The 57,671-nt window shown below is 73.8% G+C and carries 44 protein-coding genes (1 of these 44 only partly in view); 26 read left to right on the top strand and 18 right to left on the bottom strand.

The features are described from left to right. The first annotated feature begins 82 nt into the window (after window positions 1–82). A complete protein-coding gene (locus tag AB0P03_RS17000) occupies window positions 83–1,114 on the top strand; it encodes a methyltransferase (RefSeq protein WP_363585987.1) in 1,032 nt (343 codons plus the stop codon). Between the two features lie 69 nt (window positions 1,115–1,183). On the opposite strand, the gene AB0P03_RS16995 is transcribed toward AB0P03_RS17000, so the two are convergent. The 9 genes from AB0P03_RS16995 to AB0P03_RS16955 all read right to left on the bottom strand — a co-directional run bounded on the left by AB0P03_RS16995 (window position 1,184) and on the right by AB0P03_RS16955 (window position 8,371). Continuing rightward, the gene (locus AB0P03_RS16995) at window positions 1,184–1,882 is read right to left on the bottom strand and encodes a class F sortase (protein WP_363585988.1); all 699 of its coding nucleotides are present in this window, start codon (window positions 1,880–1,882) and stop codon (window positions 1,184–1,186) included. Between the two features lie 168 nt (window positions 1,883–2,050). Further along, on the bottom strand, window positions 2,051–2,644 hold the full coding sequence (locus tag AB0P03_RS16990; protein ID WP_363585989.1) for a hypothetical protein: 594 nt from the start codon (window positions 2,642–2,644) through the stop codon (window positions 2,051–2,053). A 521-nt stretch (window positions 2,645–3,165) separates the two neighbouring features. After that, on the bottom strand, window positions 3,166–3,486 hold the full coding sequence (locus AB0P03_RS16985; RefSeq protein WP_063351612.1) for a TcmI family type II polyketide cyclase: 321 nt from the start codon (window positions 3,484–3,486) through the stop codon (window positions 3,166–3,168). A 5-nt stretch (window positions 3,487–3,491) separates the two neighbouring features. Then, window positions 3,492–3,947, bottom strand: coding sequence for an SRPBCC family protein (locus tag AB0P03_RS16980; RefSeq protein ID WP_363585990.1), 456 nt, complete (start codon window positions 3,945–3,947; stop codon window positions 3,492–3,494). A gap of 1 nt (window position 3,948) precedes the next feature. Continuing rightward, window positions 3,949–4,212 carry an acyl carrier protein gene (locus AB0P03_RS16975; protein ID WP_363585991.1) on the bottom strand — a complete coding sequence of 88 codons (264 nt, stop codon included), beginning with the start codon at window positions 4,210–4,212 and terminating at the stop codon, window positions 3,949–3,951. 34 nt (window positions 4,213–4,246) lie between these two features. Next, window positions 4,247–5,488, bottom strand: coding sequence for a beta-ketoacyl synthase N-terminal-like domain-containing protein (locus AB0P03_RS16970; RefSeq protein WP_363585992.1), 1,242 nt, complete (start codon window positions 5,486–5,488; stop codon window positions 4,247–4,249). Window positions 5,489–5,493: 5 nt separating this feature from the next. Continuing rightward, on the bottom strand, window positions 5,494–6,750 hold the full coding sequence (locus tag AB0P03_RS16965; protein WP_363585993.1) for a beta-ketoacyl-[acyl-carrier-protein] synthase family protein: 1,257 nt from the start codon (window positions 6,748–6,750) through the stop codon (window positions 5,494–5,496). Further along, window positions 6,747–7,172, bottom strand: coding sequence for a cupin domain-containing protein (locus AB0P03_RS16960; RefSeq protein ID WP_350879141.1), 426 nt, complete (start codon window positions 7,170–7,172; stop codon window positions 6,747–6,749). Before AB0P03_RS16960 ends, AB0P03_RS16965 begins: the two co-directional genes overlap by 4 nt. Window positions 7,173–7,204: 32 nt before the next feature. Then, window positions 7,205–8,371, bottom strand: coding sequence for a SchA/CurD-like domain-containing protein (locus tag AB0P03_RS16955; protein ID WP_363585994.1), 1,167 nt, complete (start codon window positions 8,369–8,371; stop codon window positions 7,205–7,207). 302 nt (window positions 8,372–8,673) lie between these two features. Here AB0P03_RS16955 and AB0P03_RS16950 point away from each other — a divergent pair, with 302 nt between their 5' ends. Continuing rightward, on the top strand, window positions 8,674–10,299 hold the full coding sequence (locus AB0P03_RS16950) for an FAD-dependent monooxygenase (protein ID WP_363620999.1): 1,626 nt from the start codon (window positions 8,674–8,676) through the stop codon (window positions 10,297–10,299). 103 nt (window positions 10,300–10,402) lie between these two features. Here the strand turns inward: AB0P03_RS16950 and AB0P03_RS16945 are convergent, their stop codons facing one another. The 3 genes from AB0P03_RS16945 to AB0P03_RS16935 all read right to left on the bottom strand — a co-directional run bounded on the left by AB0P03_RS16945 (window position 10,403) and on the right by AB0P03_RS16935 (window position 12,092). Next, window positions 10,403–11,326, bottom strand: a complete 924-nt coding sequence (locus AB0P03_RS16945) for a serine/threonine dehydratase (protein ID WP_363585996.1) — start codon at window positions 11,324–11,326, stop codon at window positions 10,403–10,405. A gap of 137 nt (window positions 11,327–11,463) precedes the next feature. Further along, the gene (locus tag AB0P03_RS16940) at window positions 11,464–11,790 is read right to left on the bottom strand and encodes a hypothetical protein (RefSeq protein ID WP_363629469.1); all 327 of its coding nucleotides are present in this window, start codon (window positions 11,788–11,790) and stop codon (window positions 11,464–11,466) included. After that, the gene (locus AB0P03_RS16935; RefSeq protein ID WP_363585998.1) at window positions 11,787–12,092 is read right to left on the bottom strand and encodes an SAV_915 family protein; all 306 of its coding nucleotides are present in this window, start codon (window positions 12,090–12,092) and stop codon (window positions 11,787–11,789) included. Before AB0P03_RS16935 ends, AB0P03_RS16940 begins: the two co-directional genes overlap by 4 nt. A 236-nt stretch (window positions 12,093–12,328) precedes the next feature. Between AB0P03_RS16935 and AB0P03_RS16930 the strand changes: the two genes are divergently transcribed. The 4 genes from AB0P03_RS16930 (at window position 12,329) to AB0P03_RS16915 (ending at window position 17,118) form a co-directional block, all read left to right on the top strand. Continuing rightward, window positions 12,329–12,757: a helix-turn-helix domain-containing protein gene (locus tag AB0P03_RS16930; RefSeq protein ID WP_363629467.1), complete on the top strand. Its 429-nt coding sequence runs from the start codon at window positions 12,329–12,331 to the stop codon at window positions 12,755–12,757. A gap of 94 nt (window positions 12,758–12,851) precedes the next feature. Further along, window positions 12,852–13,208, top strand: coding sequence for a DUF4180 domain-containing protein (locus AB0P03_RS16925; RefSeq protein ID WP_363586000.1), 357 nt, complete (start codon window positions 12,852–12,854; stop codon window positions 13,206–13,208). A gap of 165 nt (window positions 13,209–13,373) precedes the next feature. Then, a complete protein-coding gene (locus AB0P03_RS16920) occupies window positions 13,374–15,596 on the top strand; it encodes an NADP-dependent isocitrate dehydrogenase (RefSeq protein ID WP_363586001.1) in 2,223 nt (740 codons plus the stop codon). Window positions 15,597–15,840: 244 nt separating this feature from the next. After that, on the top strand, window positions 15,841–17,118 hold the full coding sequence (locus AB0P03_RS16915; RefSeq protein ID WP_363629465.1) for an RICIN domain-containing protein: 1,278 nt from the start codon (window positions 15,841–15,843) through the stop codon (window positions 17,116–17,118). 29 nt (window positions 17,119–17,147) lie between these two features. On the opposite strand, the gene AB0P03_RS16910 is transcribed toward AB0P03_RS16915, so the two are convergent. Beyond that, window positions 17,148–17,780, bottom strand: coding sequence for a YdcF family protein (locus AB0P03_RS16910; protein ID WP_363629464.1), 633 nt, complete (start codon window positions 17,778–17,780; stop codon window positions 17,148–17,150). 73 nt (window positions 17,781–17,853) lie between these two features. Further along, window positions 17,854–18,867: a cytochrome c oxidase assembly protein gene (locus tag AB0P03_RS16905; protein ID WP_363586004.1), complete on the bottom strand. Its 1,014-nt coding sequence runs from the start codon at window positions 18,865–18,867 to the stop codon at window positions 17,854–17,856. Window positions 18,868–19,115: 248 nt separating this feature from the next. On the opposite strand from AB0P03_RS16905, the gene AB0P03_RS16900 reads away from it, so the two are divergent. After that, window positions 19,116–20,108 carry an NAD(P)-dependent oxidoreductase gene (locus tag AB0P03_RS16900; protein ID WP_363629462.1) on the top strand — a complete coding sequence of 331 codons (993 nt, stop codon included), beginning with the start codon at window positions 19,116–19,118 and terminating at the stop codon, window positions 20,106–20,108. 83 nt (window positions 20,109–20,191) lie between these two features. Here AB0P03_RS16900 and AB0P03_RS16895 read toward each other — a convergent pair whose 3' ends face one another. Next, window positions 20,192–22,303 (bottom strand): phosphocholine-specific phospholipase C, encoded by a 2,112-nt coding sequence (locus AB0P03_RS16895; protein WP_363629460.1) that lies wholly within the window; start codon window positions 22,301–22,303, stop codon window positions 20,192–20,194. 200 nt (window positions 22,304–22,503) lie between these two features. Between AB0P03_RS16895 and AB0P03_RS16890 the strand changes: the two genes are divergently transcribed. Together AB0P03_RS16890 and AB0P03_RS16885 are read left to right on the top strand one after the other, a co-directional pair. Continuing rightward, window positions 22,504–24,684 (top strand): hypothetical protein, encoded by a 2,181-nt coding sequence (locus AB0P03_RS16890; RefSeq protein ID WP_363629458.1) that lies wholly within the window; start codon window positions 22,504–22,506, stop codon window positions 24,682–24,684. A 302-nt stretch (window positions 24,685–24,986) separates the two neighbouring features. After that, window positions 24,987–27,005: a transglycosylase domain-containing protein gene (locus AB0P03_RS16885; protein ID WP_363629457.1), complete on the top strand. Its 2,019-nt coding sequence runs from the start codon at window positions 24,987–24,989 to the stop codon at window positions 27,003–27,005. Window positions 27,006–27,058: 53 nt separating this feature from the next. On the opposite strand, the gene AB0P03_RS16880 is transcribed toward AB0P03_RS16885, so the two are convergent. Beyond that, a complete protein-coding gene (locus AB0P03_RS16880; protein WP_363586009.1) occupies window positions 27,059–28,315 on the bottom strand; it encodes a hypothetical protein in 1,257 nt (418 codons plus the stop codon). Window positions 28,316–28,519: 204 nt separating this feature from the next. After that, entirely contained in the window at window positions 28,520–31,834 is a 3,315-nt protein-coding gene (locus AB0P03_RS16875; RefSeq protein ID WP_363629455.1) for a cytochrome P450, read from the bottom strand. A 174-nt stretch (window positions 31,835–32,008) separates the two neighbouring features. Here AB0P03_RS16875 and AB0P03_RS16870 point away from each other — a divergent pair, with 174 nt between their 5' ends. The 3 genes from AB0P03_RS16870 (at window position 32,009) to AB0P03_RS16860 (ending at window position 34,753) form a co-directional block, all read left to right on the top strand. Next, window positions 32,009–32,674, top strand: a complete 666-nt coding sequence (locus AB0P03_RS16870; RefSeq protein WP_363629453.1) for a LuxR C-terminal-related transcriptional regulator — start codon at window positions 32,009–32,011, stop codon at window positions 32,672–32,674. A 148-nt stretch (window positions 32,675–32,822) separates the two neighbouring features. Next, window positions 32,823–34,301, top strand: coding sequence for an MFS transporter (locus AB0P03_RS16865; protein WP_363629451.1), 1,479 nt, complete (start codon window positions 32,823–32,825; stop codon window positions 34,299–34,301). After that, entirely contained in the window at window positions 34,301–34,753 is a 453-nt protein-coding gene (locus AB0P03_RS16860; RefSeq protein WP_363629449.1) for a MarR family transcriptional regulator, read from the top strand. Before AB0P03_RS16865 ends, AB0P03_RS16860 begins: the two co-directional genes overlap by 1 nt. 47 nt (window positions 34,754–34,800) lie before the next feature. Here the strand turns inward: AB0P03_RS16860 and AB0P03_RS16855 are convergent, their stop codons facing one another. Beyond that, window positions 34,801–35,922 carry an alkene reductase gene (locus AB0P03_RS16855; protein ID WP_363629448.1) on the bottom strand — a complete coding sequence of 374 codons (1,122 nt, stop codon included), beginning with the start codon at window positions 35,920–35,922 and terminating at the stop codon, window positions 34,801–34,803. Window positions 35,923–36,042: 120 nt separating this feature from the next. On the opposite strand from AB0P03_RS16855, the gene AB0P03_RS16850 reads away from it, so the two are divergent. The 14 genes from AB0P03_RS16850 to AB0P03_RS16785 all read left to right on the top strand — a co-directional run. Further along, window positions 36,043–36,417, top strand: a complete 375-nt coding sequence (locus tag AB0P03_RS16850; protein WP_363621023.1) for a MerR family transcriptional regulator — start codon at window positions 36,043–36,045, stop codon at window positions 36,415–36,417. 220 nt (window positions 36,418–36,637) lie between these two features. Beyond that, on the top strand, window positions 36,638–37,933 hold the full coding sequence (locus tag AB0P03_RS16845) for a helix-turn-helix domain-containing protein (RefSeq protein ID WP_363586016.1): 1,296 nt from the start codon (window positions 36,638–36,640) through the stop codon (window positions 37,931–37,933). Between the two features lie 204 nt (window positions 37,934–38,137). After that, window positions 38,138–38,581: a cobalamin-dependent protein gene (locus AB0P03_RS16840; protein ID WP_363629446.1), complete on the top strand. Its 444-nt coding sequence runs from the start codon at window positions 38,138–38,140 to the stop codon at window positions 38,579–38,581. Next, window positions 38,578–39,867 carry a methylaspartate mutase gene (locus tag AB0P03_RS16835; RefSeq protein WP_363586018.1) on the top strand — a complete coding sequence of 430 codons (1,290 nt, stop codon included), beginning with the start codon at window positions 38,578–38,580 and terminating at the stop codon, window positions 39,865–39,867. Before AB0P03_RS16840 ends, AB0P03_RS16835 begins: the two co-directional genes overlap by 4 nt. Before the next feature lie 80 nt (window positions 39,868–39,947). Then, window positions 39,948–40,940, top strand: coding sequence for an asparagine synthetase A (locus AB0P03_RS16830; RefSeq protein ID WP_363586019.1), 993 nt, complete (start codon window positions 39,948–39,950; stop codon window positions 40,938–40,940). Then, window positions 40,937–42,208 (top strand): glutamate synthase-related protein, encoded by a 1,272-nt coding sequence (locus AB0P03_RS16825; protein ID WP_363586020.1) that lies wholly within the window; start codon window positions 40,937–40,939, stop codon window positions 42,206–42,208. The genes AB0P03_RS16830 and AB0P03_RS16825 overlap by 4 nt, the downstream gene beginning before the upstream one ends. Window positions 42,209–42,421: 213 nt before the next feature. Next, complete coding sequence (locus AB0P03_RS16820) at window positions 42,422–47,179, top strand: amino acid adenylation domain-containing protein (protein WP_363629444.1); 4,758 nt, start codon at window positions 42,422–42,424, stop codon at window positions 47,177–47,179. A 32-nt stretch (window positions 47,180–47,211) separates the two neighbouring features. Continuing rightward, entirely contained in the window at window positions 47,212–51,693 is a 4,482-nt protein-coding gene (locus AB0P03_RS16815; protein WP_363629443.1) for an amino acid adenylation domain-containing protein, read from the top strand. A 9-nt stretch (window positions 51,694–51,702) separates the two neighbouring features. Continuing rightward, window positions 51,703–53,460, top strand: coding sequence for a non-ribosomal peptide synthetase (locus AB0P03_RS16810; RefSeq protein WP_363629441.1), 1,758 nt, complete (start codon window positions 51,703–51,705; stop codon window positions 53,458–53,460). Continuing rightward, on the top strand, window positions 53,457–54,254 hold the full coding sequence (locus AB0P03_RS16805) for a thioesterase domain-containing protein (RefSeq protein ID WP_363629439.1): 798 nt from the start codon (window positions 53,457–53,459) through the stop codon (window positions 54,252–54,254). Before AB0P03_RS16810 ends, AB0P03_RS16805 begins: the two co-directional genes overlap by 4 nt. Before the next feature lie 2 nt (window positions 54,255–54,256). Further along, on the top strand, window positions 54,257–55,441 hold the full coding sequence (locus AB0P03_RS16800) for a cytochrome P450 (protein WP_363586026.1): 1,185 nt from the start codon (window positions 54,257–54,259) through the stop codon (window positions 55,439–55,441). 119 nt (window positions 55,442–55,560) lie between these two features. Next, the gene (locus tag AB0P03_RS16795) at window positions 55,561–55,773 is read left to right on the top strand and encodes an MbtH family protein (protein WP_063350320.1); all 213 of its coding nucleotides are present in this window, start codon (window positions 55,561–55,563) and stop codon (window positions 55,771–55,773) included. An 8-nt stretch (window positions 55,774–55,781) separates the two neighbouring features. After that, window positions 55,782–56,777 carry a TauD/TfdA family dioxygenase gene (locus AB0P03_RS16790; RefSeq protein WP_363586027.1) on the top strand — a complete coding sequence of 332 codons (996 nt, stop codon included), beginning with the start codon at window positions 55,782–55,784 and terminating at the stop codon, window positions 56,775–56,777. A gap of 45 nt (window positions 56,778–56,822) precedes the next feature. Continuing rightward, a protein-coding gene (locus tag AB0P03_RS16785) for an amino acid adenylation domain-containing protein (protein WP_363629438.1) crosses the window boundary here: on the top strand, window positions 56,823–57,671 show its start. Its footprint extends 12,411 nt past the window's final position; the window shows 849 of its 13,260 coding nt (coding positions 1–849); it begins with the start codon at window positions 56,823–56,825; its stop codon lies off the right edge, out of view.

Raw genomic sequence — 57,671 nt, 5'->3', positions numbered from 1 at the left:
CCGGTACGACCCGCATCCGGTACGACCCGCCCCCGGCACGCGCCCCCGGCACCCCCGCCCCCGTCGACAAGGAAGACCTCCCATGACGATCGCACCGCCCCCGACTCCCCAGGCCGCGATGCGCCTGCGCGAGCTCGTCTTCGGCGCCGCCTGCGCCGCCGCCGTCCGCGCGGCCGCCCGGCTCGGTGTCGCCGACGTGCTCGGCGACACCCCGACCAGCCTCACCGATCTCGCCGCCGCCCTCGACACCGAGCCCCTGCCGCTGCGCCGCCTGCTGCGCGCGCTCACCTGCTACGGCATCTTCTCCGAGACCTCCGACGACCGCTTCGAGCACACCGAGATGTCCCGCCTGCTGCGCGAGGACGCCCCCAACTCGCTGCGCTACATCTCCCTCTGGTGCACCGAGCCGTGGACCTGGGAGGCCTGGCCCAAGCTGGACGAGGCGGTCCGCTCCGGCCGCAACGTCTTCCCCGAACTGTTCGGCAAGGAGTTCTTCGACTACCTGCACAGCGACGCGGGCGACTCCGCGAAGGTCTTCGACAAGGCGATGACCACCTCCAGCCGGCAGTCCGCCCACGACCTCGCCGAGTACCTGGACCTCACCGGCGTCGACTCGGTGGCGGACATCGGCGGCGGCCAGGGGCACGTGCTGGCCAGCCTGCTGGAGAAGCACCCGGCGCTGCACGGCACCCTGCTCGACCTGCCCAAGGTGGTCGCCGGCGCCGAACCCCGGCTCCAGGACGGCGGCGCCTTCTCGGCCCGCGCCCGACTGGTGCCCGGTGACTGCCGGGTGGAGATCCCGGTCCGCGCCGACCTCTACATCATCAAGAACATCCTGGAGTGGGACGACGAGAGCACCCGCCGCACCCTCGCCAACGTGGTCGCCGCGGCCCGGCCCGGCGCCCGCGTCGTGGTGGTGGAGAACCTGGTCGACGACAGCCCGTCGATGCGCTTCACCACCGCGATGGACCTGATGCTGCTGCTCAACGTCGGCGGCGCCAAGCACTCCAAGGAGAGCATGGTGCGGCTGATGGAGGACGCCGGACTGGACGTCGCGGACGTCCACCCGGTCAACCCCTACCTGCACGCCTTCGAGGCCACCGTGCGCGGCTGAGCACCGGCCCCCACGCGAACGACCGCCGTCCCCCCGGGAGTTGGGGGCGGCGGTCGTTCGCGTTGCCGGTCAGGCCGGGTGCGAGGAGTCCAGGTGCGCGAAGACCACCACGTTGTCCGAGTAGTCCTTCTGGCCCTTGTCGTACGCACCGCCGCAGGTGATCAGCCGCAGCTGGGCGTCGGGCGTCTGGCCGTACACCTTGTCGTCCGGGAAGGCGTTCTTGGGGAAGGCCTCCACCGAGTCCACCGAGAACACCGCGACCGTGCCGTCCGCGCGCTCCACCTCGATCTGCTGGTCCGGTTGCATCTGGCTCAGCATCACGAACACCGCCGGGCCCGTGGTGGTGTCCACGTGCCCGGCGACCACCGAGCTACCGAGCTCGCCCGGGGAGACGCCGTCCCGGTACCAGCCGACCAGGTTGTCGTCGTCCGGCGGCGGCGCGGTGAGCTGGCCCTCCGGATCGAGCGTCAGCTCGGTGAACGGGGCGTCGACGCCGATCTGCGGGATCCGCAGCCGGGTCGGATTGGCGCGGCCCAGCGACGGTGGCGCGGGGGCCGGGTCCTCGGCGGCCTCCGCAGGGGCCTCCGCGGGGGCGTCCGCGGGGGTGGTGGCCGGTGCGGACGGGCGGGGGGTGGCCGGCGCGACGATCGCCGGGGGACGGGTCATGCGGGACGCCGAGTTGGCTCTCGGCGTGGTGTCGACCGAGTTGTACATCAGCAGCAGGCCGACCGCCGCCGCACCGATGCCGGTGCGCAGCAGTCGGGACATTCCAGGGACGGGACCGCCCATCGCTCCTCTTTCTCCATTCCCATGCGCAGCCGGGCCGGTGGCGGCCCGAAAAAGTCCGAAAGGTCCAGAAGGTCCAAAACGACCCGCCGCCCCCGTGCGCGCCGCCCTGGTGGGGAGGCGCGTGGGGGCGGCGTCAGATGCCGGACGTCAGATGGTGGCGCCGGTGTTGCGGCGGTTGCGGCGCAGCGCGTACGCGCCGGCCCCGAGGCCGCCGATCAGCAGGACGGCACCGGAGGCGAGGCCGCCACCGGACAGCGTGGTGCCGGTCTCGGCCACGGCCAGGCCGCCACCGCCGGCGTGCACGCCGCCGTGCGGGCCCTTGCGGCCGTGCTCGCCACCGCGGCCGTGCTCGCCGCCCCGGCCCTCGCCGCCCTTGTCGCCGCCGCGGCCCTCGCCGCCCTTGTCGCCGCCGCGGCCGTGCTCGTCGCCACGGCCTTCGCCGCGGCCGTGCTCGTCGCCACGGCCTTCGCCGCGGCCGTGCTCGTCGCCACGACCCTCGCCGCGGCCGTGCTCGTCGCCGCGGCCTTCGCCACGGCCGTGCTCGTCGCCACGACCCTCGCCGCGGCCGTGCTCGTCGCCACGGTCGTCGCCACGGCCGTGCTCGTCGCCGCGGTCGGACTGGTCCTGCGAGGTGAGGCTCTTCGCCTGGTCGGCGGAGCCGTCGGCGAAGGCCATGGGGGTGCCGACGGTGAGAACGGCGGCGACAGCCGCCCCGGCGAGCAGAGTGCGTGCAGAACGCATGAGGTTGATCCTTCCGATACACAGGCCCGCGATCGCCGGCACGGCGCCGGACAAGGGAATTCGTGGGAACTGCGTCTGATTCACCGTCAACCACCGCGACGTCCGCCGCCACCGGAGAGTGGCGACTTGGGTACGGACTGTGCTCGATTCGAGTGGAGTCCCGGCCCGGTTCACCCGGGTGCCCCAGTGAGACGGGTGAAAAGGATTCGCGGCGGTCCGGGCCGAGTCGGTCCTGTGCTGACGGCGTGTCGGGCCCGTCCAGAAGGCACTGACGCCGCGTCGGACAAGCCCGGATGGTGCTGACGCGACGTCGGGCAGGCCCGGGATGGCACTGACACCGCGTCGGGCGGGCTCGGATGGTGCTGACGTGCCGTCGGGCGGACGTGGGCGGCACTGACGCCGCGTCGGGCCGGCTCGGACGGCGCTGACGCCACGTCCGGTCGAGCCGGACGCGCACGTGGGCCCGCCCCCGGCGGATGGCCGGGGGCGGGCCCAGGACGAGCGGGACGGGTGGGACGGGGTCAGCGGTCCCAGCGGTAGAACTCGTGCGCCATGGCGTCCTTCGGCTCGCGCCAGGTGGCCGGGTCGTAGGCCTGGACGAAGGCGGTCAACTGGTCACTGACGGACCGGAACTCCGGGTGGCCGATGACCTTGGCGACGGCCGGGCCCGGCGGGCGGTCGGCCTCGATGAGGTGCAGGTAGACGTCGCCGAACTGGAACAGGCTGCGGCCGGTGACGCCGATCAGGTGCGGCAGTTCGCCCTGGTCGGACGTGGCGAACACCTCGGCGATGTCCGGTGCGGCCTCGGGCTTCATCCGGGCGACGATCAGGGCGCGGTGCATTCCGGTCACCGCTCCGCCGCCCGCTTCTCGACCTTCTCGCGGATCAGCTCCAGTTGGATCCGGGAGTTGCGGTTGATGTGGTTGACCATGCCGTGGTCGTCGACCGGGGCGGTGGGCTTCATCGCGAAGTCCTGGATCCAGCGCATCCTCGTCCCGGCCGGGACCTCGGCGTACTCCCAGCGGATGTCCATGAACTCGAACGGGCCGGGCTCGACGCGGCGGGCGCGCACCGCGAGCGAGGACTTGTCGGTGGTGCGCTCGGAGACCCAGCTCCACACCTGGCCGTTCTCGTCCGGGTGCATGGTGAGCCGGAAGCGGACGCTGTCGCCGTCGCGCTCCAGCACGTCCACCGAGGCGTACTCGCTGAAGAGGTCCGGCCAGTTCTCCAGGTCGTTGGTGATCTCCCAGACCAGGTCGAGGGGGGCGGCGATGACGATCTCGTTGTCGGTGTGTCCGGGCATCTCAGGCACCAGCTTTCGGGGAGAGGAAGGAGGTGTTGACGAGCTGCAGGAACTCGGCCGGGGTCTTGGCGGACTCGGCGCCCGAGGTGACCTTGAGGCCGTGCCGGTTCTCCAGTTCGCCGACGACGCCGAGCAGGCCGAGCGAGTCGACGCCGAACTCGTCGAACTGCGCGCCCGGGCGCTCCAGGTGCAGCGGGTCGACGGTGACGCCGGCCCGGGCCTGGATCAGGGCGGCCAGCTCGTGATAGCTGAGGGTGTTGCTCACGGGATGTCCCTTCGGTGGAGTTGCGGGTGCGGATTCAGGGCCGGTCTCCGCACCGGAGCACCAGTGCGGAGTTGGAACCCATCAGCCCGCGGCTGAGCACCAGTGCGGTGCGCAGTTCGGCCGGACGGGCGCGGCCGGTCACCAGGGCGAGGTCGTGGCTGACCTCGGTGACGTTCGGGGTGGGCGGCAGCACGCCGTCCTCCATGGCCAGGACGGCGGCCGCCACGTCCAGCATCGGCGCGCCGCAGTAGGCCCGTCCGGTGCCGGACTTGGGGGCGGTGACCGGGACGCGTTCGGCCGCCGGGCCGAGCGCGTCGGCCAGTGCGAGCGCCTCGGCCCGGTCGGCGGCCGGAACGCCGAGCGCGTCCGCGAAGACCACGTCGATCTCCTCGGGCGCGATCCTGGCCTCGTCCAGGGCGATGCGGATCGCGGCGGCCAGCCCCTCGCGGGACTCCTCCCAGCGGGAGGCCCCGGTGAAGGTGGAGCCGTGTCCGGCCAGGTGGGCCCGGACGGCGGCGCCGCGCAGCCGGGCCGCCTGCTCGTCCTCCAGCAGCAGCATCGCGCCGCCCTCGGCGGGGGCGAAGCCGCAGGCCTGCGCGGTGAACGGCAGATAGGCCCGGTCGGGCTGCCCGGCGAGGCTGACCTCCGGGTAGCCGAGCTGGCAGACCATCGAGTACGGCGCCAGCGGTGCCTCGGCGGCGCCGGCCACCACCGCGTCGGTGCCGCGCTCGATCGTGCGGGCCGCGTGCGCGAGCGCGTCCAGGCCGCCGGCCTCGTCGCTGGCGACCACCCCGCACGGACCCTTGTAGCCGCCGCGGATCGAGATCTGGCCGGTGCTGGCGGCGTAGAACCAGGCGATGGACTGGTACGGGCCGACGAACTGCGGCCCCTTGCCCCAGAGCTGCTGGAGCTCGCGCTGGCCGAACTCGCCGCCGCCGGAGCCGGCCGCGGTCACCACCCCGACCGCGAAGGGATGCTCGGGGTCGGGGTGGAATCCGGCGTCCGCCACCGCCAGGTCGGCGGCGGCCATCGCGTAGTGCGTGAACCGGTCGGTCTGCACCAGGTACCGGCTGTCGATCGCGGCCCGCGGGTCGAAGTCCCGCACCTGGCCGGCGACGCGCAGCGGCAGCCCGTCGCAGCCCTCGCGGGTGATCCGGTCGAGGACGCTCACGCCCTGCCTGGTGGCCTTCCAGAAGGCGTCGGCCCCAACGCCGTTCGGCGCCACCACGCCGAGGCCGGTGACCACCGCCCGGCGGCCCTGCTGACGTGACGTCATGACACTCACCCCGTTCTGTTGAGCACGACGGCGGACTGGAATCCGCCGAATCCGCTGCCGACCGAGAGGATGTGGCTCAGCGGCAGCTCGCGCGCGGTGCGCGGCACGTAGTCGAGGTCGCACTCCGGGTCCGGAGTCTCGTAGTTGGCGGTCGGCGGCACCACGCCGTGGGCCAGCGCCAGGGTGCAGGCGACCACCTCGATGGCGCCGATCGCGCCGAGCGAGTGCCCGACCATCGACTTGATGGAGCTCATCGGCGTCCGGTAGGCGTGGGCGCCGAGCGAGCGCTTGACGGCGGCGGTCTCGTGCCGGTCGTTCTGCTTGGTGCCCGAACCGTGCGCGTTGACGTAGCCGACGTCGGTGCGGTCCACCCGGGCGTGGGCGAGCGCGTCGTCGATCGCCCGGGACATCTCCAGCCCCTCCTGGGTGAGGCCGGTCATGTGGTAGGCGTTGCCGAAGGTGGCGAAGCCGCCGATCTCGCCGTAGATCCGGGCGCCGCGGCGGCGGGCGTGCTCCAGTTCCTCCAGCACCAGGACGGCGCCGCCCTCGCCGAGGACGAAGCCGTCCCGGTGGGCGTCGAAGGGCCGGGAGGCGTGCTCCGGGTCGTCGTTGCGCTCGCTGGTGGCCTTGATGGCGTCGAAGCAGGCGACGGTGATCGGCGAGATCGGCGAGTCGGAGGCGCCGGCGATGCAGATGTCGGCGCGCCCCTCCTCGACGGCCTGGAAGCCGTAGCCGATCGCGTCGAGGCCGGAGGTGCAGCCGGTGGAGACGGTCTGCACCGGGCCGTGCGCGCCGGTGCGCTCGGCGACCGTGGAGGCCAGCGTGCTGGGCGCGAAGGCCCGGTGCAGCTGCGGATCGGCCCGCTGGTGGTCGACGTCCCAGCGGGCGCCGCCGGCGCTGACCAGGGCGTAGTCGTGCTCCAGCCGGGTGGTGCCGCCGACGGCGGTGCCGAGCGAGACGGCGATCCGCCACGGGTCCTCGGCGGCCAGGTCCAGGCCCGCGTCGGCGATCGCCTCGTCCGCCGCGACCATCGCGAACTGCACGTAGCGGTCGGCCCGCTGGACGTCCGCCGGGCCCAGCCCGTGGGCCGCCGGGTCGAAGTCGACCTCGGCGGCGATCCGGGAGCGGAACCCGGTGGGGTCGAAGAGCGTGATGCCCCGGGTGGCGGTGCGGCCGGAGGTGAGGAGCTCCCAGAACGCCGGGACCCCGACCCCGCCGGGCGCGACGACGCCGATCCCGGTGACGGCGACGCGCCGGGTCACGAGGCCACCTTGGCGTGTTCCGGCGGCCCGGCGGCGCCGGTCTCCTCGGTGTCCACGTGGCCGAGTTCGGGGCGGGGGGCGAGCGGGCCGAGGTGGAACACCATCCGGGCCTCGGTGTCGCCGACGTTGCGGAAGCGGTGGCGCATGTTGATCGGGATCATCAGGCCCTGGTTGGGCCTGATCGGACGGCTCTCGCCGTCCAGGTCCACCTCCAGGTCGCCGCTGACCACGAACACGAACTCCTCGGAGTACGGGTGGTAGTGCTCGCCGATCCGCTCGCCGGGCTGGACGATCGCCAGCCCCATGAACCCGCTGGTCGCCCCGCAGGTGGTCGGGGTGAGCATGGCGCGCAGGTCGCCGCCGCGCCGACGGTTCTCCGGTGCCTCGTCGACGTGCACGATCCGTGGGTACTGCGTGGTCATGGTGTCTTCCTCCGAGAGATGCGGCTGGTTCTTCAGTTGTCCTGCGAGCTGCGGTCGGTGACCGGGCTCATGGCGCGGGCGGCCAGGGCGGCGGCGAGTCCGGTGGAGGTGCGCAGGTCGCCCTGCGGGCCGAGGTCGAGCAGTCGGCCGAGTGCGGCGGCCTCCTGGTCGCCCGCCACGCCGAGGGCGGCCGCCGGGTCGGCCTCGGCCGGCACCCGCAGGTCGACCAGGCGCACCACCACGTCCGCCCGGTGGAACACGGTGCTGGCCGCGACCGGGCCGGTCGGGTCGGCGGTGGCGAGGTTGTCGTAGTCGGCGAGCAGCTCGGCGACGGCCTGCCCCTCGCCCGGGCGGACGGGGTACAGCACGGCGTGCCGGTGCAGCCGGGCGGAGGTCGGGGAGCTGGCGATCGCCTGGTGCTTCGCCGGCAGCGCGGCCCGGGCGAAGAAGGCGCGCGCGGCCTGCGGGTCGCCCAGCTGGCGGGCCTCCTCCAGGTACGGGTTGATCGCCTCCTCGACGGCCCGCACCTCCGGCTGCATCGCCACGTGGCGCAGCGCGTCGCCGAGGTTGCCGACCACCTCGACGGCCCGGACCACCCGGTTGCCGTGCATGAACAGCGAGGTGCGGTGCAGCCGGGTGTGCTCGTCCACCTCGGCCCGGGGCGAGGCGTAGCCGGACAGGATCCGGGCCACCTCGTGCTCGCTGCCGGGCTTGACCGTGAAGGTGAGCGCGTGCCGGACCACGCCGTCCGGGCCGGGCTCGGCCTTCGGCGGGCCGACGTGCCCGGCGGGCTCGGTGCGCGGCAGGCCGGGCGGCACCTCCAGGGGGGCCCGGGTGCCGGTGGAGCCGGCCGCCGAGGTCTCGCGCAGGATGCCGTAGCGCAGCGAGCGGAAGTTGTCGCTGACGCAGCCGTGCATCGGCTTGACCATCTCGCGGTGGGCGGGGCTGTCCACCCACTCCAGGAAGGTGTCCTGGTCCTCCCACTCGCTGGTGATCAGCCACTGGCGGGGGTCGTTGATCGACTGGCACAGCTGGTCGCTGACATGGCCGGGCACCGAGGCCACCTGGTGGCGCAGCTGCTCGTAGACGTCGAGGAAGCGCTGCTGGGCGCCGTCCTGGATCTCCAGCATCAGTACCACCCGGAGCCGGGTGTCGGAGTCGGCCTGCTGCTTCCGCTGCGGTTCGGACAGAGTTGTCATGATCCACTTTCTGCTCTGGGCCGCACGTTGCGGGCCGCGGTGGGCCGCGTCCGGGGGGTGCTCCCGGCTTGGGAGGGCGGTGCGACGGCGATCGGCCCGGTCGGTCGGCGCCAGGCCTGAAGTCGATCGTGAGCGGCGTACCGGGGTGCCGCGATATTTGCGGGCCATCCGGGGGAAGAGGCGGCACAAGCACCCTCGGGCGGGGGATGGAAGAGCGGGGCCCCCGGCCGTGCGGCCCCCTCGACGGCGGCCCCGACCCCAGGCGCCGGTCCGCTGAATCCCCTGACAGGGTGGAGCAATTGATGAATCCGAAGGTTGACGACCGGGTGCCGGTCCTGATCGTGGGAGGGTCGCTGGTCGGGCTGTCGGCCTCGCTCTTCCTCGGCCGACTGGGTGTCAGGCACCTGCTGGTCGAGAAGCACGCCGACACCTCGCATCACCCGCGTGGCCGAGGCAACAACGTCCGCACGATGGAGCTGTACCGGGTGGCCGGGATCGAGCCGGCGATCCGCGAGGCGGCGTCGGTCCTCGCCCCGAACCACGGCATCCTCCAGGCGCCCTCGCTGACCGGCACCGAGCAGGAGTGGCTGTTCCGGGAGATCGACCCCGGCGGGCGGCTCGCCCGGTTCAGCCCCAGCTCGTGGTGCCTGTGCAGCCAGAACGACCTCGAGCCGGTGCTGCTGCGCGCCACCCGCGACCTCGGCGGCGACGTCCGCTTCAACACCGAGCTGGTCTCCTTCGAGCAGGACGCCGAGGGCGTCACCTCGGTGCTGCGCAGCCGGGAGACCGGCGAGGAGCGCCGGGTGCGCTCGGACTACCTGATCGCCGCGGACGGCCCGCGCAGCCCGGCCCGCGAGCGCCTGGGCATCGGCCAGAGCGGCCAGGGCGAGCTGTTCCACAACGTCAGCATCACCTTCCGCGCCAAGCGGCTGGCCGACGTGGTCGGGGACCGGCACTTCATCGCCTGCTACCTGACCAACCCGGAGGCGGACGGCGCGCTGCTGCCGGTGGACAACCAGGAGGAGTGGGTCTTCCACGCGCCCTGGCACCCCGAGCACGGTGAGCCGCTGGAGGCGTTCACCGACGAGCGCTGCGAGCGGCACATCCGCACCGCCGTCGGCCTGCCGGAGCTCGACGTCGAGGTGACCGGCCGGGCGCCCTGGCACGCCGCCGAGCGGGTGGCCGAGCGGTACGGCGCCGGGCGGGTCTTCCTCGCCGGGGACTCCGCGCACGAGATGTCGCCGACCGGCGCGTTCGGCTCGAACACCGGCATCCAGGACGCGCACAACCTGGCCTGGAAGCTCGCCGCGGTGCTCTGCGGGTGGGCCGGGCCGGAGCTGCTGGAGACGTACGGGCAGGAGCGCCGCCCGGTCGCGCAGGTGACCAGCGAGCGCGCCTCGGCCCGCTCGGCCGAGCACAGCCACCCCGGGTACGCGGTGGTGCCGGGTGCCGGGCGGCAGACCGGGGTGCTCGGGGTGGCGCTCGGCTACCGCTACCCGGTGGGCGCGGTGATCGGGACGGACCCGGCGGGCGCGGTCGTCCCCGAGAAGTTCGAGTCGGCCGGGGAGCCGGGCAGCCGGGCCCCGCACCAGTGGCTGCTGCGGGCGGGCGTGCGCCTGTCCACGCTGGACCTGTACGAGCAGGCGATGGTGCTGCTCACCGGCCCCGAGGGCGCGGCCTGGCAGGCCGGGGCGCGGCGGGCGGCCGACCGGCTGGCCGTCCCGTTGGACGCCTACCGGATCGGCGGCGGCGCCGAGGACGACCTGGCGCCGGAGCCGGGCGCGGACTTCGCGGAGCTGCACGGGATCGGCCCGGCCGGCGCCGTGCTGGTCCGGCCGGACGGCTTCGTCGCCTGGCGCTCGACGGGCGCGGCGGACGACCCGGAGGCGGAGGTCGCCGGGGCCCTGCGGGCGGTGCTGAGCCTGTAGCACCCGGCCGACAACGGGACCTGCCCGCCGGTTTCCCAACCGGCGGGCAGGTCTTCGTGCTTGACGACGGATCCGGCCAAAGCCGCTGTCCGGGGGCCGTCGGTCAGGGGGTGGCGAGGTCGGACGGGTCGGTGTTGGCGCCGCACAGGAGGACGGCGACCCGCTCGCCCTCCGCGTGGTCGAGGGCCGCCAGGGCGGTGGAGGCCGCGTACTCGACGGCGATGCGGCGGTCCTCCCAGAGCCGGCGGCGGGCACGCACGATGGCCTCGTCGTCGACCAGGACGGACCGGACGCCCTCGTGGCGGGCGGCGTGGACGGCGAGGGCGGTGGCGCGGCGGGCGCCGAGGGCGTCCTGGGCCACGGAGGACACCGGGACGTCGACGGGATGGCCGGCGGCGAGGGCGGCGTGCAGGGCCCGGCTGCCCTCCGGCTCCACCGCGACCACCCGGACGCCGTGCTCGCGGGCCGCGACGGCCACCCCGGCGAACAGTCCGCCGCCGCCGACCGACACCACCACCGTGTCCAGCCCGGGGACCCGGGCGCGGATCTCCTCCAGCACGGTGCCCGCGCCGGCGGCGATCAGCGGGTGGTCGTAGGCGTGCGAGGCCAGCGCCCCGCTGCCCGCCGCGAACTCCTCGCAGGCCGCCAGCGCCTCCGCGTACTCCCGGCCGACCAGCCGCACGTCGGCGCCGTACGAGCGCAGCCGCGCCAGCTTCACCGGGGAGGCCGTCTCGGGCAGGAACACCGTGGCGCGCACGCCGAGCTCGCGCGCGGCCCAGGCGCAGGCCAGCCCGGCGTTGCCGCCCGAGGCGATGGTGACCCCGGCCTCCGGCAGGGTGCCCGCCTCGGCGTGCGCGAGCAGGAAGTTCTGCGCACCGCGCGCCTTGAAGCTGCCGGTGTGCTGAAGGAACTCCAGCGCCAGCCAGGTCCGCCCGCGGTCGTCCCCGGGGGCGACCGCGACCGGCCGCACCCTCCCGGCGATCCGCTCGCCGGCGGCCTTGACCTCGTCGTACGTCAATCGGTCCATCGTGCCTGCTCCTCAAGCCGGGTGCGTCGCCTCTGGGCTTGACGGTACGTCGCGGGCGCGGGACGAGGAAATGATCACGGTCGGACGGCACCGGGGCGGGGCCCTGGCGCCGTCCGACCGGGGAGCGAGGAGGAGGCCTAGGGGACCGGGCGGAGGGTGACGGGGCTGGGGGTGAGGGCGCGCAGCACCAGGTCGATCCTGACCTTGGCGGCCCCGGCGCGCTGGAGGGCGGTGGCGACCGCCCGCAGTTCCTCGGGGCCGGTGCAGGCGAGGCGGAGCTCCAGGTCGGCGTCGCCGGCGAGGGAGAGTCCGCCCTGGACGGCCGGGTGCTCGGCCGCCAGCCGGTCGAAGTCGAGCGGGACCGGCCCGTAGCTGACCCGGGCGAGCGCGTGCAGCGCCCGGGCCGGCTCAGGTGGTTCCGGTTCGGGGTCCGGGTCCTCGGGGACCAGCTGGAGGGCGGTCACCGGTGCTGGAGCTGTGCGGTCGGGACGGGGGCGAGCGGGGCGGCGGGTGCGGTGACGGGCGGGGCGACCAGGCGCGGGTCGAGGACGAGGGTGTCGATGCCGAGCGGGGCGGTGAGCGCGCGAAGGGCGGGTTCACCGAGTTCGGTGAAGGCCTGGTCCGGCCCGAAGAGGGCGGCGAGCGACTCGGGGCTGGAGAAGCCGACGGCGCAGCGGCGGCCGTCGCGCAGGCGGAAGAGGCGGAGGGCGGTGGTGGTGCCGGTACCGGAGACGGTGACCGGAACGTGCCAGACGACGCGGGCCATGCGAGTGCTCCCGGGTGGGGTGGTGGTGCCTGCCGGAACTGCTGCTTCGACGCTAGGCCGGGTTCCGCCGGGCGTCGCCGGTCCTGACGCGGCGTTGACCGAATGGGTGGGTGCGTTGACGCACCCCTGACGGTCGGTTCACCCGAGTGGACTAAACCACTCCCTATCATTACGTAAACATCCCTATCGGATGGTATGTTTCCTGCGGATGGGGGCGTTCGAGAGGATGGTCGCAGGTGGCGCAGTACTACTCGGTGGAACAGGTGGCCGAACTGCTCGGCCTGCACGTGCGCACCGTCCGCGGTTACATCCGCGACGGCCGGCTCGCCGCGGCCAGGATCGGCAAGCAGTACCGGATCGCCCGTGCGGACCTGGAGGCCTTCACCGGCGCCCCGGCCGCCCCGCCCGCGCCCGGCGCCGGCGCGCGGCGGGCCGAGGTGTCCGCCGTCGTCCGGATCGAGAACGTCGACCGGGCCGCCGCCGACCGGCTGTCCACCGCCGTTATGGCCGCGATCGCCGGCCCGCGCGAGGGCGGCCGGCCGCTGCACGTCGAGACCATCCACGACGAGGAGCGGGAGACCCTGCGGCTCGTCGTCCTCGGCGATCCGGCCGACACCGCCGCGCTGCTCGGCATCGTCCACACGATGACCTCGTCCATGCACTGACGCCGACCGCGTCGGATGGCGTCGGTCACACCGAATCCGCATCGGGATCCGCATCGGGTCCATATCGGATCCACATCGACCAGGGAGAACGGCAATGTCCGAGCAGTACGGCACGACGGTCCTGCGGCTGCCCGCCGAGGGCGCGCCGATCCGCGAGGAGCAGGACGCCATGGACGTGATCGGCGACGCGTTCGGCCGCGGTGCCTCCTGGGTGGTCGTCCCCGTCGCCCGGCTGCACCCGGACTTCTTCACGCTGCGCACCCGGGTCGCCGGCGGCATCGTGCAGAAGTTCGTCAACTACCGCGTCGGCCTCGTGGTCCTCGGCGACATCGCCGACCACGTCGCGGCGAGCGACCCGCTGCGCGACTTCGTCCGGGAGAGCAACCGCGGCCGGCAGCTCTGGTTCCTCGCCGACGAGACGGAGCTGGCGGCCCGGTTCACCGAGGTCTGAGCGTTCTCCGCTTGCCCCGCACCCGCCCCGGGACCACGGTGGAGCTGACCGTCGGCGCGCCCCCGGGGCGCCCGGCGCGCGCTCCGGGGCGGGGGGAGGTGGAGCTAGGGGGCCGTGACGAGATATCTTGACGTCAAGACGTTGGAGACGTGAAGCGGAGTACCGATGACTGACTCGACCATCATCTATACGCACACCGACGAGGCTCCGGCCCTGGCGACCTACTCGTTCCTGCCGGTTGTCCAGGCATACGCCTCGACGGCGGGTGTGCGCGTGGAGACCCGCGACATCTCCCTGGCCGGGCGGATCATCGCGAGCTTCCCGGAGCGTCTCGCCGAGGGCCAGCGGATCGAGGACGCCCTCGCCGAGCTGGGCGACCTCGCCAAGACCCCGGGCGCCAACATCATCAAGCTGCCGAACATCTCGGCGTCCATCCCGCAGCTGAAGGCCGCCGTCGCCGAGCTGCAGGCGCAGGGCTACGCGCTCCCGGACTACCCGGACGACCCGCAGACCGACGAGGACAAGGACGTCCGCGCCCGTTACGACAAGGTCAAGGGCAGCGCCGTCAACCCCGTCCTGCGCGAGGGCAACTCGGACCGCCGCGCCCCGGGCTCGGTGAAGAACTACGCCAAGACCCACCCGCACCGCATGGGCGCCTGGTCGGCCGACTCCGAGACCAACGTCGCCACCATGGGCCAGAACGACTTCCGCTCCACCGAGAAGTCCGCCGTGATCGCCGCCGACGGCGCGCTGCGCATCGAGCTGGTCGCCGAGGACGGCAGCGCCACCGTGCTGCGCGAGCGCGTCCCGGTGCTGGCCGGCGAGGTCGTCGACGCCTCGGTGATGCGCGTCGCCGCCCTGCGCGAGTTCCTGACCGCCCAGGTCGAGCGCGCCAAGGCCGAGGGCGTGCTGTTCTCGGTCCACCTCAAGGCCACCATGATGAAGGTCTCCGACCCGATCATCTTCGGCCACGTGGTCCGCGCCTTCTTCCCGAAGACCTTCGCCAAGTACGGCGAGGTGCTGGTCGCCGCCGGTCTGGACCCGAACAACGGCCTCGGCGGCATCCTCAACGGCCTGGACGGCGTGCCGCACCTGGGCGCGGAGATCAAGGCCTCGTTCGAGGCCGAGCTCGCCGAGGGCCCGGCCCTGGCGATGGTCGACTCGGACAAGGGCATCACCAACCTGCACGTCCCGAGCGACGTCATCGTCGACGCCTCGATGCCGGCCATGATCCGCACCTCCGGCCACATGTGGGGCCCGGACGGCCAGGAGGCCGACACCCTCGCCGTGCTGCCCGACAGCAGCTACTCCGGCGTGTACCAGGCCGTCATCGACGACTGCCGCGCCCACGGCGCCCTGGACCCGGCCACCATCGGCTCCGTGCCGAACGTCGGTCTGATGGCCCAGAAGGCCGAGGAGTACGGCAGCCACGACAAGACCTTCGAGATCGCCGCGGCCGGCACCGTCCGCCTCGTCGACGCCGAGGGCAACGTGGTGCTGGAGCAGGCCGTCCAGCCGGGCGACATCTTCCGCGCCTGCCAGACCAAGGACCTGCCGATCCAGGACTGGGTCAAGCTGGCCGTCACCCGCGCCCGCGCCACCGGCGACCCGGCGGTGTTCTGGCTGGACGAGAACCGCGCCCACGACGCCGTCCTGATCGAGAAGGTCAAGAAGTACCTGCCGGAGCACGACACCACCGGCCTGCAGATCGAGATCAAGTCCCCGGTCGAGGCCACCACGTTCTCGCTGGAGCGCATCCGCCGCGGCGAGAACACCATCTCGGTGACCGGCAACGTGCTGCGCGACTACCTGACCGACCTGTTCCCGATCCTGGAGCTGGGCACCAGCGCCAAGATGCTGTCGGTCGTCCCGCTGATGGCGGGCGGCGGCCTGTTCGAGACCGGCGCCGGCGGCTCCGCCCCGAAGCACGTCCAGCAGCTGGTCAAGGAGAACTACCTGCGCTGGGACAGCCTCGGCGAGTTCTTCGCCCTGGCCGCCAGCTTCGAGCACCTGGCCACCAGCACCGGCAACGCCCGCGCCCAGGTGCTGGCCGACACCCTGGACCGCGCCACCGGCACCTTCCTCAACGAGGACAAGTCGCCGAGCCGCCGCCTCGGCGGCATCGACAACCGCGGCAGCCACTTCTACCTGGCCCTGTACTGGGCCCAGGAGCTGGCCCAGCAGACCGCCGACGCCGAGCTGGCCCAGGCGTTCGAGGGCCTGGCCAAGGCGCTCGGCGAGCAGGAGACGACCATCGTCGACGAGCTGATCGCCGTGCAGGGCTCGCCGGTCGACCTCGGCGGCTACTACCAGCCGGACCCGGCCAAGGCCGCGGCGGTGATGCGCCCGTCCAAGACCTTCAACGAGGCGCTCGCCAACCTCGCCTGATCCCAGGGGAGTCGAAGCACCGGGAGGCTCCCGGGTCCGGTACCGGACCCGGGAGCCTCCGGGCTTTCCGGGCGGCCTCCGCGGCCGCTGCGGGGCCAGCGCGGAGGAAGATCATCAACGGTTCGTCAGGGTGCCGTCAAGATCGCGGGTGGTGCCGGTGAGCGGCCCTAGCATCCGGAGGACCGCTCTCCGCTGCGGATCCGCAGACGGACGCCACCTCGCCGAATGATCGGGGCACTTCAGCATGCGCGCTTCCTCCCGCCGGACGACCAGGGCCACCCAACGGGCCGTCGCCGGCACCCTGTTGGCGGCCCTGGCCTCGACCGGCCTGATGGCCGTGCCGCAGCAGGCCTCGGCGGCGACCGACTGCCCGGGCATCGAGCCGGGCGTCGGCGGGCCCGCCAACATCGGCAACGGCAACTGCTACAGCGCGCTGATCAGCTCCATCGGCGCCATGATCGGGGGCTTCCGCAGCGCGGCCCTCACCGCGCAGGCCGACAACGCGGCGTTCACCCAGGGGATGGCCGGCCAACTGAGCGCCGCCGCACCGGGGTTCAACGTGATGGTGTTCAAGTACGACGGCACCGACCTGTACGACACCCTCTGGTTCCGCAACGTCTACGAGGCGGACATGCGCGGGGTGCTGATCGACCAGACCGTCAAGCTGGAGCACCACGACAGCGAGGGCGGCCCGACCGGCTACGACGACTTCCGGATCTGGGTCTTCGCGGGCGAGTCGACCTTCACCAACAAGGGCGACGGCGGCTACGGGAACTGGGCCTTCGTCGGCAGCGACTCGGACCGGACCGTGACCACCTCCCGGTCCTGCGTGCTGATCCGGTGCTACGACAGCAAGCGGATCATCCACTTCCCGGCCCGCGAGATCCCGGCCGACATCGCGGGGACCCCCGGCACCCCGGGCGTCCCCGTCACCCCCGGCATCCCCGGCACGGTGCCGGGCGTCGGCACGGGTGGTACCGCCACCCCGGGTGTCCCGGCCAAGCCCGGTACGGTGCCGGGCGTCGGCACGGGTGGTACCGCCACCCCGGGTGTCCCGGCCAAGCCCGGTACGGTGCCGGGCGTCAGCACCGGCGGCACCGCCACTCCCGGCGTGCCCGCGCACCAGGGCGGCGGTGACGCCGTGACCGGGCTGCTGTACCCCAAGGTGAAGACCGGCCGGGGCCCGGTGGCCACCGGGGCTGCCTCCGGCCCCTCGATCCTCGCCGGCACCAGCGGCCCCAAGAACACCGGCTGGCAGTTCACCGCACTGGGCAACGGCCGCTACAAGATCACCAGCGCCGTGTCCGGCCTCGCGCTGACCGAGAACACCAAGGGCTACGTCGCCGACGCCAAGCCGTGGACCGGCGCCGACGAGCAGAAGTGGCAGCTCGTCGCGCAGGGCGACGGCCAGTACCAGATCCGGATCACCGACCAGGACTGCCTGACCTACGACGAGGACGCCAAGGCCCTGGGCGTCTGGACCTGCAACAGCGGCTGGAACCAGCAGTGGAGGCTCCAGTAGCAGCCGCCGGGCCCGGGGCATAGGTCCGCCTAGCCGAGGAGGACCCCGGTGCCCGCGAGGAGCAGGAGGGCGGCGGCGTTGGCGCGCGGGTAGGCGAGTGCCGTGCCGACCGCCTCCCGCAGCAGTGCGTACGGGCCGTGGGCGAGCAGTCCGTCCGCGGCGACCACCCGGCCGGGGGCGCCGGCCCGGCGGGCGGCGAGCGCGGTGCGGGCGGTGTGGAAGCCGCTGGTGACGACCGTGCACCGGTAGCCGGGCCGTTCGGCGGCCATCAGCGCCGCGCTGAAACGCAGGTTCTCGACGGTGTTCACGGCCCGTTCCTCGCGCCGGATCCGGTCGGCCGGGACGCCCCGGGCGGTCAGGTAGCGGGCCATCGCGGCGGCCTCGGTGCACTCCTCGTGCGGGCCCTTCCCGCCGGTGACCAGGAGCAGCGGCGTGTGCCCGGCGGCCTCCTCGGCGGCGAAACGTTCCAGCGCGGCCTCCAGCCGGGCCGCCAGCGGCGGGGCGGGCTCGCAGCCGTCCAGGGCGGCGCCGAGGACGACCAGGTAGTCCGCCCCGACGGGGGCGGGGCGGCGCCCCTGCCGCAGCGCGCAGCCGAGGAAGCCGAGCAGCCAGAGCAGGACGTACCCGCCGAGCAGGACGGCGACGATCAGCAGAGCGTGCATACCGTCCGAACGTATACGGCGGAACCCCCGTTCCACAGGGGACGGGGGTTCCGTGGTACAGCCGGCAGTGGGCTCAGCCGGCGTCGGCCGCCGGGGTGACGGGGGTGACAGCGGCGGCGGGGGCGGCCGGGGCCGCCGGGCGCGGGCCGCGCTTGTGCAGTGAGGCCAGATAGGCGTTGTACGCCTCCAGCTCGGCGTCGCCGCTGCGCTCCTCGGCGCGGTCGGAGCGGCGGGCCTGCCGCTGTTCGGAGCGCATCCACTGGTACACCAGCGCGATCAGCACGATCGCGGTCGGGATCTCGCCGAACGCCCAGGTGATGCCGCCGGCCAGCTTCTGGTCCTCCAGGAGGTTGGTGCCCGGTGGCGCGCCCTCCACGGTGAAGGTGGTGACCAGCGGGTGGCTGGCCATCATCACGGCCACGCCGAAGAAGGCGTGGAACGGCATGCCCATGAACAGCTCGATGATCCGCATCACATGGCCGGGGCGGTGCGGGCCCGGGTCCACGCCCATGATCGGCCAGAAGAAGGCCAGACCGGTGAGGAGGAAGTGCACCATCATGAAGATGTGCCCGGCGCGGTACTGCATCAGGAAGTCGAACAACGGGGTGAAGTAGACCCCGTACAGGCTCGCGATGAACATCGGGATGGTGAAGGCCGGGTGCGAGATCACCCGGACGTACCGGCTGTGCAGCAGCGCCACCAGCAGCTCGCGCGGCCCGCGCGGGCGGCCCTTGCCGGTCGGCCGCAGCGCGCGCAGCGCCAGCGTGATCGGGGCGCCCAGCAGCAGCAGGATCGGCGTCAGCATGGACAGCACCATGTGCTGGATCATGTGCGCGCTGAACAGCACCATGCCGTAGTCGTTCAGCCCGGTGCAGGTGACCAGGATCAAGCTGCCGACACCGGCCGCCCAGCCGACCATCCGGCCGATCGGCCAGCGGTCGCCGCGCCGGTGGAGCCGGACCACGCCCGCCGCGTACAGCGCCAGGGCGGCCAGGCCTCCCAGCAGGAACACCCAGTCGGGGGACCAGGTCCAGACGTTGGACAAGGTGAACGGGCCTAGCTGGGTCATCCCGCCGTGGTGGTGCATGCCTGACATTCCGTCGCCCATCGGGGGGCCCTGCTTTCCGTCCTCGTGGCCCCTGGAGGGGGTCCGGTTCGCCCGTTTTGCTTGGCCTACAGCCTAGGTGGGCCTTACCTCGGGCCGTGCCCCGCCCCCTCCGTACGGGTGGCCGCCGGGCGGGTGGCGGCTGGATAGACTGACCGGCCGGTCGACGGCGACACGCCGGGACGGCGACACGGGACACGCCGGGACGGCGGGACGGCGAGGGGTGCGGCATGGCGGCGGGACGGCGGCACCCGGAGCGCACCACGGTCGCGCTGACCGGGGCGACCGGCTTCATAGGCTCCGCGGTGCTGGCCGCCCTGACCGCCCGCGGCGCGCGGGTGCGCGCGCTGGCCCGCGAAGTGCCGGACGGGCGCGGCCCGGCCGCCTGGGTGCCGGGAGACCTCGCCGACGGGGCGGCGCTGGCCGCGCTCTGCGAGGGTGCCGACGTCCTGCTCCACCTGGCCTCCCGGGTCTCCGGCGGCGCCGAGGAGTGCGCGGCGGTGAACGTGCGCGGCACCGAGGCGGTGACGGCCGCCGCGACCGGGGCCGGGGTGCGCCGGATCGTCCACCTGTCGACGACCGCGGTGTACGGCGAGGGGCCGCACTCCGGCATCGGGGTCGACGAGGTGCCGGCCGCCCCGGTCTCCGAGGCCAGCCGGACCAGGCTGCTCGGCGAACGCGTCGCGCTGGCGGCCGGTGCCGTCGTGCTGCGGCCCGGCCTGGTGACCGGGACGGGCGACCGCTGGGTGGTGCCCGCGCTGGCCGAACTGGTCCGCCGGGTGCCGGTGCCCTGGGCGGGCGGGAACGCCAGGCTCTCCGTGGTGGACCGCGCCGACCTGGCCCGGCTGATCACCGCGCTCGCCCTGGACGACCACGCCGTCCCGCCCGGCGTCCAGCACGCGAGCCACCCCGACCCGGTCCGGTCCGGCGACCTGCTCGCCGCCCTGGCCGGCCTCGGCCTGTTGCCCGCCCTGCCCGGCGCGGACGGCCCGGACGGCGCGGACGGCCCCGACGCCTCGTGGGACGAATGCCGGCGTCTGCTCGCCGCCACGCCGGGCCGCGTCTCCGAGCGGCAGTTCTCCCTGATCGCCCGCGACCACTGGTACCGGGGGGACGACGTCTGGCGCCTCGCCGCCTGCCCGCCCGGCCCCGGCCCCCTCGCCCGGCTGCCCGCCGCCGCCCCCTGGTACCGCCAGGCGCTGGGGCTCGCCGCACCGGCGTAGGACGAAACGCCGGTGCGGCGGGCCGGTTCAGGCGCTGCGCCGTCGGTCGGGCGCCGTGCCGACGGTCAGGGCCGCGCCGTCGGTCAGCGGGGGCCGGGGTCGCTGGTGCCGGGGCGGCCGTTCTCCAGGTGGCCGGCCCAGCGGCGGCGGAAGGTCGGGCCGTCGGTGGCGGCGACCGTGATGTCGTACCAGCGGCTGTCGGGGCGTATGTCGAAGGTGAACTGGGCCGAGGCGCCGCGCCGGAGGCTGCGGCTCTGCTGCGAGCCCTTGGCGTAGGCGTTGGCGACGGTCACCGTCCGGGTGACCGGCCCGTTGTTGGTGACCTTGACGCGCACCTTGGACTTCTGCGGGTCGAACAGCGCGACCAGCTCGGTCCGGGCGCTGCCCTCGAACTCGTACACCGACCCGTTCGGGCCGTGGGCGGCGAGGTGGTAGTCGCCGGAGGCGGAGTGCGGCCAGAAGTCGCCGAGGGTGTCGCCGCCCGAGATGGTGTAGCGGCGGGGAGCGGCCTTCGGCGCGGTCCGGTCGTAGACGTAGAGCCAGGCGCCAGCTTCGCCCCGGTTCTCCAGATCCAGCTGGAACCGCCCGGGGGTGTCCGTCTCCTCCTCGTTGACCACCAGGTCGTACGGGAGGGCGCGGGCCGGCCGGACGCCGGGCTCCTGGGTGGGCATCCGCTGGGGCAGCGGCACCTGGTACGGCTTGCCCTGCGAGGCGATCGGCGCGGGCACCGGGATCGAGACCGGCCGCGGGTCGGTGCCGGAGAAGTCGAGCGCCGAGGTGAGGTCGCCGCAGACCGACCGGCGCCAGGCGCTGATGTTGGGCTCCTCGATGCCGAACCGGGCCTCCAGGAACCGCAGGACGGAGGTGTGGTCGAAGGTCTCCGAGCAGACCCAGCCGCCGCGCGACCACGGGGAGATGACCAGCATCGGCACGCGCGGGCCGAGGCCGATCGGCTGGAGGCCGCCCGGGTCGGCGCCGGGGACCAGCGGGCTCATCTCGCCCGGGTGCTTGCCGAGGTCGAGCAGTTCGTCGCGCAGGCTCGCCCTCAGGTCGGCGGAGACGATGCCCTGGCCGCCCGGGCCGCTGACGACCGGCGGCATCGGCGGGACGACGTGGTCGAACAGGCCGTCGTTCTCGTCGTAGTTGATGAGGAAGACCGTCCTGCCCCAGACCTCGGGGTTGGAGGTGAGCGCGTCCAGCACGAGGTTGATGTAGTACGCGCCGTCGGTGGGCGTCGCGGACGGGTGCTCGCTGTACTTGTACGGCGGGACGATCCAGGAGACCTGCGGCAGCCGGCCCTGCTGGACGTCGGCGCGGAACTCCTTCAGCGTGTGGTCGGTGGCGCCCTTGTCCACCAGGGGGCCCGACGCGCCCTCGGCGACCTGGTACCGCTCGAAGAACATCAGCGAGTTGTCGGTGTAGTTGTCCGTGGGGGTGCCCGGCTCGCCGGAGCCGCCCTGGTACAGCTTCCAGCTGACGCCGGCCTTCTCCAGGCGCTCGGGGTAGGTGGTCCAGGTGTAGCCGTTGGTGTTGTTGCGCTCCTCCAGGCCGGGGCCGTTGGGCTTGCGGCCGTACACGTTGCGCGGGTCGCTGGTGCCGGTCCACAGGTAGATGCGGTTGGGCGCGGTGTCGGCGTGGACGGAGCAGAAGTACGAGTCGCAGAGGGTGAAGGCGTCGGCCAGGGCGAAGTGGTACGCCAGGTCCTGGCGCTTGAGGTGGCCCATCGTCATGACGTCCTGCTTCTGGTTCACCCACTGGTCGTGGCGCCCCTCGTTCCAGGCGAGGTGGCCGCTGCTCCAGCCGTGGTCGGTGCCGGCCTGGTACTCGGTGGTGTTCCTGGGGTCGATGTACCAGGGCAGAACCTCCTGCTCGGAGGCGGGCAGACCGCGGTCGTGGTAGCGGTCGGTCCTCACGGCGGCGGCGGGCTGGTGCCAGTTCGGCCGGCCGTCGGGCAGCAGCGTGGGGCGCGGGTCGTCGAACCCGCGCACGCCGCGCAGGGTGCCGAAGTAGTGGTCGAAGGAACGGTTCTCCTGCATCAGGACGACGACGTGTTCGACGTCCTCGATCGAGCGGGTCCGGCCGATCGCGGGCAGTGCCAGGGCCTTGCTGACCGCGGGCGGGAACGCGCCGAGGCCTGCGGCGGCTGCGGACGCGCCGCTCAGCTGGAGGAATCGGCGCCGGTCGATGGAGGCCACGTGGTGTCCTTCCTTCTCGGGGTAAGGGGGGTGCCAAGAAGGTTCGAACATAGGTGCCGCAGCCGGGCCGTACGAGGTCCTCCAGCGAACGCCGCATGAGTTTTCAGCCAATTCCTGTCTAGCCAACTTCCCGGGACCTACCGGTGGCGGGCCCGGAAACCCGCATGCGTCGCCCCGCGCCGTTCTGCGAGCATGACCGCATGGTCCACCGTCTCGAACCCATCGTCGTCCGGCACACCCACCACCTCCCCGCCTCCTCCTGGCCGGGCGGTCCGGCGGGGCAAGGCGCCGTCGCGGCGCGGCAGTTCGACGCCGCACTGATGTCCGTGGGTTTCAAGCTCTCGGCGGGCCTGCTGGAGCACCTGTCGGGGCTGCCCGGGGCGACGGTCGTCGACACCGCCGCCCGCACCCTGGGCACCGTCCGGGAGCTGGTGGGCGACCACGTCGGGCACAACGCCTACTTCATCGACTTCCCGCTCAACGTGCCGGACACCTTCGAGTTCTGGACGCACTGCATCGCCGGGGCGCTCGCCGACGACGCGTCACGGGACGGCGTGCTCGCCCAACTGCGCACCGGCGTGGTCGACCTGCTGACCCTCCCGGCCTACGGCAGGTACCAGCACAGCTACGCCGAACTGCTCGCCGCCCACGACGAGCTGATCGCCGCCGCGGGCGACCGCATGACGGTCCTGCACCTGGGCGGCGCCCTGGACGAGGAGGTGACGGCCCTCTACCTGGCCCTGGCCGGCAGCACCACCCCGCTGGGCGAGGAGGGCCTGCGCGACCTCGGCGTGCTCGCCGGGCACTGCGTCGCCGGTCCGCAGCCCGAGGCGATCCCGGTCCGGGAGAACCGCGCCGTCGTCAACCTCGCCCGCCTCCGGGCCGGTGCCGACCTCCTCCTGGACACCGTCACCGACGTGCTCCGGCTGGCCTGCGCACTGTCCGACGGCGACGTGACCCTGGCGGAACCGACCCGGTTCCGGGCGCTGCCACGGCCGGCCCGCCGCGCCCTGCTGGCCGGCCTCGACGCGGTCGTCGCCGCCAACCCCGCCAAGCTCGCCGACGTCACCGCGCACCGCGAGGCGTTCAAGCGCCTCGGTGAGCGCCTCCACCCGCACGAGTACCCGCGCTGGCCGCACGCCGCCGAGGTGTTCGCCGTCGCCCGCGGCGAGTTGGCGGCCCGCTCCCTCACCAGCCGCGTCGAGGAACTCCTCGGCGCCGACGACGTCACCGGCGCGGTACGGCTGCTGGCCGCCGCCCCGGGCATGCTGTTCCGGTCCCTGGACCGGCTGCTGCGCGCGGGCCGCACCCCGGAGGAGCGCGACACCGTCGTGGCCGCCGTCGAGCAGGCCGCCCCGCAGGTCTCCGGTCGGGTCCTGCTGTCGGTCCGCGAACACCTCCACAACCGCACCGGGGAAGCGGACGGGCGCCGCCTCTTCGTCAACCGCCTCGGCCGCGCCTGGGTCACCGGCGACACCCGCCCGCCCCTGCCGGCACCCGAACGCGACCGCCTGCTCGCCGCCCTGGACGCCGAGACGAGCCGCCGCCTCCCCGACCCCGGGCACCTGCTGATCGACCCCGACGTGCTCGACGTCGCACTCCCGCTCAGCGGCAGGGCCACCGCCGCCGGACTCGGCGTGCTGCCCCGCGGCTCCCTCACCCCGGTCGACGGCGAACTGCTGCGCTTCTTCGTCTACTGGAAGCAGACCAGCCACAGCACCGACTTCGACCTGTCCGCCCTGCTGCTCGACGACTCCTACGAGACGCTCGGCTGGCTCTCCTACACCTCGCTCACCCAGCTCGAGGGCGAGCACTCGGGCGACGTCACCGACGCCACCGACGGCGGCTCCGAGTTCATCAACCTGCGCCTGGGCGCCGTACGCGGCAGTTCCATCGTCCCGCAGGTCAACATCTTCTCCGGCGAGGGCTTCGAGGAGGTCGAGGAGTCCTTCTTCGGCTTCATGCTGCGCGATGCCGAACAGCAGGGCCGCCCCTTCGAACCGCGCACCGTCCGCATGAAGTCGGACCTGCGCGGTCCGGGCCGGGTCGCCCTGCCACTGGCCTTCCTGCGCGGGGACGACGGCCGCTGGCACGCCAAGTGGCTGCACCTGTACCTGAAGGGCAACCCGAACTCCAACCGGGTCGAGGGGAACCGGGTGTCGGTCGCCACGTTGCTGCGCGGCATCGTCGAGCGCGACCACCTGACGGTCCGCCACCTGACCGGGCTGATGGGCGAGCGCGCCACCGCCACCACGCTGTGGGACGGCGCGGCGATCCCGGCCGGCCCGGTCACGTACATCGGCCTGGAGCGCCCGGAGGGCCTGCACCCGGACTCCGTCGTCATCACCCCGGAAAACCTGCGCGACCTGATCCCCGCCTGACTGCTACCGTTGGCCCCGGCGAGGCCATGAACGGGCTTCCTTCTCACTCCACCTGACATAGCCCGTTCGCTTTCCTCGCCCTCGACCACCCGCCGGGGTGCCACAAGGCACCCCGGCGTCGTCGTTTCCCGTGGTCCACCTCCTCGGCCGGCGCTGTGAAACCCCAGGCCGGGCGGGTCTGCGCCGCCCCGCCGGTCCGCGCGGTATGACCGTGATCACATCAATTCCGTTGTGCCGTGGTCCGACCCTCATCGCGTCTGAGTTCGGGGGTCTGTGCCCACGAGCGAATCGGAGACCGGACTGTGCGTGCTCACCAAGGTGGCGGGGCCGAGAAGGAGAAGCCCGGAGGGGAGGAGCCCGAAGGGCGGCGGTGGATCGACTACCCGCGCAGAGGGCGGCGCGGAGTCCGCCGCTGGCTCCCGTCCTGGCGGCAGCTGCTCCTGGTGGCGGGGGCCGGGGCGGCGGTGCTGACGGGGTGGCTGACCTGGTTCTACGTCACCACCCAGGTCCCGGAGGACCTGAACGCCTTCGCCACCCAGCAGAACAACGTGTACTTCTGGGCGGACGGCACCGAGATGGCGCGGATCGGTGAGACCAACCGGCAGGAGGTGCCGCTCGACCGGGTGCCGGAGTCGGTGCAGTGGGCCGTCCTGGCCGCCGAGAACGAGACCTTCTACTCGGACCCGGGGATCTCCTTCACGGGCATCGGCCGCGCGGTCTACCAGATGGCCACGGGCGGTGAGACCCAGGGCGGCTCGACCATCACCCAGCAGTACGTCAAGAACAGCTACCTGAACCAGCGTCAGGACGTCTCGCGCAAGCTCAGTGAGATCGTCATCGCGATCAAACTGGACCGGCGGATGAGCAAACCGGACATCCTGGCCGGCTATCTGAACACCAGTTGGTTCGGGCGCGGCAGCTACGGCATCGAACGGGCCGCGGCGGCGTACTACGGCAAGGACGTCTCGCAGCTCAACCCGAGCGAAGGGGCCTTCCTCGCCGCCCTGTTGAAGGGGGCCGGGCAGTTCGATCCGGGGATCAGCGCGAACAACCACCGGCGGGCCGAGGAGCGGTGGTCCTGGATCCTGGACCGGATGGTGAAGGTCGGCAAGCTCTCCGCCGCCGAGCGCGCCAGGTACACGGTGTTCCCCGAACCCAGGACCCAGCCGAAGGCGGCGGGGCTGAGCGGCCAGGTCGGGTACCTGGTGGACATGGCCAGGACCTACGTGGAGGGCCACAGCGACATCACGCAGGCCCAGTTCGACCTCGGCGGCCACCAGATCTTCACCACCTTCGAGAAGCCGAAGGTCACCGCGCTGGCCGCCGCGGTGCGGGACGCCACCAAGGGGATCGACCCCGACAGCCGCGAGGCCGACCGGTTACTGAAGGTCGGCGCCGCCTCGGTGGCCCCGGACGGGAGGATCGTCGCGCTCTACGGCGGAACCGACTACCTGAAACAGGGCTTCGACAACGCCAACACCTCCACGGTGCCGGTCGGTTCGGCCTTCACCCCGCTGGTCTACGCCTCGGGCCTGAGCGAGGGTGTCCAGCGCCAGCGGGGCGGCAGCCGCACCCCGGTGACGCCCACCACCACCTACGACGGCGACGACGGCGTGAACGTGATGACCCCGGAGGGGCCGTACTGGGGGCGCAACGGGCGGATAGCGAAGACCGCCAACGACGGCAAGCGGAGCTGGGGGACGGTCACCCTGAGGAGCGCGGTGGAGCAGTCCGTCAACGGGCCGATGATGCAGCTCGCCATGGACGTCGGCCTGGACCGGGTGCAGAAGACCGCCGCCGACCTGGGCCTGCTCCCGGGCAGCATGGGGGAGTTGGTGCCGGCCTTCGGTGTCGGGAACTCCACGCCGAGCGCGATCAGGACCGCCGACGCCTACGCCGCCTTCGCCGCGGGAGGCAGCCACACGGACCCGTACTCCGTCCTGAGGATCACCCGGAACGGCGAGCCGCTCGCGCTGCGCCTGCCGACCGCCGTACAGGCGCTGACCCCGCAGGTCGCGGGGGAGGTGGACGCGGCACTGAAGATCGCGGTCCGCACCGGGAGCGCCAAGGCGGCGGCGGAGGCCGGGCCGGACCTGGCGGGGAAGCCGGGGACGACCCCGGACCGTACGGCGGGGTGGTTCGTCGGCTACGACGCGCGGATGTCCACGGCCGTCACGGTCTTCCGGGCGGACCTGAAGGACATGAAGCTGCTCTCGCTGGAGGGGCTGGGCGGCGCCGCCCCGGACACCTCGGACTCCGCGCTGCCCACCCAGATCTGGACCTCGTACATGAAGGCGGCCGGTGGTTCGGGAGGCCGGTAGGGCCGGGCGGCCGCGGGGCGCGGTGTCACGGCCTCGCGGCCGCCCGGGCCGGGTCACTTGACCAGACGGGACCAGTCGGCCGGCTGCCCGGGGTCCAGCGCGCGCAACTGGTCGAGGACCTTGGGGTCCTGGGCGTCCAGCCAGTCGGCGACCTGGCGGAAGGACACGCAGCGGACGCCCTCCCGGGTGCAGACGCTCTTCATCACGTCCTCGATGGCCTGCATGTAGATGCCGCCGTTCCAGCTCTCGAAGTGGTTCCCGATGAAGAGCGGCGCCCGGCTGCCGTTGTAGACCCGTTCGAAGCCGTTGAGGTAGCCGTTTCGGGTCTCCTTCTCCCACGCGTCGTACTTCTTCGGATCACCCTTGGTGGTGTCCCCGGACTGGTTGGCGAGGAAGTTGAAGTCCATCGAGAGGACCTGGGTCGATTTGCCCGGGTAGGGCAGCAGTTGGAGCGGGAAGTTCCAGATGCCGTCCTTCTTGCCGGGCCAGACCTGGAACTCGCCCGGTGAACTGGCGTCGTACCGGAAGCCGGCCGCCTTCTCGGCCGCGAGCAGGTTCTTCTGGCCCTCCAGGCAGGGGGCGCGGCCGCCGACCGCCTCCTTGGTGTAGTCGAAGGGCAGCGGCGGGAGGTTCTTGAAGCCGGTGTTGGTCTTCCAGTTGGTGACGAAGGAGAGCGCCTGGTCGAGCTCGCTCTTCCACTCCTCGGTGCTCCAGTCGCCGCCGCCCTTGGAGCCGCAGAAGTGCCCGTTGAAGTGGGTGCCGATCTCGTTCCCGTCCTGCCAGGCCAGGCGCAGTTGTTCCAGGGTGTCCTTGATGTGGGCGTCGGTGGCGAAGTCGATGGCGGCGGCGCCGGCGTCGTGCTGCGGCGGGTGGTAGAGCGTGCGTTTGGACTTGGGCAGGGTGTAGATGCCGCTCAGGAAGAACGTCATCTGGGCGTTGTTCTCCGTACCCAGCTTGCGGAAGCGCGAGAACTGTTCGTCGTCGCCCTCCAGTGCCCCGTCCCAGGAGAACACCACGAACTGCGGCGGCTTCTCGCCGGGCTTCAGCTTCTCGGGCCGCGGTTGTTTGGGCTGCGGGCCGGTGTCGGAGGTGGAGCCGTCGCCGAGCACCTTGACCTGGCCGTCCCAGGTCGGCGTGGCGCTGGGGGTCGGGGTGGCACCGGGGCTGCTGGGGCTGTCGGAGGGTGTGCCGCTCGGGTCGGGTGTGCTCTCCGGAGCGGCGTCGGCGGCGGCCGGTCTGCCCTTCGAGTCGGGGCCTCCCGTGCCCAGGCCGAGGGCCACGACGACCCCCGTTGCCAGCAGGACAGCCACGCCACGAGCAGGCCGCACCGTTCCTCCGCTTCTCCGACCCACCGTCAGGTGTTGGTCGGATAGTCATACGTATGGTGCGAACATCAGAACACCTTGATCGACAATGTGTCGAGGCTTGCATGGAAGGGGAGTTGGGAGATATGTGTGCGACGGGAGGCCGGCCGCGCCCCGGGTGGGTGCGGCCGGCCTCCCGGTCGGGCGGGCTCAGCGGCCCGCGTAGACGTCCTCGACGTAGCGGCGCTCGTCGATCAGGCCCTGGAGCCAGGCCTGGGCCTGGCCCTCGTCGGCGCCGGGGGTCCGGCTCAGGTAGAGCTCGCGGAAGGCGGCGCGGACGCCCGGGGCCATCCGGGCGCCGTCGCCGCACACGTAGACCTCGGCGCCGGCGGCGAGCAGGTTCCAGACCTCCGCGCCCTCGGCGGCGATGCGGTCCTGGACGAAGCGCCGGCCGTCGACGGGCTGTTCGCTGAAGACCGGGCGCATCGAGACGGCGCCGGCCTGCTCGGCGGCGAGCAGTTCGTCGCGGTGCAGGTAGTCGGCGTCGGGCGCGTCGCAGCCGAAGTAGAGCAGGGCCGGGGCGAGTTCGGTGCCCCTGTCGGTGGCCTCGGCGGCGGTGGCCTCGTCAGTGGCGGTGGCCTCGCCGGTGGCGGAGGCGAGCAGGGCGCGGCGGTCGGCGACCGCGCCGCGGAACGGCGCCAGGCCGGTGCCGGCCGCGATCATGATCACCGGGGCGCGGTGGCCGATCCGGAACGTCTCGCGGCACGGCTGGAGGCGCGCCAGTACGGTGTCCCCGACGGCCACCCGGTCGAGGTAGCCGGAGCCGACGCCCCGGAAGGAGCCCCGGCCGGAGCGGGCCGGGGCGTCGAGCACGGAGACCATCAGGTCCACGTGGCGCGGGGCGCTGGTCGGCGACGTGGAGATGGAGTACATCCGGGGCCGGATCGGCGGCAGCAGTTCCAGCAGCACCGGCCAGGTCAGGACCTCCCGCAGGGCCGGGTGGTCCTCGACCAGGTCCAGCAGCGTCCGGGGGTCGTCCTCGGGCAGCGCCCGCAGCGCGGCCCGCTCGGGCGGGCAGGGGTTGAGGTCGGCCAGCGTCGCACGCTGGGCGGCGTTCGGTCGGTCCTGCAACTCGACGTGGTGGGTGAGCAGTTCGCGAACCGTCAGCGGCCGGTCCACGGCCAGGATGGTGCGCCGGTTCGCCACGATGGCGAGCAGGGTGTCCGGGTCGGTGCCGAACACCTTGGCGGCGCGCTCGACCAGGGCCGGGTCGTTGGCCGGCAGCACCGAGACGTGGTCCGCGGTGCGGTAGTCGACGCCCTCCGGCAGGGCCAGCCGGACCAGGCGCTTGACCCGGGGGTAGGCGGGGTCGGTGAGGCTGCCGACCGCCGTGACGGTCAGCCCGATCACGCGGCGCTTCGCGGCCAGGGCGTCCAGCGGACCGCCGGCCAGCTCCGTCACGGTGTACGTCTCCAGGGGGGCGGCCTCGGCGGGAGCGGGAGCGGGAGCGGTGCCGGAGCCGGGGGCGACGACGGGTGCAGCGGCGTCGCCGTACCGTTCCAGCAGGGCCCGGCTCAGCGCCGTGGTGAACTCCGCCACCTTCCCGGCCAGATCGCCGGAGGCGTCGGCCGCGCCCCGGGCGAGCAGCCGGGTGCCGCCCAGGGCGGCGAGGCCCTCGTCGATCAGCGTCGGCACGCGCTGGTACGTGGCGGCGTACGTCCGGTCGCCGATGCCGAGCACCGCGTACCGGACGTCCTTCGCGAACCCGGCGGCGCCCTCGGCCTGTTCGGTCGCCGCCCGGAGCCGGCGGACGAACTCCGCCGCGTCGTCCGTCGGCTGGCCGTTGTACGAGGCGGCGGTGATCACCACCGGTCGGTCGGTGGGCAGCCCGTCCGCGTAGGCGTCCAGCGGGGCGACGGCGGTGTCGCAGCCGAGTGCGGCCGCCACGTCGGCCAGCTGCCGGGTGAACTCGCGGCAGGCGCCGTAGTTGGAGCCGTGCAGGAGCAGCAGGCCGGTGCCCTGGCGGACCCGCCCGGGCAGGTCGGCGACGCGGACCGGCGCGTCGACCACCGCCGGGGGCGTGGGCGTGCGCGGGGCGAGGGCGAGGGTGAAGTCGTCGGGCTTGATGGTGAGCGTCTGCTTGATGGTCAGCCGGTAGTCGGCGTGGTCGATCAGCCGGTAGCGGTGGACCAGCATGCCGAGCAGCATGGTCGCCTCGTGCAGCGCGAACTGCCGTCCGATGCAGGCGCGTTCGCCGGTGCCGAAGGGCTTGAAGGCGTGCGGTGAGCGGGCCGCCTCCGGCTCGGGGTCGAAGCGGGAGGGGTCGAACAGCTCGGGGTTGTCGCCCCAGACGGGGTCGCGGTGCAGCATCATCGTGGCCACCAGGACCGGCTCCCCGGCGCGGACCGGGATCCGGCCGCCGAGCAGGGTGTCCGCGCGGGGCTCCCGGCTGAACGCGGGGGCCGTCGGCCACAGCCGTAGCGCCTCGTTGAGCACCTGCCGGGTGTACCGGAGCCGGCCGATGTCCTCGTACGAGGGCTCCGGGTCGGCCTGGTCGCCCCAGAGCGCGTCCACCTCGCGCTGGACCTCGCGGAGCACGCCGGGGTGCTTGACGAGGTAGTACAGGGCGAAGGAGAGCGCGCCCGAGGTGGTCTCGTGGCCGGCGATCAGGAAGGTGATCACCTGGTTGCGGATGTTCTCGGCGTCCAGTCTGCCGCCGTCGGCGGGGTGCACGGCGTCGAGCATCAGGCCCAGCAGGTCCTCGGCCGGGCCCTGCTCGGGGCTGCCGGCGCGGGCGGCGATCACCTCGTCCACCACCGAGGCCAGGTACCGGGCGTCGCCCTGGGCGGCCTCGTCGCGCTCGCTGTGGTCGAGTTCCGGGTCGCGCAGGAGCTTGTTCATCGCCCAGTCCAGGGAGCGGACCATCGCCTCGACGAAGGGGTGCGGCTCCTCCCGGTCGAAGGAGCCGAAGTCGAAGCCGAAACCGGCCAGCCCGATGGTGTCCAGGGTCATCCGGGTCATGTCGCCGGGCACGTCCACGACCAGTCCGGCGGCCGACCGGCCGTCCCAGGACTCGATCAGGCGGCGGGCCACCCGCAGCATCACCGGGTGGTAGGTGCGCATCGAGCCGAGCGCGAAGGCGGGCATCAGGATGTCGTGCGCCCTGGCCCAGTTCGGCTCCGCGTTGTACGCCGTGAACAGGCCGTCCCCGGTGAACGCGCGGACGTTCTCCAGGGCCGGTCCGATCGACTTGGTGAACCGCTCCTCGTCGGCCAGCTCCTCGACCAGGTCCAGGCCGGTGACGATCAGGGTGTCCCGCCCGTGCAGTCGCTGGACGAAGGCCGGGGCGTGCCGCCGGGCCAGCTCCATGGTGCGCAGCACGGGGGCGGCGATCGGCGGCGCCGACGAGATGTCGACCAGCGGCACCCCGGCGGTGCTCTGCCGGGGCACCAGGGTCTCGGGCGGGAGCCCGGCCCCGGCCGGATTCGCAGCCTCGGCTGCCGCCGGGGTCATCGTCTCGGTCATGGGTTGTCGCCTTCCGTGGCAGGAGAAACCTCGTCGTCCTCCACTCTCGCCCGAGCGGGGCGGGAACCCGGGCCCGAGGACTACATGTTTGTGCAGTAGCGGCGGTCGCGGAAGACTTGTCAACGGGCCGTCAGGTCTGCAGCACGCGGGAGCCGTACACGGGAGGGGCCGGGCATGAGACTGACCGACTGCGAGTCGACCGCGGAGAGCTGGCAGGACCTCGCCGTCATCTGGCGCAACCGGACGCTGCGCTTGCTCGACCACGTGCCGGTGGCGCTGGCGGTGTGCGAGTTCAGCGGCCGGATCATGATCGTCAACCGGGCGATGGCCGCCGAATTCGGCCTGCTGCCCGGGCAGTTGCGCAACCGGAAGATCCTGGAGTTCTTCACCCTCCGGGACAGTGCCACCATCCCGGCGCTCGCCGAGGCCGTCCGCCTGCACCGGCGCTCGCAGTACCCGGCGCCGGTCTCCTGGTCGGCCGCCGACGGCACCGAGCGGAGCGGCGAGATGACCGTCGCCCTGGTCGGCGACACCCCGGAGGAGACCCCGAACCTGCTGCTCTCGCTGCCCGTCCGTACCGGGCCGGCCGCCCCGCCGGCCGCCCCCCGCCCCGAGGTGAGCCCGATCGAGGCCCGGATCCTCGCCGCCGCCGCCCGCGGCGCCACCACCGCCCAGATCGGCCGGGAGATCGGCCTCACCCCGGACGGCGTCAACTACCACCTCGCCCGGCTCACCCGCCGCTGGCAGCTGCCCAACCGCACCGCGCTGGTCGCCCGCGCCTACGCCACCGGCGTCCTGGCCGCCGGCGCCTGGCCGCCGGAGCCGGCCCCCCGCCCGTGACGGGGCGGGTGGGGGCGGCTCGCGGGCTGGGCCGGGCTGTGCGGGGCCGGGCTGCGCGGGCCGGGGCTGTTCGGGGCTGGGCTGTTCGGCGATTTAGTTATATGCTCACAATGATTTCAACAATACAAATACTTGTGGAGCCCCCACCATGCCGGACGCCGCCCAACGACGGCCCTGGCTCGTGCTCGCCGTCTGCTGCATGAGCCTGCTGATCGTCAGCCTCGACAACACGATCCTGAACGTCGCCCTGCCCGCCATCCAGCGCGACCTGCACACCTCGGTGTCCGGGCTGCAATGGACGGTCGATGCCTACACGCTGGTGCTGGCCAGCCTGTTGATGCTCTCCGGCTCCACCGCCGACCGGGTGGGCCGCCGCCGGGTCTTCCAGATCGGGCTGGTGGTCTTCACCGGGGCCTCGCTGCTGTGCAGCCTGGCCCCCGGGCTCGGCTGGCTCGTCGTCGCACGGATGCTCCAGGCGGTCGGCGGATCGATGCTGAACCCCGTCGCCATGTCGATCATCAGCAACACCTTCACCGACTCCCGGCAGCGCGCCCGCGCCATCGGCGTGTGGAGCGGCGTCGTGGGCATCAGCATGGCCGCCGGGCCGATCGTCGGCGGCGCCCTGGTCGAGTCGGCCGGCTGGCGGGCCGTCTTCTGGATCAACGTGCCGATCGGCCTGGCCGCGCTGTTCCTGACCCGCAGGTACGTGCCGGAATCGCGGGCGCCGCGGCCCCGCCGGGTGGACCCGGTCGGCCAGGTGCTCGTCATCGTCCTGCTCACCACGCTCACGTACGCGATCATCGAGTCGCCGGAGCGCGGCTGGACGTCGCCGCTCGTCGTCGGCTGCGCGGCGGCGGCGCTGGGCGCGCTGCTGGGCCTGCTGTGGTACGAGCCCAGGCGCACCGACCCGCTCATCGAGCTGCGCTTCTTCCGCTCCGCGCCGTTCGCGGGCGCCACCGTGATCGCGGTCGCCGCCTTCGCCTCCCTGGGCGGGTTCCTGTTCGTCAGCTCCCTGTACCTGCAGAACGTGCGCGGGCTCACCCCGTTGCACGCCGGACTGTTCATGCTGCCGATGGCGGTGATGGCGCTGCTGACCGCACCGGTGTCCGGCCGCATGGTCGCCTCCCGGGGGCCGCGCGTCCCCCTGCTCCTCGCCGGGGCGGCCCTGTGCGCGAGCGCCGTGCTCCAGGCGCTCACCTACTCCGACCACCTTCCGACGGCCGTGCTGGTCGTCGCGTACCTGCTCTTCGGCACCGGCTTCGGTCTGGTCAACGCGCCCATCACCAACACCGCCGTTTCGGGCATGCCCCGTTCGCAGGCCGGCGTCGCGGCCGCGGTGGCCTCCACCAGCCGGCAGATCGGCCAGTCCCTCGGCGTGGCCGTCGTCGGCGCCCTGATGGCGGGCGGCGCGTACGCGCACACGGCGGCCTTCACCGACGCCGGGCGGACGGCGTGGTGGATCATCGCCGGCTGCGGCGCCGCCGTGCTGGTCACGGGTACGCTCACTTCCGGCCGCTGGGCCCGGGAGACGGCCCTGCGCACGGCGGAGCGGCTCGCCGCCGAGGAGGCGCCGGAGACGCCGGAGGCGCCGGGGACGAGGGAGACGAAGGAGACGGTGAACACCTGATGGACCGCCCGCACACCGGTGAGCAGCACGAGGGGGACGAGGCCGCCACCAGGACGGCGACCAGGGTCTGGCAGGGGCTGAACGCGCTCGTCCTGGAGCGCTACGATCGCCGCAAGACCGTCGCCGAAGCCCTCGGCATGAGCTTCAGCCGGGTCAGGGCGCTGCGCCGCCTCGGCGCCGACCCGATCACCCTGCGGGACCTGGCCGAGCGGCTGGGCAGCGACCCGCCCTACACCACCGTCATCGTCGACGACCTGGTGCGGCGCGGCCTCGCCGAACGCGTCACCAATCCCGCCGATCGCCGGTCCAAGCTGGTCCATCTGACCGAGGAGGGCCAGGCGAAGGCCGCCCTCGCCGTCAGGATCCTCACCACCCCGCCCGACGACCTGCTCGCCCTGCCCCCGAAGGACATCCAGGCGCTCGACCGCGTCCTGGCGAAGCTCCTGGACTGAACCTCCCGGGGCGGGGCGCCGCCGCGGCGGCCTCGGGCGGGTGGCGGCTACGGCCGCTGGTCGACCGTGTGCTGGTAGGCCGAGTAGGTCAGGTAGCCCCGGTCCCCGCCCTGGTAGTAGGTGGCTTCGTCGGCCGGGGCGATCGGGGCGCCGGTGCGCAGCCGTTCGACGAGGTCGGGATTGGCGAGGTAGGCGCGGCCGAAGCTGATCAGCTCGGCGCCGAGGCCGAGCCAGTGGTCCGCCGCCTCGCGGTCGACCTGCTTCGGGCCCAGCGGAAGCACCGGATTCATGATGAGCGTGCCCGGCCAGACGCGGCGCAGGGCGAGCAGGGACGGCTCGTCCGTCGTCGCCTCCAGGTGGACGTAGGCGAGTCCGAGGCCGGCGAGTTCGCCGAGCAGGGCGGTGTAGAGCTCCAGGACGTCCTCCTCCGCCACGCCCCAGAAGGTGCCGCCGGGGGAGAGGCGGATCCCGGTCCTGGCGGCGCCGACGGCCTCGACGGTGGCGGTGGCGGCTTCGACGGCGAAGCGGATCCGGTTGCGCACCGGGCCGCCGTAGCGGTCGGTGCGCCGGTTGGCGTTGGAGGAGAGGAACTGCGAGATCAGGTAGCCGTTCGCGCCGTGCAGTTCCACCCCGTCGAAGCCCGCGTCGACGGCGCGGCGGGCGGCCTCGGCGTAGGAGCGGGCGTGTTCGGGGACCTCGTCGGTCTCCAGGGCCCGGGGGACCGGAGCGGGCTGCGGACCGGTCGGGGTGAACACGTCGCCGGTGGCGGGGACGGCCGAGGGGCCGACCGGTCGCAGCCCCGTGGTGTCCGGGTGCGAGACCCGGCCGCCGTGCATCAGTTGGGCGAAGATCCGGCCGCCGTTGGCGTGCACGGCAGCGGTCACCTGGCGCCACGAGGCCGTCTGCTCGTCGGTGTACAGGCCGGGTGTGCCCGGGTTCGACTGGCCGATCAGGCTCGGCTGGACGCCTCCGGTCACGATCAGCCCGGCGGTGGCCCGCTGGGCGTAGTAGGTGGCCATCGAGGCGGTGGCCAGACCGTCGGCGGTGGCGCGCCCCCGGGTCATCGGTGCCATCACCACCCGGTTGGGCAGCGTGAGTTCGCCGATCCGGTAGCCGGTGAGCAGGGCGCTCGACGTGGCGGACGTGGCGGACGTGGCGGACGTCGTCATGCGGAAGTCCTTCGTTCGAAGTCACGGACCCGGTGCCCGGGCCCGTCCTCCGTTACGCTAAAACCTGACATCGATGTCAGAGGCAAGCCCTGTGACGGGGATCACGACCCGGAGGTGCCCGTGCGGATCGGAGAGCTCGCCGAACGCGCCGGAGTGAGCGTCAGATCCCTGCGCTACTACGAGGGGCAGGGCCTGCTGGCCAGCACCCGCAGCGCCAGCGGGCAGCGCCACTACACCGACGGCGCGGTGGCGCGGGTGCTGTTCATCCAGCGCCTCTACGCGGCGGGGCTGTCCAGCCGCGCCATCGCCGAACTGCTGCCGTGCGTGGACGCGCCCAGCGAGGAGCACTCGGTGGCCGCGCTGGAGCGGATGGGGCAGGAGCGGGCGAAGCTCGACGCGCACATCGCGGACATGGCCAGGACCCGTGACGCGCTCGACGAACTGATGGACACAGCCCGCGCCGCACTCGAGGAGCAGTCCGCCGACGGGCTGTGAGGCCCGCGTGAAGGTCGTGGGTGGGGCCGGTGATCGGCCGTTGATCGGGCGTAGACGGCGAGCCTGGAGCATCTGGAACCGGAGGGGACCGGTTCGGAGGCCACAGCCTGACCACCGGGTCCCACGCGGTCGGACCACGGACCGCGCGGGTACCCAGCGCTGATGCCGCCACTGGTCCCGACCCCCATCAGGAGTCCGGACCACGAAGGGCAGACGAGGCATGGACGGCGGGCAGTGGGTGCAAGCGGTGAGGACGGCGGCGGGCTTCGGAGAGCAGTTGAGGGTGCGGCGCGAGCGGATCGGCCTGACCCAGCAGTGCCTGGCCGATCACGCCACCCTGAGCGTGCGGGCCATCCGGGACATGGAGAGCGGCCGAGTGAGACGGCCACGGAACGAGACCGTCCGGCTGCTGGCGGACGCGCTGCGGCTGGAGGGTCGCAGCCGGGCGGACTTCGAGGAGGCCGCCCGTCGGCACCCGCTCGCCGATGAGCCGACGGCCGTGGCGCCGGTCGCCCCGCCGGTGGCGCGCGGGGCCATCGTCGGGCGGGAGATGGAGGCCGAGGTGCTGTCCGACGCCTTCGCCGTGCACGGGGACCGGCTGGTCTCGCTGGTGGGGCTCGGCGGGGTCGGCAAGACCCGGCTCGCCCTGGAGGTGGCCCGCCGCCTGCACCTGGCCGCCTGCTGGTCGGTGCGCTGGGTGGACTGCGCCGGCGACTCGGCTCCCTGGCACGGCCGGATGGACGACATCGTCCGGGACATCGGCGACCGGCCCGCCCTGCTGGTGCTGGACGGCGCCGACGGCGGGGTGGACGCCGACCGGCTGGACGGGCTGTTCCACCACTGCCCCGGGCTGCGGGTGCTGATCACCGCCCGGGAGGCCTGGCCGCTGCCCGGCGGGCAGGTCGTCCCGCTCGCCCCGCTGCCCGTACCGGCCCCCGAACTCGACGCCGAACCCGAGGCGTTGGCGCAGATCGGCGCCGTCCGGCTGCTGCTCTCGCACCTGCGCCGGCTGCGCCCCGGCTACACCCTGGAGCGCTCCGAGGCCCCCGCCGTGGCCGCGCTCTGCCGCCACCTGGACGGCCTGCCGGGAGCGTTGGAGCGCGCGGCGGGGTGGACGCTGGTGCAGTCCACCGCCCAGTTGCTGGCCCGGCTGTCGGCCGGCCCGTTCACGCTGGCCGCGCCGCCGGTGGTGTACGGCACGCGCGGTGACGTCCGGGACGAGGTGGAGCCGGCGATCCAGCGGTTGACGGAACGCCAGCGGGCCCTGCTGGACGTGCTCGTGGACGAGCCCGGCGACTGGTCGGGAGAGGACGCGGTGGTCCGCAGCGGCTGGGCGCCGCAGACCTGCCTGGCGACGGTGCACGAACTGCTGTCGCGCGGACTGATCCGCAGCGTGCCCGCCCGCGACGGGGTGCGCTTCACGGTGCTCAACGTGTGCCGCCGCCTCCTCCGGGAGGAGCCCGGGCACCGGTTCGCGCCGGCCGCGGACGTCCAACTGCTCGCCGTCGCGGGCTGACCGCGCGGCGGCAGGCCGGCCGGGTGTCGATACTGCCGCTTCTTGCCCGCATCTTGCCGCACGAGCTGCCGGTCGCCGGGCCCGATCGTTCCTAGCGTTCTCCGTGGGGCTGGACCGCCGCGGAATACGCGCCGGAATTCCCGGGCCGCCGGCTGGGGCGTCGGCGGAATTCCATCGACGATCGCTACCGACGAGGGCTGGGCTGTGGAGCACGGAAATGACGGAGAGAGAAGACTGGACGTCGTCGTGACGACGACGGCCTCGGATTCGCACACCTGGAACCTGGTGTTCCTGCAACTGCTGCTGGAGGAAATGGGCCACCGGGTGACGAACCTGGGCGCGTGCGTCCCCGACGCCTTGCTGCTCGCCGAATGCCGCCGGATCGAACCGGACCTGATCGTGGTCAGCAGCGTCAACGGGCACGGTCACCAGGAAGGGCTGCGGGTGATCCCGGCCCTGCGCGCCTGCCCGGAACTGCGGCGCACCCCGACGGTCATCGGCGGCAAGCTCGGCATCGCCGGAACCGACGACCCCGACCGCGAGCGCGTACTGCTCGCGGCCGGTTTCGACCGGGTCTTCGAGGAGGGCTCCGCGGTGGCCGGGTTCCGCGAGTTCGTCGACGGGCTGCGCTCCCGGGTCCTGCTGTGACGAGCTTCGGCGCGTTCGTGGCGCAGGCCGCGGAGGCCGGCGCACTGGTGGTCCAGCCCCGGATGGGGATGGCGCAGGCGGCCCGGATGCGGGAGGGCCTGCTCGCCACCCGGGCGGCGGCCGCCGTCACCGTCGGCACCATCACCCTGGACAGCTACACCCGCACCGGCGACCTCGACGCCGCGCGGCGGGCACTGGCCGCCGGGGCCGGCCTCAACGGCTACCCGATCGCCACCCACCCGGTCGAGGTCACCCGGGCGGTCCTGGCCGGCGTGGCGGACGCGGGCTTCCCGGTGCAGGTCCGGCACGGCTCGGCCGCGCCGGAGCACATCATCGGGGCGCTGCTGGCGGCCGGCCTGGACGCCACCGAGGGCGGACCGGTCTCCTACTGCCTGCCGTACGGCCGCACCCCGCTGCACGAGGCGGTGGCCCGCTGGCAGCGTAGCTGCGAACTGCTGTCGTCCATGCGGGAGTTCGGTGCGGATCCGCACCTGGAGACGTTCGGTGGCTGCATGATGGGCCAGCTCTGCCCGCCCTCGCTGCTGATCGCCATCAGCGTCCTGGAGGCGTTGTTCTTCCGCCAGCACGGGCTGCGCAGCATCTCGCTCAGCTACGCCCAGCAGGCCAACGCCGGCCAGGACGAGGAGGCGCTGGCCGCGCTCGGCCGGATCGCGGGCGAACTGCTCGCGGACGTCGACCGGCACCTCGTGGTGTACGCGTACATGGGCGTGTACCCGCGCTCGCCCGGCGGCGCCCGGCTGCTGCTGGAGGACGCCGCGCGGCTCGCGGTGCGCGGCGGCGCCGCCCGGCTGATCGTCAAGACCACGGCCGAGGCGCACCGCATCCCGACCGTCGCCGAGAACGTCCGGGCGCTGGAGACCGCCGCCGCAGCCGCCACGGCGGAACGCGCCCGCCCCCGGCCCGCCGCCCCGCCGGACACCGGGATCGAGGCCGAGGCCAGGGTGCTGATCGGCGCGGTGCTCGACCTGGACGCCGACGTCGGGCGGGCCCTGGTGCGGGCGTTCGCGGCCGGCTACCTGGACGTGCCGTACTGCCTGCACCCCGACAACGCCGGGCGGACGCGCAGCTCGCTCGGCCCGGATGGACGGCTGCTGTGGTCCGCCGTCGGCTCGATGCCGATCGCCGGGCTCGCCGAGGGCGGCCGCGCGCCGATCCTCGGCTCGGCCGGGCTGCTGGCCGCGCTCTCCCAGGTCCAGCAGCGCTACGACGAGCGGGCCGAACGCTCGCCCGCACCCGCACTCCGGGGCCTGCCCGCCGCACGGTGAGACGCCGGGTGAGACGCCGGGTGAAAAGCCACGCTCCACGCTCCACGCTCCACGAGAGAACGAGAGAAGAGGACCCGACCATGCCCGACCCCACGCTCCTGCCGCCGACCGACCCGGGCCGGCACCTGACCGCGCCGGCCACCCGCAGCGCGCTCCGGATCCAGCAGCACCTGCTCACCGCGGCCCGCGAGTTCCTGCGCGGCCGGGGCTTCACCGAACTGCTGCCGCCGATCATCGGCCCGGTCACCGATCCCGGTGCGCGCGGCTCCAAGCAGGTGGACATCGACTTCTACGGCCACCGCTACAAGCTGATGACCAGCGCGATCCTGTACAAGCAGGCCTCGCTGCTCGCCTTCGACAAGATCTTCTGCATCGCCCCGAACGTCCGCCTGGAACCGCTGGAGACCGCCGGGACGAGCCGCCACCTCGCCGAGTTCCACCAGCTGGACGTGGAGGTCGCCGGCGCGAGCCGGGACGACGTCGTCCAGCTGGCCGAGGACCTGGTGGTGCACATGGTCGACAGCACCGTCCGCGCGCTGCCCAAGGAGTTCGCCGAACTCGGCCGGGACCCGCAGGCCTTCGCCGAACTGCTGCAGGGCTCCTTCGGCCGCATCCGGCACGCCGAGGCGGTCGCCGAACTCCAGGGCATCGGGCACCCGCAGAGCCCCGAGGCCGAACTCGACTGGGAGGGCGAGGCGTTGCTGTCGGCCCGCCGGGACCGGCCGTTCTTCGTCACCGACTACCCGAAGGGCTCGCGCGGCTTCTACGACCGCGAGCACCCCGACGACCCGGGCCTGCTGCGCAACTTCGACCTGCTGGCGCCCGAGGGCTACGGTGAACTGTGCAGCGGCAGCCAGCGCACCAACGACTACGCGGAGATCGTCACCCGGATGCGGGAGACCGGCGAGAACCCGCAGAAGTACCGCTGGTACCTGGACCTGGTGCGCGAGGGGGTGCCGGCCAGCGCGGGCTTCGGCATCGGGGTCGAGAGGCTCACCCGGTACGTCGCCGGGCTGGACGCCGTCTGGCAGGCCAGCGCCTTCCCGAAGATCGCCGGAGTGGTGTCCCCGTGAGCGACCTCAGCGCGCCGGGATTCCCGGAGGAGGAGGTCCGGCATCGGGCCCGCGCCGGGGCCGCCGCCGCCTTCCCGCCCGCCGAGGAGTACGGACACGTGCTGTTCGGCGCCGGCCGGCCGGGCGCGGCGGACCGGGCGGCGCCGCCGGACGCCCTGGACGCGCTGCGGATCGTCCCGCCGCTGTTCCTGCCGCAGCGGCTGGCCAAGCTGATCGACCTCGGCCGCGAGCCCGACTACCGGGACGTCGAACTGGCCACCACCATCGGAGGGTTCGCCTCCGCGCTGCCGGTGTACGTCTCCGCGACCGGCTCCACCCGGGCCGCCGGCGGTGACCTCGGGCTGGCGCTGAGCCGGCAGGCCGGGGCGCTCGGCATCCCGATGGTGATCGGCGAGAACGTGGTGCCGGTGAACGGCTACGGCAGGCTCGGCGAGGCGGCCGACCGCACGCTGCTCGGCCGGCTGCGCGCCTACACCGAGGAACTCCCGGACGGCCTCGGCGGCGTGGCCGTCCAGCAGAGCACCGAGGACGCCGACGCCGAGGTGTGGAACCTCGTCCACAGCGACCCGGCCGCCCTGCCCCTGCTGGAATCCGGACGGCTGGCCTTCGAGTTGAAGGTCGGCCAGGGCGCCAAACCGGGCCTGGGCGGCATGACCGTGCTGGAGGCCGAGGCCGCCGCCGCGCTGGGCGACCGCTTCGGGCTGGACCCGTTGTTCGGCGACGGGCGGGTGCTGCGCGCCGCCACCCCGGGTACCTTCACCGCGGAGATCCTGCGCCAGCAGATCCGGCTGATGCGCAACAACTACCCCCGGGTGCGGATCTGGGTGAAGCTCTACCCCGGCCGGGACGTGGCCGAGGCCGCCCGGGTGGCGCACGAGGCCGGGGCGGACGCCGTCGTGGTGGACGGCGCCGAAGGCGGAACCGGCTGGGCGCCCGGGGTGTTCCTGCCGCACGTCGGACTGCCGCTCGCGGAGTGCCTGCGCCGGCTGGCGGTCGCGCCGCCGCCCTCGCTGCTGGTCTCCGGGCGCATCTGGGAAGGCGCCAGAGCGGTCAAGAGCCTGGCCCTGGGGGCCCGCGCGGTGGGCCTCGGGCGGGCGGCGCTGCTCGCCGTGGCGGAGGACCGGGAATCCGGGCTCCGCCGTTTCGTGGACTGTCTGGCGCTGGAACTCCGACTGCTGATCAGTGCGCTCGGAAAGTACGCGCCGCAGGCCCTGGACCGGGAGGACGTCTGGTCCCCCGAGGAATACGGAACCACCGCCGGCCGGTAGCCCCGGCCTGCCCGGGTCGATTCCTGCGGCAGGTCCGGAAAGCGGCACCGGAAACTGCCGATTTCCTTCCTCATTTCCTGCCGATAGGGCCGTCGAATTCCCCCTATCGTCGAACTCGTCGCCGATTCATCTCACTTCTGGGGCTGGATGATGTCCTCTCGCGGTTTCCCTACTGAGAATGCTGCGCCCGAAATCACGGCGCCTGAAATCACGGTGTCCGCTTTCGAGCCGCCCGCTTTCGAGCCGTTCGCCTCCGCCGTCCGCCGCTTTCCGGAGCGGCCGGCCGTCCGCACCGGCGGCCGGACCGTCAGCTACCGGGAGCTGGACGGCCTGACCGCCGCGCTCGCCGCCCGGCTCGCCCCCGGGGGGACGGTCGCCGTCACCGGCCGCGACCGGCTGGACCACGTGGTCGCGCTGCTGGCGGTCCTGCGGGCCGGGGCCACCTACCTGCCGCTGGACCGGGAGGCCCCGGAGGAGCGCAACCGCTGGATCACCGAGGACGCCGGGGCCTCCCTGGCCCTCGGCGGCGAGGAGCTCACCGAGCTCACCGGGCTCAGCGACGGCGCGGGCGCCGTTGCCGGTGCTGGCGATGGCGGTGCCGGCTACGTCATCTACACCTCCGGCACCACCGGCCGTCCGAAGGGCGTGCACGTCCCGCTCGCCGCGCTGACCGGCCACCTGGCCGCCGCCGTCCGGACCTTCGGCCTGACCGAGCGGGACGTGGTGCTGCAGTTCGCCCGTCCGACGGTGGACGTGGCCGTGGAGCAGGTCCTCGGCGCGCTGTCCGCCGGGGCCTGCCTGGTCCTCCCGGAGCACCGACTCCTCTCCCCGGCCGAACTGCTGGACCTGCTGGACGCCGAGGGCGTCACCGTCGCCAACCTGGCCGCCGGCTACTTCCAGGACGTGGTGGCGGCCCTGGGCGGCAGGGTGCCGCGCACCCTTCGGCTGATGATCTCGGGCAGCGACAAGCTGGAGCCCGCCACCGCCGCCGCCTGGTGGGCCGCGACCGGGGTGCCGCTGCTGAACGCGTACGGACCGACCGAGACGGTGGTCACCGCCACCACCCACCGGCTCGCGGGCGAGCAGCCCGAGGCGGGCGTGCCGATCGGGACCGCGCTCGGCGGGCGGCGGCTCTACGTGCTCGACGAGCGGCTGCGCCCGGTGCCGCCCGGCACGGCCGGCGAACTGTACGTCGGCGGGCCGCTGCTGGCCTCCGGCTACCTCGGCCGCCCGGGCCTGACCGCCGACCGCTTCGTCGCGGACCCGTTCGTGGCCCCGTTCGTGGCCCCGCCCGCGGAGCCGCCCGCGGAGCCGCCCGCAGACCCCGCCGCAGCGCCGAGCGGCGCTCCCGGCGCGCGGATGTACCGCACCGGCGACGTGGTGCGCCGCACGACCGAGGACGGCCCGCTGGAGTTCGTCGGCCGCAGCGACCACCAGGTGAAGGTCCGCGGCTTCCGGGTCGAGCCGGGCGAGATCGAGCAGGTGCTGGCCGGGTACCCGGGCGTCACCGGCTGCGTGGTGGTGGCGCGCGAGGGCCGGCTGGCCGGGTACCTGACCGGTGCCGCGCCGCGGTACGCCGAGGCGCGGGACTGGCTGGCCGAGCGGCTGCCCGAGCACATGATCCCGGCGACGCTCACGGCGCTGGACGCCTTCCCGCTGACCGGCGGCGGAAAGGTGGACCGCCAGGCCCTGCCCGAGCCGCAGGCCGCGCCCGAGGGCCAGCCCGCCGGCCGCCCGCCGCGCACGCCCGCCGAGCAGCTGATCGCGGCGGTCTGGGCGGACGTGCTCGGGGTGCCCGAAGTCGGGGCGGACGACAACTTCTTCCACCTGGGCGGCGATTCGCTGACGGCCGTGCGGGTGGTGGGCCGGGTCTTCGACGTCTTCGGCATGGTGTCCCCGTACACCATCTTCGACGCGCCGACGCTGGCGGAGTTCGCCGCCGCGGTGACCGCCGCCTCCGGCGGTGAGCGCCCGGCGCTGGTCCGCTCGGGCGCCGCCGAGGCCCCGCTGTCCAAGTTCCAGCGCGGCCTCTGGTTCCTCGACCAGTGGAACCCGGACGCGCCGACCTACGTGGTGCCCTGGGTGTTCCGGTTCGCCGGGCCGGTCGACCCCGAGCTGCTGCGGCAGGCGCTGGCCGGGGTGGTGGCGCGGCACGAGAGCCTGCGGACGACCTTCGAGCTCGCCGAGGACGGTCCGCGCCAGGTCGTCCACCCGGCCGTGGAGCTGCCGTTCACGCTCACCGAGACCACCGCCGACCAGGTGGACGACCTGGTGGCCGAGGCCGCGCTGGAGCCCTTCGACCTGGCGGTCGGGCCGCTGGTGCGGGCGCGGGTCTTCCGGGCCGCCGGGGCGACCACGCTGTTGCTGCTCCTCCACCACATCGTCTGGGACGAGGGCTCGCTGCCGGTGCTGGAGGCCGAGCTCCAGGAGCTGTACGCCGCGGCGGCCGAGGGGCGCCCGGCCGAGCTGCCGGAACTCGCCGTCCAGTACGGCGACTACGCGGCCTGGCAGTACCAGGACGACACCGCCGAGCGGCAACTCGATCACTGGCGCGAGCAGTTGGCTGACGTTCCGGACGTCGACGCGCTGGCGCCGGACCACCCCCGCCCCGAGGAGCAGGCCTTCCGCGGCGCGTTCCACCGCTTCGCGATGCCGGATCCGGTGGCCGGGGCCGTCCGGGCGCTCGCCCGCAGCGAGGACGCCACCCCGTTCATGGTGCTGCTCGCCGGGCTGGCGCTCACCCTGCACCGCCGCTCCGGGCAGCGCGACCTGGTGCTCGGCTCGCCGGTGAACGTCCGTGGCCGGGCCGAACTCGACGGCCTGATCGGCTACTTCGTCAACCTGCTGCCGCTGCGCCTGAAGGTCGAGGAGGGCGTCTCCTTCCGCGAACTGGTCCGGCACGTGCGCGAGGTGTCGATCGGTGGCTACCGGCACCAGGAGGTGCCCTTCGACGACATCGCGAACGCGGTGCTGGAGGAACGCCCCGAGGACCGCAACCCGCTGTGCCAGGTGCTGCTGGAGCTGCACCCGCTGGACACCCGCCCGCTGACCGTCGGCGGGTGCGAGGTCACCCGCGATCTGCACTCCAACCCCGTCTCCCGCTTCGACCTGTCCGTCTCGGTGGACGACCGCGGCACCGGCTTCACCGGCCGCTTCGAGTACGACAGCGACCTCTTCGAGGCCTCCACCATGGCCGGCCTGTGCGAGCAGTGGCTGGGCACCCTGGCCGCCGCCCTGGAGGTGCCGGGGCACGCCCTGTTCGAGGCGCAGGCCGCCCGGGCCCCGCAGGCCACCGCCCTGATCTCCGGTGAACGGACCGTCCCGTACGGCGAGTTGAACGCCGCCGCGAACCGGCTGGCCCGCCACCTGGTGGGCCTCGGCATCGGCCGCGGCGACACCGTCGCCGTACTCGCCGAGCGCGGGCCGGAGATGGTCACCGCGCTGCTGGCCGCACTCAAGACCGGCGCCGCCTACACCCTGCTGGACCCGGACTTCCCGGCCGAGCGGCTGGCCGGCGCGGTCGCCGACACCGGCGCCGCCACGGTGATCACCCACCGCCACGCCACCGTGCCGTTCGCCGTCCGGCGCCAGGTGGACCTGGACGCCGCGGCCGCCGAGCTGGCCCGGTACGCGGCGCACGACCTCGGCCTGCCGGTCGACGGCGCCGATCTCGCCTGCGTGATGTTCACCTCCGGCTCCACCGGCCGCCCCAAGGGCGCGGCCGTCCCGCACCGCGCGCTCACCACCACCTACCTCGGCCAGGACTACGCCCGCTTCGGCCCGGACGAGGTCTGGCTGCAGTGCTCGCCGGTCTCCTGGGACGCCTTCGCGCTGGAGCTCTACGGCGCGCTCTGCTTCGGCGGCGCCTGCGTCCTGCAGCCCGGCCAGCGCCCGGACCCGCAGACCATCGCCGAGCTGACCCGCCGCCACGGCGTCACCGAACTCCAGCTCTCCGCCAGCCTGTTCAACTTCCTGCTGGAGGATCTCCCGGAGACCTACGACGGCCTCAAACTGGCCATCACGGCCGGCGAGCGGGCCTCCGTCACCCACGTGGCCAAGGCCCTGGAGAACCACCCGGGCCTGGTGGTCGCCAACGGCTACGGCCCGGTCGAGAGCCTCGGCCTGACCACCTGCCACCAGGTCGGCCCGGAGGACGTCACCGGCAGCTCCGTCCCGATCGGCGTCGCGCTGAACGGCAAGGGCGTCCTGGTCCTGGACGAGCTGCTGCGCCCCGTCGAGCCCGGCGTGATCGGCGAGTTGTACGCCTCCGGCGGCGGTCTCGCCTACGGCTACCTCGGTCGGCCCGGCCTCACCGCCGAACGCTTCGTCGCCTCCCCGTTCGGTGTCCCCGGCGAGCGCCTCTACCGCACCGGAGACCTCGGCTACGTCAACGCCGGGGGCCTGCTGGAGGTCACCGGCCGGATCGACGACCAGGTCAAGATCCGCGGGTTCCGGGTCGAGCCCGGCGAGATCGAGGACGCGCTCACCCGGCACCCCGCCGTCCAGGAGGCCGCCGTCACCGTCCACGAACCCGCCCCGGGCGACCACCGCCTGGCCGCCTACGTCACCGTCGGGGCCGACGCACCGGACCCGGAGGTGCTCCTCGACCACCTGGCCGGCCTGCTGCCCGAGCACATGGTGCCCGCCACCCTGGACGTCCTGGACGCCCTGCCGCTCAACCACAACGGCAAGGTCGACCGGAAGGCACTGCCCGCCCCCGCCGGGCGCCGGGCCGCCGCCCGCGACCCGCTGACCGAAGCCGAACGGCTGGTCGCCGAGGCCATGTGCGAGGTCCTCGACCTCACCGAGGTCGGCCGGGAGGACAACTTCTTCCGGATCGGCGGCAACTCGCTGGCCGCCGTCCGGGTCGCGATGCGGCTGTCCCGGGAGACCGGCACCCGCGTCCCCCCGCAACTGGTGTTCCGGGCCAGGACCGTGAGTGCCATCGCCGAACGGCTGGCCGCCCGATGACGGGCCGCACCGCACACGAAGGGAACGAGGCCGTGAGCCCGTCCGACCACCCGGCGCGCACCGCGCCCGCCTCGGGGCTGCAACGCGGCCTCTGGTTCCTCGACCGCCTCGATCCGCGGCAGGTCACCTACTGCACGCCCTGGACGGTCGACGTCACCGGCCCGCTCGACCTCCCGCTGCTCCAGCGCGCGCTGGACGCCCTGGTGGCCCGGCACGAGGTGCTGCGCACCACCTTCGCGCTGCACCCCGACGGCCCGCGCCAGCAGGTCCACCACACCCTCGCCGTGCCGCTCGCGGTGACCGACCTGCGCCCGCAGGGCGGCCCCGAGCAGGCCGGACGCCTGGAGGAACTGCTCACCGCCCGCTGCGCCGAACCCTTCGACCTGGCCGCCGGACCGCTGCTGCGCGCCGAGGCCTTCCAGCTGGCGGACGAGCGCACCACGCTGCTGTTCACCGTCCACCACATCGTCTGGGACGGCTGGTCCGCCGAGGTCTTCGAGCGCGAACTCGCCGACCTGTACGGCGCCGCGGTGCAGGGCCGGGCCGCCGACCTGCCGGAACTGACCGTGCAGTACGCCGACTACGCGGTGGAGGAGCTCGACACCTCCTTCGAGGAGCACCTGACCTACTGGAAGGAGCAGCTGCACGGCGCACCCGCCCTGCTGGAGCTGCCCACCGACCGGCCCCGTCCCGCCGAGCGCGGCGCGGCGGGACGGACCGAGGAGTTCGGGCTCGCCCCCGGCACGGCGGCGAAGGTGCGCGCCCTGGCCGAGGCGGAGGGCGTCACCCCCTTCACCGTCCAACTGGCCGCCTTCGCCCTGCTGCTGAACCGCTGGACCGGCGCCGACGACCTGGTGATCGGCACCCCCGTCACCACCCGCAACCGGCCCGAACTGGAGCACCTGCTCGGCTACTTCGTCAACCTGCTGCCGCTGCGCCTGCGGCTCGCACCCGGGCTGAGCTTCCGCGCCCTGCTGGAGCACGTCCAGGACGTCGCCTTCGAGGCCTACGGCTACCTCGACGTGCCCTTCGACCAGCTGGTCGACCAGCTCGGCACCGCCCGCACCGCGCAGCACCCGCCGCTGGTCCAGGTGGTGTTCGGCGCCCACGGCGAGGACCGCACCCCGCTCGTGCTCGGCCGGGCCACCGCCGGGAGCCGGGTGCGCTCCAACGGCACCAGCAAGTTCGACCTCACCTGGTCCGTCTTCGACAGCAGCGGGACCGGCAGCGGGACGGGCGGCGACCCCGGCGACCCCGGCGGCGAACTGCGCGGCGAGGCCGAGTACCGCAGCGAGCTGTTCGACGCCGGGACGGTGCGCCGGCTGGCCGCCGACTTCGGCGCCCTGCTCACCGCGGCCCTGGACGAGCCCGACGCCACCGTGCTGCGGCTGACCGGCCGCACCGCCGGGGCCGAGGCCGTCCGGGCCACCGACACCCCCGGCCACTGCCTGCACCGGCTGTTCGAGCAGGCCGCCGACGCCCACCCCGACCGGCCCGCCGTCAGCGACTCCGGCCACACCCTGAGCTACGCCGAACTCGACCGCCGGGCCAACCGCCTGGCCCATGCCCTGCGCGCCCGCGGGGCCGGCCCCGGCGACCGCGTCGGAATGCTGCTGGACCGCACGGCCGACGTCCTGGTCACCGTCCTCGGCGTGCTCAAGACCGGCGCCGCGTACGTGCCCGTCGACCTCGCCGCCCCCGCCGACCGCGCCGCGCTCGTCTTCGCCGACGCCGACGTCACCCTCGTCGTCACCGACCGCCCGGACCGGGCCCCCGAAGGCCCCTGGCAGGCCTACGACCTGACCGCCGAGGCCGCCGACCTGGCCGCCCGGCCGGACCACCGCCCGCCGGCCGCCGGGCGCCCCGGCGACGTCGCCTACATCATCTTCACCTCCGGCTCCACCGGCCGCCCCAAGGGCGTCGCCGTCGCCCACGAGCACGTCAGCCGGCTCATGGCGGACGGCGCGGAGCACTTCGGCTTCGGCCCGGAGGAGACCTGGACGCTCTTCCACAGCTACGCCTTCGACTGGACGGTCTGGGAGATGTGGGGCGCCCTGCTGCACGGTGCCCGCCTGGTCGTCGTCCCCTACGTCACCAGCCGCTCGCCGGAGGAGTTCGCCGAACTGCTGGAGCAGGAGCGGGTCTCCTTCCTCTGCCTCACCCCCTCGGCGCTGCGCCAGCTGGAGCCCGTGCTGCGGCGCGGCCCGCGCGACCTGTCCGCGCTGAAGTGGATCATGCTCGGCGGGGAGGCGCTGGACCCGGGCGTCGTCCAGCGCTGGTTCGAACTCGACCCGCCGCCCCCGGCCCGGCTCTGCAACCTGTACGGCATCACCGAGACCACCGTCCACGTCACCACCCACGACCTGGCCGGCAGCGCCGGCTTCGAGCGCAGCCTGATCGGCGCGCCCATGCCGCACCTCACCGCCCAGGTCCTGGACGACTGGCTGCGTCCGGTGCCACCCGGCGCGGCCGGCGAGCTGTACATCGGCGGCGGCAGCCTCGCCCACGGCTACTGGGGCCGCCCCGGCCTCACCGCGGGCCGCTTCGTCGCCGACCCCTACGGCCCGCCCGGGGCGCGGCTCTACCGCACCGGCGACGTCGCCCGGCGTCTGCCCGGCGGCGGTCTGGAGTACATCGGACGCGCCGACTTCCAGGTCAAGCTGCGCGGCTTCCGGATCGAGCTCGGCGAGATCGAGAACGCGCTCGCCGCCCACCCGGACGTCGACGCCTGCGTCGTCACCGTGCACGACGACCGGCTCGCCGCGTACGTCACCGGGCGCGAGCCCGCCGACGTCCGCGCCTTCCTCGGCCGCTCGCTGCCCCCGTACATGGTCCCGGCCAGCTTCACCGTCCTGGAGTCGCTGCCGCTCACCGTCAACGGCAAGGTGGACCGCGCCGCGCTGCCCGCCCCCGGCCAGCGCAGCACGGCCACCGGAGGCCGCCACGTCGAGCCGCGCACCCCGGAGGAGGAGGCCTTCGCCGCCGTCTGGACGGAGGTCCTCGGGGTGGACGGCATCGGCGTCCACGACGACTTCTTCCACCTCGGCGGCGACTCCATCCGGGCCGTCCAGCTCGCCGGCGCGCTGCACGAGCGCGGCTGGGGGGTGAGCCTGCGGGACGTCTTCAACGCCCCCACGGTCGCCGCCCTGTTGCCGCTGGCCGAGCCCGTCGCCGAAGGCCCGGCCGATCACGAGCCCTTCTCCCTGATCACCCCGGAGGACCGCGACGACCTGCCGCCCGGCCTGGCCGACGCCTACCCGATGGTCTCCATGCAGCTCTCCATGGTCTTCCACATGGAGATCGCCGGCGGCACCGACAGCTACCACAACGTCAACTCCTACCGGATCTCGGGCGACCTCGACGAACAGGCCTTCCGCCGCTCGGTCGCCGAGGCCATGGAGCGCCACGCGGTGCTGCGCACCGGCCTCGACCTGTCCGGCTACGGCGAACCGCTCCAGCTCGTGTACGGGCGGCTGCCCGCGCCCGTCGAGTTCACCGACCTGCGCGGCGAGCCCGACCAGGACACGGCGGTCCGCGAGGTGTTCGACACCCACCGGTGGACGCCCTTCGACCTCACCGCCCCGCCGCTGTTCCGGATCACCGTGCAGCGCCTGGCCGAGGACGCCTTCCAGCTCACCATCTCCGAGCACCACGCCATCCTCGACGGCTGGAGCTTCACCTCGCTGTTCACCGAGATCCTGGAGCGCCACACGGCCCTGGCCGCCGACCCGCTCGGCGCCCCCACCCCGCCGCCGCGCACCGCCTTCCGCGACTTCGTGGCCGTCGAACGGCAGGCCGCCGGGGACGAGCGCTCGCTCGCGTACTGGCGCGACCGGCTGTCCGGCGTCAGCGGCCAGTCCTTCCCCGGCAGCGAGGACGTGCACGAGGCGCCGCGCACCGTCGAGCGGGTGCTGCCCGAGGCGCCCGAGCAACTGCGGCAGGTCGCCGACGCCCTGGCCGTGCCCCTCAAGTCGGTCGCGCTCGCGGCCCACCTGCACGCCCTCGCCGCCGTCACCGGGCGACGGCGCGTCACCACCGGCCTCGCCGTGAACGGCCGGCTGGAACGGCTCGGCGGCACCGAGGTGTACGGGCTGTTCCTCAACACCGTCCCGCTGAGCTGCGAGCCCACCGACGACCTGCTCGCCCTGGTGCGCGAGGTGCACCGGGAGGAACTGGACATGATGCCGCACCGCCGGGTGCCCTTCGCCCGGCTCGCCCGGCTGATGACCGACACCGCGCTGGACAGCCAGTTCGGCTACCTGCGCTTCCACGCCCTGGGCCGGCTCAGCTCCGCCCGCATCGTGGACGGCCGGATCGGCTGCGAGCCGACCCTGCGCCACGAGCCCAACAGCTTCGCGTTCGGCGCCTCGCTGATCCAGGACCCGGTCTCGCAGCGCGTGCTGCTCGCCGTGGACCACCAGCGCTCCCTGGTCACCGACACCACCGCCGAGCAGTTCATCGACACCTACACGGCAGCCCTGCACGCCATGGCCGCCTCCGTCCGAGAGTCCTGAGGAACCGTCATGACCGACCTCCTGCACCGCCTGCGCGATGCCGTCGCCGCCCACCCCGAGCGCACCGCCGTCCTCGCCGGAGCGGCCCGCCTGGACTTCGCCGAACTCGACCTGCGCACCGCCGCGCTGGCCCGCGCCCTGCGCGCCCACGGCGTCGGCCGCGGCGACCGGGTCGGCGTCCACCTCGCCCGCACCGCCGACCTGCCGGTCGCCCTGCTCGCCGTCTGGCGGGCCGGCGCCGCCTACGTCCCGCTCGACCCGGCCTACCCCGCCGAGCGGCTGGCCTTCATGGCCGCCGACGCGCGGCTCGCGGCCCTGATCAGCGCGGACGGCCTCCCGGCGGCCCAGGGCGTGCCGGTCCTGCGCCCGGACGCCGCCGCCGGCGGGCCTGATCTGCCGGAGGCGGCCGACCCGCTCGACCCCGCCTACGTCATCTACACCTCCGGCTCCACCGGGCTCCCCAAGGGCGTCGAGGTGCCGCGCGGCGCCGTCGCCGCCCTGGTGGAGGCACTGGAGGCCGCCGGCGCCTACCGTGCCGAGCCCGGGGTGGTCGGCTGGAACGCCAGCGTCTCCTTCGACGCCTCCGTCCAGCAGTGGGCCCGGATCTGCCGCGGCGACACCGTCCTGGTCATCGGCGACGAGCACCGCGCCGACCCCGCCCGGGTGGCGGCCCTGCTGGCCGAGCACGCCGTCACCGACCTCGACCTGACCCCCTCGCACTGGGAGCTGCTGCGCGAGCCGCTCACCGGCGCCCGGGTGCCGCGGCTGTTCATGGGCGGCGAGCCCGTCCCCGAGCACACCTGGCGGGAGCTCGCTGACGGCGGCATCGACGCGCTCAACCTGTACGGGCCCACCGAGTGCACCGTCGACGCCGTCACCACGCCGATCAGCGGCCCCGGTCCGCACCTGGGCGATCCGCTGCCCGGCGTGCGCCTCCACCTGCTGGACGAGAAGCTCGCCCCGGTCGCCGACGGCGTCGTCGGCGAGCTGTACCTCGCCGGGCCCGGGCTCGCCCACGGCTACCCGGGCCGCCCCGGGCTGACCGCCGGACGCTTCGTCGCCGACCCGACCGCCCCCGGCGAGAGGATGTACCGCACCGGCGACCAGGCCCGGCGCGGCGAGGGCGGCCGGCTGGAGTACGTCGGCCGGGTCGACCGCCAGGTCAAGCTGCGCGGCTACCGGATCGAGCTCGGCGAGGTCGAGCACGCGCTGGCCCGGCTGGACGGCGTCCAGGCCGCCGCCGTCACCGTCCACGAGCCCGCCCCCGGCGACCGCCGGCTCGTCGGCTACGTCACCGGCGCCACCGCCGCCGCCGAACTGACCGAGCGCCTGCGGGCCACCCTGCCCGCGCACCTGGTGCCCTCGGCGATCACCGTGCTGGACGCCATGCCGCTCACCCCGAACGGCAAGGTCGACCACGCGGCCCTGCCCGCCCCCGCGGCGCAGCCCGCCCCCGCGGCCGAGGAGGCGCCCGCCGAGGGCCCCGGCGGGCTGGCGGAGCAGGTCGCCGAGGTCTGGCGCACCGTGCTCGGCCTGACCGGCGTCACGCCCACCGACGACTTCTTCTCGCTCGGCGGCCACTCGCTCGCCGCGCTGCGCGTCGTCCACCTGCTGCGCCGCCGGCTGGGCATCGAGCTCCAGCTGCGCCACCTGCTGGACTCGGCCGACCTGGCCGCCTTCACCGCCACCGTCGGGAAGGCCGTCGAGGCCGGCACCGCCGCCCCCCGGCCCGCCCTGACCGCCCGCGCCCGGGTCAGCGGCGCATGACCACCGCCACGCGGGTGCGCCCCCGCGTCGAGGGGGACTGGCTGCTCGTCCCCGCGCCCCAACCGCACCGCCCGTTCCGGCTGTTCTGCTTCCCGCACGCCGGGGGCGACGCCACCGCCTACACCCCGCTCGCCCGCGCCCTCGCCCCGACCGCCGAGGTCTGGGCGGTGCGCCCGCCCGCCCGCGGCGGTCGCCTCGGCCACCCGATGCCCGCGAGCTTCGACCTGCTGGTCGACGCCGTCGTGGACGCCCTCACCCCGCACCTGACGGGCCGGTTCGGCTTCTACGGGCAGAGCTTCGGCGCCCTGCTCGGCTACGAGGTCGCCCGGGCGCTGCCCGCCGAGCGGCGGCCCGAACTGGTGGTCGCCGCCTCCGCCTCGCCGCCTGCCACCTGGGCCGGCCGGGACCGCCCGCAGCACACCGCAGACGACCTGCTTCGCCTGGCCGGCATGGGTGAACTCATCGAGGGCGACTCGGAGTTGAAGGAGCACGCGCTTCAGGGTATCCGTACCGACCTGGCCGTGGTCGCCACCTACCGCCCCCGCCCGCACCCGCCGATCGGCTCCGACCTGCACACCGTCGCCGGCGCCGACGACCCGATGCTCGGCTCCGCCGGACTCCAGGGCTGGGCCGTCCACACCCGTGGTGCCAGCGGCCACTACATCGTCCCCGGCGGCCACCTGCTCGCCACCGTCGACGGGCCCGGCCCGGTCGACCTGCTGACCTCCCTCATCGAGCGACCGGGCCCGGGCCACCGGGCCGGCGCCGCCGCCGACCAGTCCACGACGGAGTAGCCATGCTGACCACCACCGCGGTCGACCTCACCGACCCGGGCCTGTGGGCCCGCCCCGACACCCCCGCCCTGGTCGCGGAACTGCGCCGGGAGGCCTCCGTCCACCGCACCGACACCGTCGACGACGGGCCGATCTGGTCGGTGCTCTCCTACCGGCACTCCGCGGAGGTGCTGCGCAACGCCACGCTCTACAGCTCCGAGCAGGGCTCGCTGCTCGGCGCCGGCGAGGGCAACGTCCCGGTCGGCTCCGGCCGGATGATGGCCCTCACCGACCCGCCCCGGCACCGCGAACTCCGCGCGCCCGCCAACCCGTTCTTCGCCCCCGGCCCGGTGCGCGGAGCGTCCCGCGGAATCACCGAACTCGCCGCCTCGATCGTCGACCGGGCGGTCGAGCTGGGCGAGGTCGACCTCGTCGACGCCGTCTCCGCCCTGCCGCTGTCCGTCATGTGCGACCTCCTGGACGTCCCCGAGAAGGACCGCGAGATGGTCGAGCGGGTCTGTGACGTCGCCTTCCTCGGCCGCACCCCCGAGGAGCGCCGGGCCGGCCACCAGCAGCTCATCCCCTACCTGTTGCACCAGGTGATGCTGCGCCGCACCGACCCGCGCGACGACCTGATCAGCAAGATGGCCACCTACCGGGTCGGCGGCAAGCTGCTGCCGATCGAGGACGTCGTCCTCAACCTGGACAACATCGTGGTCGGCGGCGTCCAGACCGTCCGTCACACCGCGGCCATGGGCCTGCACACCCTCGTCCAGCACCCGGAACTGTGGCGGCAGTTGCAGCGGGGTGAGGTCGGCATGGACTCGGCGCTGGACGAACTCCTGCGCTGGACGTCCGTCGGGCTGCACACCCTGCGCACCGCGAGCCGGGACACCGAGCTCGACGGCCGCACCATCCGGCGCGGCGACCGGGTCGCGGTCTGGGTGTGGTCCGCCAACCGGGACCCGGAGGCCTTCGACCGGCCCGAGGAGATCCTGCTCGACCGCGCCCCCAACAAGCACCTCGCCCTCGGCCTCGGCGCCCACTACTGCATCGGCGCGCCGCTGGCCAAGGCCGAACTCGGCGCCCTGTTCGCGGCGATGCTGGAGCGCGTCGCCGTGATCGAACCGACCGGGCCGGTCGTCCACAACCGCTCGATCATCAACTTCGGCCTGGACCACTTCCCGGTGCGCCTCACCCCGCGCTGAACCGGGCCGCCGCGGACCGCCGACGGGCGCCCGAGCCGAACTGCCGCGTTCCTGCCGCGACTCCTGCCGTTGCGCCCCCCGGCCCGCCCCTACCTTCGAAGCAACCCAAGGAGGACACCATGAGCAACCCGTTCGAGGACGACAACGCCGGCTACCTGGTGCTGGTCAACGACGAGAACCAGCACTCGCTGTGGCCGGTCTGGATCGACGTGCCGGCCGGCTGGACCACCGTCCACGGCGAGGACACCCGCCAGGGCTGCCTCGACCACATCGAGGCCAACTGGACCGACATCCGGCCCGCCAGCCTGACCGCCTCCCTCGCCCGGCAGTGAGCGCGACCATGCTGACCTGGGAACTGAACCCCGGCCGTCCGGCCCTCGCGCACGCCCCGCGCACCGCCGACATCGGCGAGGCCCGCGCATGGCTGCGCGAGAACGAGGCCGAGCTCACCGAAGCCCTGCACCGGCACGGCACGATCTTCCTGCGCGGCCTGCCGGTCGCGAGCACCGAGGACGTCGCCGCCGTGCGCGACGTCCTCATCCCCGAGCGCACCCCCTACCGGGAGAAGGCCACCCCGCGCAGCGACTACGGCAACGGCGTCTTCTCCTCCACCGACCTGCCGTCGCCCCAGCCGATCCGGATGCACAACGAGAACAGCTACACCCTCACCTTCCCGGGCCGGCTGCTCTTCGCCTGCCTGACCGCCCCCGAGGAGGGCGGCGCCACCCCGACCGCCGACTGCCGCCAGGTGCTCGACCACCTGCCCGCGCACCTGGTCGAGCGGATGCGGACGTCCGGCTGGACGCTCACCCGCAACTACTCGGACTACGTCTCCCTGGGCTGGCGCACCGCCTTCGCCACCGAGGACCGGGCCGAGGTCGAGGCCTACTGCCGGGAGAACGGCATCACCTGGGAGTGGCTGCCGGACGGCAACCTGCGCACCGGCCAGCTGCGCCCCGGCACCATCCACCACCCGGCGACCGGCGAGGAGGTCTGGTTCAACCACCTCGCCTTCTGGAGCGAGTGGTCGCTCGACCCGGACATCCGCGAGGCGATGACCGACGAGTTCGGCCCGGACGGCTTCCCGTTCAACACCGGCTTCGGGGACGGCGAACCCCTGGAGCGCGCCGACGTCGACGCCCTCAACGAGGCGTACCACGCCGCGACCGTGCGCGAGCGCTGGCAGGTCGGCGACGTGATGCTGGTCGACAACGTGCTGTGCGCGCACGGCCGGGACCCGTACCGCGGCGACCGCAGGATCGCCGTCGCGATGGGGCAGCCCCTCGACGTCCTGGACTGCCGGCCCAGCGTCCGGCCCACCCTGGCCGTCGCCTGACCGTCCCAGACCACCCCGTGCCGTGACGTGAGTAGAGGAAGCACCGTGATCCCGGTTTCGTACGCACAGCAGCGTCTCTGGCTGATCGACCAGATCGAGGGGCCGACCGCGCTGTACAACCTTCCGTTCGCCCTGCGCCTGCGCGGCGAGCTCGACACCGCCGCGCTGCGCGCCGCGACGGTGGACGTGGTCGCCCGGCACGAGGCCCTGCGTACGGTGTTCCCGGTGGCCGGGGGAGTCCCGGTGCAGCAGATCCTGCCGGCCGAGGAGGCGCAGCCGCGCTTCCTGGTCGTGGACTGCGCACCGGACGACTACCCCGCCCGCCGGGACGCGGCCGCCGCCGAGACCTTCGAGCTGAGCCGCGAACTGCCCATCCGGGTCACGGTGTTCACCCTCGCTCCGACCGAGCACGTGCTGCTCGTCGTCCTGCACCACATCGCCGGCGACGGCTGGTCGCTCGGCCCGCTGCTGCGCGACCTCGCCACCGCCTACCGGGCCCGGCTCGTCGGCCGCGCCCCCCACTGGGAGCCGCTGCCCGTCCAGTACGCCGACTACGCGCTCTGGCAGCGCGACCTGCTCGGCGACGAGCGCGACCCCGAGAGCCTGCTCGCCCGCCAACTCGACCACTGGCGAACCGCGCTGGCCGGCCTCCCGGAGGAACTGGAGCTGCCGACGGACCGCCCCCGGCCGCCCGCCCCCACCGGCGCCGCCGACTCCGTCGACCTCACCTGGGGCGCCGACCTGCACAGCGCCCTGCTCGACCTCGCCCGCGCGCACCGCACCACCCTGTTCACCGTCCTCCAGGCCGGCCTGGCCGCACTGTTCACCAGGCTCGGCGCCGGCACCGACGTCCCGCTCGGCACCGGCCTCGCCGGCCGCGCCGACGAGGCCCTG

This window comes from Kitasatospora sp. NPDC088779, from assembly GCF_040685395.1.
Classification (GTDB): Bacteria; Actinomycetota; Actinomycetes; order Streptomycetales; family Streptomycetaceae; genus Kitasatospora.
The sequence above is the reverse complement of the archived record's forward strand: the minus strand, read 5'-3'. Positions and strand labels throughout refer to the sequence as shown.

What these genes read in the sequence shown, in the direction of transcription:
- AB0P03_RS16875 (WP_363629455.1), bottom strand. Translation starts at nt 31,834, where the DNA reads ATGACCGAGACGATGACCCCGGCGGCAGCCGAGGCTGCGAATCCGGCC.
- AB0P03_RS16860 (WP_363629449.1), top strand. Translation starts at nt 34,301, where the DNA reads ATGGACCGCCCGCACACCGGTGAGCAGCACGAGGGGGACGAGGCCGCC.
- AB0P03_RS16790 (WP_363586027.1), top strand. Translation starts at nt 55,782, where the DNA reads ATGCTGACCTGGGAACTGAACCCCGGCCGTCCGGCCCTCGCGCACGCC.
- AB0P03_RS17000 (WP_363585987.1), top strand. Translation starts at nt 83, where the DNA reads ATGACGATCGCACCGCCCCCGACTCCCCAGGCCGCGATGCGCCTGCGC.
- AB0P03_RS16990 (WP_363585989.1), bottom strand. Translation starts at nt 2,644, where the DNA reads ATGCGTTCTGCACGCACTCTGCTCGCCGGGGCGGCTGTCGCCGCCGTT.
- AB0P03_RS16980 (WP_363585990.1), bottom strand. Translation starts at nt 3,947, where the DNA reads ATGCCCGGACACACCGACAACGAGATCGTCATCGCCGCCCCCCTCGAC.
- AB0P03_RS16890 (WP_363629458.1), top strand. Translation starts at nt 22,504, where the DNA reads ATGGTCCACCGTCTCGAACCCATCGTCGTCCGGCACACCCACCACCTC.
- AB0P03_RS16955 (WP_363585994.1), bottom strand. Translation starts at nt 8,371, where the DNA reads ATGACAACTCTGTCCGAACCGCAGCGGAAGCAGCAGGCCGACTCCGAC.
- AB0P03_RS16830 (WP_363586019.1), top strand. Translation starts at nt 39,948, where the DNA reads ATGCCCGACCCCACGCTCCTGCCGCCGACCGACCCGGGCCGGCACCTG.
- AB0P03_RS16805 (WP_363629439.1), top strand. Translation starts at nt 53,457, where the DNA reads ATGACCACCGCCACGCGGGTGCGCCCCCGCGTCGAGGGGGACTGGCTG.
- AB0P03_RS16950 (WP_363620999.1), top strand. Translation starts at nt 8,674, where the DNA reads ATGAATCCGAAGGTTGACGACCGGGTGCCGGTCCTGATCGTGGGAGGG.
- AB0P03_RS16845 (WP_363586016.1), top strand. Translation starts at nt 36,638, where the DNA reads ATGGACGGCGGGCAGTGGGTGCAAGCGGTGAGGACGGCGGCGGGCTTC.
- AB0P03_RS16855 (WP_363629448.1), bottom strand. Translation starts at nt 35,922, where the DNA reads ATGACGACGTCCGCCACGTCCGCCACGTCCGCCACGTCGAGCGCCCTG.
- AB0P03_RS16920 (WP_363586001.1), top strand. Translation starts at nt 13,374, where the DNA reads ATGACTGACTCGACCATCATCTATACGCACACCGACGAGGCTCCGGCC.
- AB0P03_RS16995 (WP_363585988.1), bottom strand. Translation starts at nt 1,882, where the DNA reads ATGTCCCGACTGCTGCGCACCGGCATCGGTGCGGCGGCGGTCGGCCTG.
- AB0P03_RS16960 (WP_350879141.1), bottom strand. Translation starts at nt 7,172, where the DNA reads ATGACCACGCAGTACCCACGGATCGTGCACGTCGACGAGGCACCGGAG.
- AB0P03_RS16810 (WP_363629441.1), top strand. Translation starts at nt 51,703, where the DNA reads ATGACCGACCTCCTGCACCGCCTGCGCGATGCCGTCGCCGCCCACCCC.
- AB0P03_RS16935 (WP_363585998.1), bottom strand. Translation starts at nt 12,092, where the DNA reads ATGGCCCGCGTCGTCTGGCACGTTCCGGTCACCGTCTCCGGTACCGGC.
- AB0P03_RS16865 (WP_363629451.1), top strand. Translation starts at nt 32,823, where the DNA reads ATGCCGGACGCCGCCCAACGACGGCCCTGGCTCGTGCTCGCCGTCTGC.
- AB0P03_RS16970 (WP_363585992.1), bottom strand. Translation starts at nt 5,488, where the DNA reads ATGACGTCACGTCAGCAGGGCCGCCGGGCGGTGGTCACCGGCCTCGGC.
- AB0P03_RS16910 (WP_363629464.1), bottom strand. Translation starts at nt 17,780, where the DNA reads ATGCACGCTCTGCTGATCGTCGCCGTCCTGCTCGGCGGGTACGTCCTG.
- AB0P03_RS16900 (WP_363629462.1), top strand. Translation starts at nt 19,116, where the DNA reads ATGGCGGCGGGACGGCGGCACCCGGAGCGCACCACGGTCGCGCTGACC.
- AB0P03_RS16945 (WP_363585996.1), bottom strand. Translation starts at nt 11,326, where the DNA reads ATGGACCGATTGACGTACGACGAGGTCAAGGCCGCCGGCGAGCGGATC.
- AB0P03_RS16925 (WP_363586000.1), top strand. Translation starts at nt 12,852, where the DNA reads ATGTCCGAGCAGTACGGCACGACGGTCCTGCGGCTGCCCGCCGAGGGC.
- AB0P03_RS16800 (WP_363586026.1), top strand. Translation starts at nt 54,257, where the DNA reads ATGCTGACCACCACCGCGGTCGACCTCACCGACCCGGGCCTGTGGGCC.
- AB0P03_RS16870 (WP_363629453.1), top strand. Translation starts at nt 32,009, where the DNA reads ATGAGACTGACCGACTGCGAGTCGACCGCGGAGAGCTGGCAGGACCTC.
- AB0P03_RS16985 (WP_063351612.1), bottom strand. Translation starts at nt 3,486, where the DNA reads ATGCACCGCGCCCTGATCGTCGCCCGGATGAAGCCCGAGGCCGCACCG.
- AB0P03_RS16915 (WP_363629465.1), top strand. Translation starts at nt 15,841, where the DNA reads ATGCGCGCTTCCTCCCGCCGGACGACCAGGGCCACCCAACGGGCCGTC.
- AB0P03_RS16905 (WP_363586004.1), bottom strand. Translation starts at nt 18,867, where the DNA reads ATGCACCACCACGGCGGGATGACCCAGCTAGGCCCGTTCACCTTGTCC.
- AB0P03_RS16795 (WP_063350320.1), top strand. Translation starts at nt 55,561, where the DNA reads ATGAGCAACCCGTTCGAGGACGACAACGCCGGCTACCTGGTGCTGGTC.